Source organism: Salinicola lusitanus (assembly GCF_003206045.1).
GTDB classification, from domain to species: domain Bacteria; phylum Pseudomonadota; class Gammaproteobacteria; order Pseudomonadales; family Halomonadaceae; genus Salinicola; species Salinicola lusitanus.
Map to the genome: position 1 here is coordinate 317645 of NZ_PZJM01000002.1, position 57671 is coordinate 375315.

General features: G+C 64.2%; 40 protein-coding genes and 1 tRNA gene. 14 read left to right on the forward strand and 27 right to left on the reverse strand.

Features of this window, described 5'->3' with window-relative positions:
* Positions 1–1519: DHA2 family efflux MFS transporter permease subunit (locus tag DOM45_RS03300; protein WP_110598081.1), on the reverse strand; the 1519-nt coding region annotated here is incomplete at its 3' end.
* 22 nt (positions 1520–1541) lie between these two features.
* Positions 1542–2633 (reverse strand): HlyD family secretion protein, encoded by a 1092-nt coding sequence (locus tag DOM45_RS03305; protein WP_110598082.1) that lies wholly within the window; start codon positions 2631–2633, stop codon positions 1542–1544.
* Between the two features lie 122 nt (positions 2634–2755).
* Between DOM45_RS03305 and DOM45_RS03310 the strand changes: the two genes are divergently transcribed.
* Positions 2756–3403: a TetR/AcrR family transcriptional regulator gene (locus DOM45_RS03310; RefSeq protein ID WP_110598083.1), complete on the forward strand. Its 648-nt coding sequence runs from the start codon at positions 2756–2758 to the stop codon at positions 3401–3403.
* On the opposite strand, the gene DOM45_RS03315 is transcribed toward DOM45_RS03310, so the two are convergent.
* From DOM45_RS03315 to DOM45_RS03325, 3 genes are read right to left on the reverse strand one after another with little or no spacing between them, the layout of a single operon-like run.
* Positions 3395–5629 carry a xanthine dehydrogenase family protein molybdopterin-binding subunit gene (locus DOM45_RS03315; RefSeq protein WP_240612277.1) on the reverse strand — a complete coding sequence of 745 codons (2235 nt, stop codon included), beginning with the start codon at positions 5627–5629 and terminating at the stop codon, positions 3395–3397. The genes DOM45_RS03310 and DOM45_RS03315 overlap by 9 nt on opposite strands.
* Positions 5626–6639, reverse strand: coding sequence for an FAD binding domain-containing protein (locus DOM45_RS03320; protein WP_110598084.1), 1014 nt, complete (start codon positions 6637–6639; stop codon positions 5626–5628). Before DOM45_RS03320 ends, DOM45_RS03315 begins: the two co-directional genes overlap by 4 nt.
* The gene (locus DOM45_RS03325; RefSeq protein WP_110598085.1) at positions 6636–7181 is read right to left on the reverse strand and encodes a (2Fe-2S)-binding protein; all 546 of its coding nucleotides are present in this window, start codon (positions 7179–7181) and stop codon (positions 6636–6638) included. Before DOM45_RS03325 ends, DOM45_RS03320 begins: the two co-directional genes overlap by 4 nt.
* A gap of 393 nt (positions 7182–7574) precedes the next feature.
* Between DOM45_RS03325 and DOM45_RS03330 the strand changes: the two genes are divergently transcribed.
* Positions 7575–9293 carry a Na+/H+ antiporter gene (locus DOM45_RS03330; protein WP_110598086.1) on the forward strand — a complete coding sequence of 573 codons (1719 nt, stop codon included), beginning with the start codon at positions 7575–7577 and terminating at the stop codon, positions 9291–9293.
* A 79-nt stretch (positions 9294–9372) separates the two neighbouring features.
* On the forward strand, positions 9373–9885 hold the full coding sequence (locus DOM45_RS03335; protein ID WP_205909379.1) for a DUF302 domain-containing protein: 513 nt from the start codon (positions 9373–9375) through the stop codon (positions 9883–9885).
* A gap of 109 nt (positions 9886–9994) precedes the next feature.
* Here the strand turns inward: DOM45_RS03335 and DOM45_RS03340 are convergent, their stop codons facing one another.
* The 4 genes from DOM45_RS03340 to DOM45_RS19960 form a co-directional block, all read right to left on the reverse strand.
* The gene (locus DOM45_RS03340; RefSeq protein WP_110598087.1) at positions 9995–12220 is read right to left on the reverse strand and encodes a xanthine dehydrogenase family protein molybdopterin-binding subunit; all 2226 of its coding nucleotides are present in this window, start codon (positions 12218–12220) and stop codon (positions 9995–9997) included.
* 22 nt (positions 12221–12242) lie between these two features.
* Entirely contained in the window at positions 12243–13229 is a 987-nt protein-coding gene (locus tag DOM45_RS03345) for an FAD binding domain-containing protein (RefSeq protein WP_110598088.1), read from the reverse strand.
* Positions 13226–13918: a 2Fe-2S iron-sulfur cluster-binding protein gene (locus DOM45_RS03350; RefSeq protein WP_110598089.1), complete on the reverse strand. Its 693-nt coding sequence runs from the start codon at positions 13916–13918 to the stop codon at positions 13226–13228. The genes DOM45_RS03345 and DOM45_RS03350 overlap by 4 nt, the downstream gene beginning before the upstream one ends.
* Positions 13919–14182: 264 nt before the next feature.
* The gene (locus tag DOM45_RS19960) at positions 14183–15088 is read right to left on the reverse strand and encodes a LysR family transcriptional regulator (protein ID WP_162302594.1); all 906 of its coding nucleotides are present in this window, start codon (positions 15086–15088) and stop codon (positions 14183–14185) included.
* A 222-nt stretch (positions 15089–15310) separates the two neighbouring features.
* Between DOM45_RS19960 and DOM45_RS03370 the strand changes: the two genes are divergently transcribed.
* From DOM45_RS03370 to DOM45_RS03385, 4 genes are all read left to right on the forward strand, one after another.
* Entirely contained in the window at positions 15311–16729 is a 1419-nt protein-coding gene (locus DOM45_RS03370) for a uracil-xanthine permease family protein (RefSeq protein ID WP_110598092.1), read from the forward strand.
* Positions 16730–16741: 12 nt separating this feature from the next.
* The gene (locus DOM45_RS03375; protein ID WP_205909380.1) at positions 16742–18148 is read left to right on the forward strand and encodes an amidohydrolase family protein; all 1407 of its coding nucleotides are present in this window, start codon (positions 16742–16744) and stop codon (positions 18146–18148) included.
* A 2-nt stretch (positions 18149–18150) separates the two neighbouring features.
* On the forward strand, positions 18151–18864 hold the full coding sequence (locus DOM45_RS03380; protein ID WP_110598093.1) for a sulfite exporter TauE/SafE family protein: 714 nt from the start codon (positions 18151–18153) through the stop codon (positions 18862–18864).
* A gap of 122 nt (positions 18865–18986) precedes the next feature.
* Positions 18987–19763 carry a MipA/OmpV family protein gene (locus DOM45_RS03385; RefSeq protein ID WP_110598094.1) on the forward strand — a complete coding sequence of 259 codons (777 nt, stop codon included), beginning with the start codon at positions 18987–18989 and terminating at the stop codon, positions 19761–19763.
* 136 nt (positions 19764–19899) lie between these two features.
* On the opposite strand, the gene nadA is transcribed toward DOM45_RS03385, so the two are convergent.
* The 3 genes from nadA to polA form a co-directional block, all read right to left on the reverse strand.
* The gene (gene nadA, locus DOM45_RS03390; protein ID WP_110598095.1) at positions 19900–20949 is read right to left on the reverse strand and encodes a quinolinate synthase NadA; all 1050 of its coding nucleotides are present in this window, start codon (positions 20947–20949) and stop codon (positions 19900–19902) included.
* A 13-nt stretch (positions 20950–20962) separates the two neighbouring features.
* Complete coding sequence (gndA, locus tag DOM45_RS03395; RefSeq protein ID WP_110598096.1) at positions 20963–22378, reverse strand: NADP-dependent phosphogluconate dehydrogenase; 1416 nt, start codon at positions 22376–22378, stop codon at positions 20963–20965.
* Positions 22379–22530: 152 nt separating this feature from the next.
* The gene (polA, locus tag DOM45_RS03400; RefSeq protein ID WP_110598209.1) at positions 22531–25326 is read right to left on the reverse strand and encodes a DNA polymerase I; all 2796 of its coding nucleotides are present in this window, start codon (positions 25324–25326) and stop codon (positions 22531–22533) included.
* Positions 25327–25489: 163 nt separating this feature from the next.
* On the opposite strand from polA, the gene DOM45_RS03405 reads away from it, so the two are divergent.
* The 3 genes from DOM45_RS03405 to speA all read left to right on the forward strand — a co-directional run bounded on the left by DOM45_RS03405 (position 25490) and on the right by speA (position 28978).
* The gene (locus DOM45_RS03405) at positions 25490–25801 is read left to right on the forward strand and encodes a DUF2782 domain-containing protein (RefSeq protein WP_240612278.1); all 312 of its coding nucleotides are present in this window, start codon (positions 25490–25492) and stop codon (positions 25799–25801) included.
* 143 nt (positions 25802–25944) lie between these two features.
* Positions 25945–26901 carry a homoserine kinase gene (locus DOM45_RS03410; protein ID WP_110598098.1) on the forward strand — a complete coding sequence of 319 codons (957 nt, stop codon included), beginning with the start codon at positions 25945–25947 and terminating at the stop codon, positions 26899–26901.
* Between the two features lie 166 nt (positions 26902–27067).
* Positions 27068–28978 carry a biosynthetic arginine decarboxylase gene (gene speA, locus DOM45_RS03415; protein ID WP_110598099.1) on the forward strand — a complete coding sequence of 637 codons (1911 nt, stop codon included), beginning with the start codon at positions 27068–27070 and terminating at the stop codon, positions 28976–28978.
* A 123-nt stretch (positions 28979–29101) separates the two neighbouring features.
* On the opposite strand, the gene DOM45_RS03420 is transcribed toward speA, so the two are convergent.
* From DOM45_RS03420 to DOM45_RS20135, 13 genes are all read right to left on the reverse strand, one after another.
* Positions 29102–29764 carry a fumarylacetoacetate hydrolase family protein gene (locus tag DOM45_RS03420; RefSeq protein WP_110598210.1) on the reverse strand — a complete coding sequence of 221 codons (663 nt, stop codon included), beginning with the start codon at positions 29762–29764 and terminating at the stop codon, positions 29102–29104.
* Between the two features lie 208 nt (positions 29765–29972).
* Entirely contained in the window at positions 29973–30923 is a 951-nt protein-coding gene (gene thpD / locus DOM45_RS03425; RefSeq protein ID WP_110598100.1) for an ectoine hydroxylase, read from the reverse strand.
* Positions 30924–31583: 660 nt separating this feature from the next.
* Positions 31584–31913 carry a hypothetical protein gene (locus DOM45_RS03435; protein ID WP_110598102.1) on the reverse strand — a complete coding sequence of 110 codons (330 nt, stop codon included), beginning with the start codon at positions 31911–31913 and terminating at the stop codon, positions 31584–31586.
* 402 nt (positions 31914–32315) lie between these two features.
* On the reverse strand, positions 32316–33746 hold the full coding sequence (locus tag DOM45_RS03440; protein WP_110598103.1) for an MmgE/PrpD family protein: 1431 nt from the start codon (positions 33744–33746) through the stop codon (positions 32316–32318).
* A 79-nt stretch (positions 33747–33825) separates the two neighbouring features.
* Complete coding sequence (locus DOM45_RS03445) at positions 33826–34578, reverse strand: SDR family NAD(P)-dependent oxidoreductase (RefSeq protein WP_110598104.1); 753 nt, start codon at positions 34576–34578, stop codon at positions 33826–33828.
* Positions 34578–36086 (reverse strand): tripartite tricarboxylate transporter permease, encoded by a 1509-nt coding sequence (locus DOM45_RS03450; RefSeq protein ID WP_110598105.1) that lies wholly within the window; start codon positions 36084–36086, stop codon positions 34578–34580. The genes DOM45_RS03445 and DOM45_RS03450 overlap by 1 nt, the downstream gene beginning before the upstream one ends.
* 15 nt (positions 36087–36101) lie before the next feature.
* Positions 36102–36563: a tripartite tricarboxylate transporter TctB family protein gene (locus DOM45_RS03455; RefSeq protein WP_110598106.1), complete on the reverse strand. Its 462-nt coding sequence runs from the start codon at positions 36561–36563 to the stop codon at positions 36102–36104.
* A 72-nt stretch (positions 36564–36635) separates the two neighbouring features.
* The gene (locus DOM45_RS03460) at positions 36636–37571 is read right to left on the reverse strand and encodes a Bug family tripartite tricarboxylate transporter substrate binding protein (RefSeq protein ID WP_157958341.1); all 936 of its coding nucleotides are present in this window, start codon (positions 37569–37571) and stop codon (positions 36636–36638) included.
* Between the two features lie 419 nt (positions 37572–37990).
* Positions 37991–38653, reverse strand: a complete 663-nt coding sequence (locus tag DOM45_RS03465) for a GntR family transcriptional regulator (protein WP_162302595.1) — start codon at positions 38651–38653, stop codon at positions 37991–37993.
* Between the two features lie 1184 nt (positions 38654–39837).
* Positions 39838–39913 (reverse strand) — tRNA-Thr (locus tag DOM45_RS03470).
* A gap of 91 nt (positions 39914–40004) precedes the next feature.
* Positions 40005–41501, reverse strand: coding sequence for an efflux transporter outer membrane subunit (locus tag DOM45_RS03475; protein WP_110598109.1), 1497 nt, complete (start codon positions 41499–41501; stop codon positions 40005–40007).
* A 57-nt stretch (positions 41502–41558) separates the two neighbouring features.
* Entirely contained in the window at positions 41559–42686 is a 1128-nt protein-coding gene (locus DOM45_RS03480; protein ID WP_110598110.1) for an AI-2E family transporter, read from the reverse strand.
* A 378-nt stretch (positions 42687–43064) separates the two neighbouring features.
* Positions 43065–43406 (reverse strand): hypothetical protein, encoded by a 342-nt coding sequence (locus DOM45_RS20135; RefSeq protein WP_162302596.1) that lies wholly within the window; start codon positions 43404–43406, stop codon positions 43065–43067.
* 432 nt (positions 43407–43838) lie between these two features.
* On the opposite strand from DOM45_RS20135, the gene DOM45_RS03495 reads away from it, so the two are divergent.
* Positions 43839–44315, forward strand: a complete 477-nt coding sequence (locus DOM45_RS03495) for a hypothetical protein (RefSeq protein ID WP_157958342.1) — start codon at positions 43839–43841, stop codon at positions 44313–44315.
* A 300-nt stretch (positions 44316–44615) separates the two neighbouring features.
* On the opposite strand, the gene DOM45_RS03500 is transcribed toward DOM45_RS03495, so the two are convergent.
* Complete coding sequence (locus DOM45_RS03500; RefSeq protein ID WP_110598114.1) at positions 44616–44837, reverse strand: hypothetical protein; 222 nt, start codon at positions 44835–44837, stop codon at positions 44616–44618.
* A 552-nt stretch (positions 44838–45389) separates the two neighbouring features.
* On the opposite strand from DOM45_RS03500, the gene DOM45_RS03505 reads away from it, so the two are divergent.
* Together DOM45_RS03505 and DOM45_RS03510 are read left to right on the forward strand one after the other, a co-directional pair.
* Positions 45390–54188: a glycoside hydrolase family 94 protein gene (locus DOM45_RS03505; protein WP_110598115.1), complete on the forward strand. Its 8799-nt coding sequence runs from the start codon at positions 45390–45392 to the stop codon at positions 54186–54188.
* Between the two features lie 88 nt (positions 54189–54276).
* On the forward strand, positions 54277–55089 hold the full coding sequence (locus DOM45_RS03510) for a transglutaminase-like domain-containing protein (RefSeq protein ID WP_110598116.1): 813 nt from the start codon (positions 54277–54279) through the stop codon (positions 55087–55089).
* Between the two features lie 101 nt (positions 55090–55190).
* Here DOM45_RS03510 and DOM45_RS03515 read toward each other — a convergent pair whose 3' ends face one another.
* The gene (locus DOM45_RS03515; protein WP_110598211.1) at positions 55191–56888 is read right to left on the reverse strand and encodes a methyl-accepting chemotaxis protein; all 1698 of its coding nucleotides are present in this window, start codon (positions 56886–56888) and stop codon (positions 55191–55193) included.
* Between the two features lie 471 nt (positions 56889–57359).
* Between DOM45_RS03515 and DOM45_RS03520 the strand changes: the two genes are divergently transcribed.
* Entirely contained in the window at positions 57360–57611 is a 252-nt protein-coding gene (locus DOM45_RS03520; protein WP_110598117.1) for a hypothetical protein, read from the forward strand.
* The last annotated feature ends 60 nt before the right edge of the window (positions 57612–57671 follow it).

Here is a 57671-nt window from a genome sequence, read left to right on the forward strand (position 1 = left end):
GCGGCACGCTCAGCAGGTAGATGCAGCCCAGCCACAGGAAGATGTCGTTGTAGGCGAGCACCTGGGCCTGGACGCCAAAGCGCTGGCCGAGCAGCGCCACCGCGCTGTGGTAGGGATCGGCGACATGCCCGATCAGCATCGCCTGATAATTGTCGATCTGCTGCTGGACCACGACTCGCCCCTCGTTGAGCGCGGGGATCAGCTGGTTCCAGTGATAGTCCTCGCGCCAGTCGCGCACGGTATCGAGCATCGCCAGCCCCACCGCGCCGCCGAGGTTACGCATCACGCTGAAGAGCCCGGCGGCGTTGCCCAGCTCCTGCGGCGGCAAGGTGCCGAGCGCGATGCGGGAGGCCGGGATGATGCACATGATCATGCCGATACCGCGCACGATCTGCGGCCAGAAGAACTGCCAGAACCCGGATTCGCTGGTGAGGTTGTTGTTCATCATCGTCCCGATGCCGATCAGCGTCAGGCCGAAGAACAGCAGCACGCGCAGATCGACCGAGTTGGTCAGCCGCCCCACGATGGGGGCGGTGAAGAACATCGCGACCCCGGTGACGAACATGACCTCGCCGATCTGCAGGCTCGAGTACCCCCTCACGCCGCCGAGAAACAGCGGCATCAGATAGACCAGGCCGTACATCGCGATACCGACCACGAACACGAGCCCGGTGCCGATGGAGAAATTGAGATTGCGAAAGGCGTGCAGGTCGACGATGGGAAATTCATAGGTGAACACACGCCAGAAGAAGCCGATGCAGGAGGCCACGCAGAGCAGTGTCATCCACACGATCAGCTCGCTGGCGAACCAGTCATCGCCCGGCCCCTCCTCGAGCACGAACTCGAGGCTGCCGAGAAACAGCGCGATCAGGATCAGGCCGCGAAAATCGAGACGTTTGGCGACCTCCTTGTCGCCCTTGTCGATATCGAGGAAGCGCCATGCCGCCAGGGTGACGAAGATCCCCGGAATCACGTTGGCCAGGAACAGCCAGTGCCAACTGAACAGCTCGGTGACGTACCCCCCGACGGTCGGGCCGATCGACGGCGCCATGGTCACCACCATGCCGATCACGCCCTGGACGGCGCCCATGGCGCGCCGGGGAAACAGCGAGAAGCTGATCGCCTGGGTGATCGGGATCATCGCCCCGCCCATGAAACCCTGGATGGCGCGCAATACGATCAGCTGCTCGATGCTCGAGGCGAGCGCACAGCCGAGGCTGGCCAAAGTGAAACCGGCGCAGGAGATGACGAAAGCGACCCGCGTCGAGAGCCAGCGCATCAGCACGCCGGAGAGCGGGATCATGATGATCTCGGCAACCAGGTAGGAGGTCTGGATCCAGGATATCTCGTCGCTCGAGGCCGAGACGCCGGCCTGAATCTCGTTCAGCGAGCTGGCGACGATCTGGATGTCCAGAATCGCCATGAACATGCCGAACACCGCCGCGATGAAGCCGAAGCGGTAGTGCCAGGACGGCATCTCCTGCGGGCCGGCACCGGCTGGTGCTGCCACTTCACTCATGCCACGGGCTCACAAGGGACTGTCACGATTGCGGCCCGTCGTCCAGCTCGGGGCCGGGATCGAAGTAGATCGCCTGGCCATCGACCTCGCGGGTGTCCACCGAGGGCTCGACCGAGAGGCCGGACTGCAGCCGCCACAGTTGATCCTTGGGCCCGGTGACCCGGATCTTGACCGGCACGCGCTGGACGATCTTGTTGAAGTTGCCGGTGGCGTTGTCCTGGGGCAGCAGACTGAACTGGGTGCCGGTGGCCGGCGCCACGCTGTCGACCTTGCCGGTAAACGTGATGTCCGGATAGGCATCCACCGCAATCGTTACCGGCTGACCCACCCGCATACGCTCGATCTCGGTCTCCTTGTAGTTGGCGACCACGTAGGCGCTGGCAACCGGAACCAACTGCATCAGGGTAAGCGACGGCTGGGCCAGATCGCCGGGCTCGACGGTCAGATTGCCGATGATGCCGTCGCGACGGGCAACGATGCGCGTCTTGGCCAGCTGGCTCTGGTTGTAGTCGATGTCCGCCTCGGCGGCGTCTCGATTGGCCTTGGCGCTGTCGATGGCAGCCTGGTCGGCCGACAGTCGCCGTTTGGCCGATTCGACGCTCGCCTGTCGCGCCGCCAGCGTGGCCTGGGCGACCCGCAGCGACGCCTGGTCGTCCTGCAACTGCTGGCGCGAGGCGTAGTTGTTGGCCGCCAGCGACTGCGAGCGCTCGAGATGCTGGCGCGCCTGGGCGACGTCGGACTGGGCAGCGGTCACCTGAGCCTGCGCCTCGTCGATACTGGCCTGGTCGAGCTCGACCTGGCGCTGGGCCTGGGTCACATTGGCCGAGCTGACGGCCAGTTGCGCCTGGGCCTGGGCCAACTGGCTGCGGGTATCGCGGTCGTCGAGCCGCACCAGCAGATCGCCCTGCTTCACACGCTGGTTGTCGTCCACTGCCACCTCGATCACCCGCGCGCTGATCTCCGAGCGCACCGCGACACTATCGGTGTGTATGTAGGCGTTGTCGGTCTCGATGAAAAAGCGACCGGTCTGCCACCAGTGCCACGCGAAGACGAGCGCCACCGCCAGCGCGACCAGTATCACGACTGCCGTGTAGAGTTTCTTTTTGATCTTCATGCCGAGCCTATTTTGATGCGGGAACTGCGCGCCCAACCAATGTGTAGTGTAGACTACACTATCTTCTTGAAAACGCCACCGCGTATCGAAAAAATCAAGCCTTGCCGGCACGAGGGAAAACCATGTCATCGCCACGCCCCCAAGACTCCCCCCCGACCACCGCGCGGGGCCGTCAGCGTCGGGATGCCCTGCTCGATGCGGCACAGCAGCTGTTTCTCGAGCATGGCTACGGTCAGGTCAGCGTCAACGACATCGTTGGTCGCGCCGGCGGTTCACTGTCCACCCTCTACCGCCACTTCGGTAACAAGGAAGGCCTGTTCCAGGCCATGGTCGAACGCCGCTCCCATCATATCTACGGCACCCTGACCGACGAGGGGGTCGACGAGCTGGCCATCGAGGCGGCGCTCCAGCGACTCGGCATCGACCTGCTGGTCAAGGTCATGGGTGAGGAAACCCTGGGCATCTACCGCGAAGTCGTGGCCGAGAGCCCCCGCCAGCCGCAGCTGGCCCGGCTGTTCTTCGATGGTGGCCCCGGTCGCGTCCGGCTCGCCCTGGCGGACTACTTCGAGCGTCGGGTGCAGCGGCGACTGATGCCGGCCTGCGACACCGTCGAGCTCGCCGGCATGTTCCTCGGCATGCTGCTGGGTGAATGGCATCTGATTCGCGTGCTGCAACTGAAATCGCCGCCCTCACGGGCGGCGATCGAGGAGCGGGTGACACGCTGTGTCGACCTTTTCCTGCATGGCGTCCAGGGCCTTCCGTCACGATGACGCCAACAGTGCCTCGATGGTGATCGGCAGGTCGCGATGGCGCTTGCCGGTGGCGTGGTAGATCGCGTTGGCGATCGCCGACGCCACGCCGGTCAGGCCGATCTCACCGACGCCACGACCCCCGAACTCGTTGTGCTTGAAGTCCGGGTAGTCGAGCAGCTCGACGTCGATCTCCGGCGCATCGGCGTGCGTCGGGACGATGTAGTCGGCCACGTTGGCGTTGATCAGCCGCGCATCCCGCGGGTCGTAGTCGAGCTTCTCGAGCAGGCCCATGCCGACGCCCATGACGATGCCGCCCTCGACCTGGTTGCGCGCCGTTGGCGGGTTGATCGCCCGGCCGATGTCGATCGAGGAGACCACCCGCGTCACGCGCACTCGGGAGATTTCCGGGTCGATACGGACCTCGACGAAGTGCGCGCCGAAGGAGCGGAAAGCGTACTCGCTTCGCTCGTCTCCGGGGGCGGCGCTGCCCTGACCGTTGACGCTCGACAGCTTGCTGGTCTCGAGGATCTCCTCGAAGCTCACGCGGCGCTCGCCATCGGTGAGGCCACCCGCTTGTGCGGCGAGCGAATCGGGGTCGCTGCCTTCGAATGCTCCGCCACTGCCCACTGCCACTTCCTTGATCGCATCCAGCGCGTCGCGCGCCGCCGCCGCCACGGCAGGCAGCACCGTCGCCGTCGCCATGGAGCCACCGGAGAGCGGCCCGGCCGGCAAGCTGGTCTCGCCCAGCTTGACCTCGATGCGCGAGAGCTCGGCGCCGGTGAGCTCGGCCACGGCCTGGGCGACGATGGTGTAGGTGCCGGTCCCGATGTCCTGAGTGCCGCAGGCGGCGAACAGCGAGCCGTCGGCGCGCAGCTCGACCCGCGCTTCGCACGGCTGACGTCCGGCTGACCAGGTGCAGGAAGCCATGCCGTAGCCGATGATCTCGTCACCGTCGCGCATCGAGCCGATGGCCGGGTTGCGCTGCTCCCAGCCGAAGCGCTTGGCAGCGCTGGTCAGGCACTCGTCGAGATGCTTGCTCGACCATGGCAGCCCGCTCGCCGGGTCCTGCTCGGCGTTGTTCTTCAGCCGCAGCTCCACCGGATCCATCTCGAGCGCCACCGCCAGCTCGTCCATGGCGGTCTCCAGCGCGAAGATGCCGGAGACCTCGCCCGGCGCGCGCATCGGGCACGGCGTACCGTGATTCACCTCGAGCACGCGCTGGCTGGTCGAGACGTTGTCGCAGGCGTAGAAGCTCGGCGTGGCGCTGCCGCAGGTATCGACGTACTGATGCACCAGCGAGGTCTCGGTGGTGCTGTCATGGATCACCGAGGTGAGCTTGCCGCTGCGATCGGCACCCAGGCGGATACGCTGACGCGAGGCGGGGCGATTGCCGCCGCTGGTCATGTCCTGCTGGCGCGGCAGCACGACCTTCACCGGCCGACCGATCATCCGCGCCGCCACCGCGGTGGCGACCGAGTGGGGCCACATGAACAGCTTGTTGCCGAACCCGGAGCCGATGTAGTGCGAGATGACTTCCAGATTCTCCTGGGCGAGCCCGAAGACCCGCGCCATGGCGTTGCGCTGGAAGAAGACGCCCTGGGTCGATTCGTGCACCACCAGCCGCTTGCCGGCGTCGCGCCACTCGGCGAGGGTCGCGTGCATCTCCATCTGCAGGTGGCTTTCGGCGGCGATGTGGTAGGTCGAGTCGACCTTGACCTCGGCGCCGCCGAATGCCGCTTCCGGATCGCCCCGGGTGCTGCCGGCGCTCTCCTGCAGCGTGCCTTCGGCCTCGGTCTGCAGCAGGCTGACGACGGCACCGCGCTCTTCACGATAACGGGCAACCACGCGTTGGGCCGCGGCCCGCGCCTGCTCGAAGGTCTCGGCGACGACGAGGGCGACATACTGGCCGTGGTAGTAGATGCGCTCGTCCTCGAACGGCAGGCGCACCTCGTTGACCATGTCGCCATGGGCCATGGAGTTGGGCGAGCGATGCAACGCCTCGAAGTGGCCGTGATGGAAGATGTCCACCACGCCCGGCATCGCGCGGGCGGCATCGAGGTCGAGGGACTCGAGCACGCCATTGGCGATGGTGGCCGGCACCGGGTAGCCGTAGAGCATGCCGTCGACGTGGAGTTCGCCGGTATAGCCGGCGCGGCCGGTGAGCTTGAACTCGCCGTCGATGCGCGGGGTGCGCTGGCCGACGACGCGGGGCTTGTCGAAGTCGGGTCGGGTCATGTCGTTCATGCCTGGCTCTCCTGTGTCTCGCTCGCCGGCTTGTCGCCGCGGGCCGCATTGCGCAGCGCGCGCACGATCGCCTGACGCGCCAGGGGGATCTTGTAGCCGTTGTGCTCGCGCGCCTGGGCATCCTTCAGGGCGATGTCGGCGGCGCGCTCGAAGCTCGTCTTGTCGGCGGTCTGGCCGACCAGCGCCGCCTCGGCATCGCTGCAGCGCCATGGCTTGGTGGCAACGCCGCCGAGCGCGAGGCGCGCTTCCCGAATCGTGTCGCCGTCGAGCACCAACTGGGCAGCGCAGGAGGCAAGCGCGAACTCGTAGGAAGCACGGTCACGCAGCTTGAGATAGTGCGAACCGGCGTTTTCCAGCGGCGCGTCCAGCGTGATAGCGGTGATCAGCTCACCATCGGCCAGATCATGCTCGATGTGCGGCGTGTCGCCCGGCAGGCGGTGGAAGTCGGCGAAGTCGACCTCGCGTTCACCGTCGGGCCCCTGCAGCGTCAGCGTTGCGCCGATGGCAGCGATACCGACGCACATGTCCGACGGATGCACGGCGATGCAGGCGTCGCTGCCGCCGAGCACGGCGTGCATGCGGTTGATGCCGTCCATCGCATCGCAGCCGCTGCCCGGCTCGCGCCGGTTGCACTTGGCCGCCGGGTCGCGATAGTAAGGGCAGCGAGTGCGCTGCATCACGTTGCCGGCGGTGGTCGCCATGTTGCGCAGCTGCGTCGAGGCCCCCGCCAGCAGCGCTTCGGAGAGCACCGGATAGTGCGACTTGACCTCGGGGTGGTGGGCCAGGTCGGTATTGGTGACCAACGCGCCGATCTTGAGCCGACCGTCGTTGAGCCGCTCGACCCGCTTGAGCGGCAGCGCGTTGATGTCGACCACGTTTTCCGGCTTCAGTACGTCGAGCTTGATCAGATCGAGCAGCGTGGTGCCACCGGCGACGAAGGCCGTATCGGGCATCGTCCGATGGGCGGCATGATCGACGCTATCGGCGCGGGAGTAGGCGAAGGTTCTCATGCCGCTCCCTCCTTGCGCGTGGCGTCGTAGCCCAACTGCGCGCGGGATCTCTGGATCGCCTCGACGATGTTCTTGTACGCCCCGCAGCGGCAGATATTGCCGCTCATGGCCTCTTTTACCGAGGCGTCGTCGGTGCCGATACGTTCGTCGTTGAGCAGCGCGGTGGCGGACATCATCTGGCCCGGCGTGCAGTAGCCGCACTGATAGGCGTCGCACTCGAGGAAGTTCTGCTGCACCGGGTGGAGTTCGCCGTCGCGGGCGAGCCCTTCCACCGTGGTCACCTGCTGACCTTCACACATCACGGCGAGACGCAGACACGAATTCATCGCCTGGCCGTCGACATGCACGGTGCAGGCACCACACTGGCCGTGGTCGCAGCCCTTCTTGGTGCCGCCGAGCCCGAGCTGCTCACGCAGCACGTCGAGCAGCACGGCGTTCGGCGCGACTTCGAGGGTGCGCGGCTCGCCGTTGAGCGTGAAATTGAGCGTCTGGGTACCGAGAGTCTCTGGCACCCGGGGTCGGGAATGCACGGAATCATCCATCTTGCCGGCTCCTCATCGGGGATCTAAACGGTGACGACACGGCGCGTCACTGCGCCTTGTCACCGTTCGTTGTCAGGGTGTCATCTTCGCAGGTCGAGCAAACGTAGAGCATTGTCTCGCTCTCTCGGTCACGGGCCTGAACCACAAATCGTCGCGGTACCCGCCCGTCGTCAATGGCCACCTACGGCTATGCGACGGCTCGGCCTGTCTGTCACGGAAGCTTCGGGTAGCCGATGTTGTCAGGACATCGATGCCACCCACCGACAACAGCATAGTCACGTCACCATGATCTCGCCCGGACCGTCGGCGGGAAATTTTGTCGCACCGTACCGCAACGGGTTCGACATCCGTTAAGCTCGGCGGCTAACGAGTTCACACCGGTCGACCGGATCGATGAATACGCTGTTACTGGTTCTGATTCTGCTGCTGGTCGCCTCGGCGACCGGCGTCATCACACGCTTCGTCCCCACGCTCCCGACCCCGCTGATACAGATATTGCTCGGTGCCCTGCTGGCATGGCCGGCGTCGGGGCTGCACGTCGAACTCGAGCCGGAGATATTCCTGCTGCTGTTCATTGCGCCACTGCTGTTTTCCGATGCTCGCCGCTTCCCCCAGCGCGAGTTCATGATCCTGCGCGGCCCGATCCTGGCGCTGGCATTGGGACTGGTGCTGTTCACAATGGTCGGGGTCGGCTACTTCATCCATCTCCTGTTCCCGACGCTGCCGCTGGCGATCTGCTTCGCCCTGGCGGCGATCCTCTCGCCCACCGATGCGGTGGCAGTATCGTCCATCTCCGGCCGCCTGCCGGTACCGCCACGATTGATGCGCATCCTCGAGGGGGAGTCGTTGATGAACGACGCCTCTGGCCTGGTGGCGTTCAAGTTCGCCGTCGCGGCAGCGCTGACCGGAACTTTCTCGCTGACCGACGCGGCCGGGAGCTTCCTGCTGATCTCGATCGGCGGTCTGGTGGTCGGCGGGTTGCTGGCCTTCGGTTTCAATTTCCTGCGCACGCGACTGATCGAGCGGCATCTCGGCGAGGCCACCACGGTACAGGTCATCCTGCTGGTGCTGCTGCTACCCTTCGCCGCCTATCTGCTGGCCGAGCATCTCGGCATGTCCGGCATTCTCTCGGCGGTGGCCGCCGGCATGGTGATGAATCGTGCCGACATCAAGCGCGTCGGCCAGCTCCACAGCCGCATGCAGACCCAGGCGGTGTGGGAAATGCTCGAATTCGTCCTCAACGCGCTGGTCTTCCTGCTGCTGGGATTCCAGTTGCCGGCGATCATCAGCGCCGCGCTGGATCACTCGCTGCACGACATCGGCGACTTCGAATTCCTGCGCCTGCTGGGTTACGTGGCCGCAATCTCGATCGCTCTGCTCGCTTCACGTTTCGCCTGGATCTGGCTGGCCCGGGAAGTGGGCCGCGGGCTCACCAGGCTGAGCGGCTTTCTCGGCGGACGGCCGCGGCTGCCCTCGCCGGACAGCGGTGGCCGTGTGCCGCTCAAGCTGATGCTGGCGGCAACGCTCGCCGGTATTCGCGGCACCATCACCCTGGCGGCGGCGTTGTCGCTGCCCCATGTCATGGCTGATGGCACCCCCTTTCCCGCCCGCGAGCTGCTGATTTTCCTGGCGACCGGCGTGATCCTGTTCACCCTGATCACCGGCAGCATCGGCCTGCCGCTGGTGCTGAGAAATCTCAAGATCCCGGCCGATACCCATGAGTTCGAGGAGGAGCGCAAGGCCAGAATCGCCGGCGCCGAGGCCGCCATCTATCGCATCGAACGCTACCACCACGATCGCACCGGCGAATTCGCCCGCGACAAGACCAACGACGAGACGATCATCGCCTTCAACGACATCAGTTCGCAGCTGATGAGCTATTATCGCGAGCGTCTGACCCTGCACTCGACGGAAACGTCGACGCCGCAGCTCGCCGCCCTGCGCCAGCTGGAGCGCGACACTCGCCTGGAAGCGCTGCGCGCCGAACGCCGCGAGTACTACAAGCTGCGCCAGCGCGACCGCATCAACGACAGCGTGCTGCGCAAGCTGGTCCGCGAGGTCGACCTCGCCGAAGCGGCGCTGACCGGAGACCAGGGTGCAGCGCATCACTGATCGGCACGCTGAACACGCAAGCTCGAGCGACAGTCTCGAGTGCCACTACCGAACGACATCCTCGATCCGGAGACGAGACATGCCCCGACCGTTCTTCCGCCAACTGCGCCTGGCGCTGATCACCGCCGGTCTGCTGGGTTTCACCGCCAGCGTATCGGCGCAGGCGACACCGCCGGCCGAATCCGTACAGGAGACACCCTCCGTTCCCGGCATGATCGTCGCCAAGAGCGACGCTGGCGTGCACGAAACCGCCATTCGCTTCGCCGAACAGGCGCGGACCAGCGGCATGACCGTATTCGCCCGCGTCGATCACCGTCAGGGTGCGATGTCCCGCAGCATGGCGCTGTTGCCCAACGAAGTGGTCATCTTCGGCGATCCCAAGGGCGGCACGCCGCTGATGCAGTGCGCCCCGACCGCCGGCATCGATCTGCCGATGAAAGCCCTCGTCTGGCAGGATGCCGACGGCCAGACCTGGCTCGGATACAACGACCCGGCGTGGATCGCCAAGCGCCACGGCGTCGCCGACTGCCCCGCCGTCAAACCGCTCCAGCAAGCGATGCGGAAGCTGGTCGAAGCAACGCTGCAGGAGTAATTTCGAAGGGAAAAGCCGCCGCGCCCGTCGGACATGGTTGTCTGACAGACGCGGCGGCTTTCGTTGACGCGGGAACGATCACCTCACGAAGATCCTACCCTTCGTGGCATCACGCGCTCCGTGCCTGGGGCACGTCGTCCATCAGCTTGTCGAGAGTGATCGGCAACTCGCGGATACGCTTGCCGGTAGCATGATGAACGGCATTGGCAACCGCCGCGGCCAGGCCCGTGACGCCGATCTCGCCGATGCCACGGGCGCCGTACTCGTTGAATGCCAGATCCGGGTAGTCGAGCAGGATCACGTCGATCTCCGGCTGGTCGGCGTGCACGGGAACCACGTACTCGGCGTAGTCGTTGTTGACCGGCCGGGCGTTGCGCTCGTCATATTCGGTGGCCTCGAACAGCCCCATGCCGATGCCCATGACCACGGCGCCTTCGACCTGATTGCGCGCGGTGGTCTCGTTGATCACGCGGCCGACATCGATCGCGCTGACCACGCGGGCGACGCGCAGACGCGAGATGCCCGGATCCCAGCGCACTTCGACGAAGTGGGCCCCAAAGGAGCGGTAGGAGTACTTCGAATCCGCCCCTTCGGTATGCGCCTCGCCATCGGCGCTGCCGTACCGGCCCGCCTGGAGGATGTCGGCGAAGCTCACCTGCTTGCCATCGGCGTTGCGCAAGCCGCCATCCGCGACCTCCAGATCGTCGCTGGAGGCCCCGGCAAAGGCCCCGTTGCTACCCGTGGCATAGCGCTTCATTTCATCGAGCGCGTTGCGCGCGGCTCCGGCAATCGCCGGCAGCGTGGTCGCCGTCGCCCAGGAGCCGCCGGAAACCGGTCCATCGGGGTAGGAGGAGTCGCCGAGCTTGACGGTAATGCGATCGATCGGAATGCCGGTCACGTCGCTGACCGCCTGGGCCACGATGGTATAGGTGCCGGTGCCGATATCCTGGGTGGCGCAGGAGGCAAACGCGGTGCCATCGGCGCGAATCGAGACCCGCGCGTCGCAGGCCATCTTGAGCGCTTCCCAGTTGCACGCCGCCATCCCGTAGCCAACGATCTCGCGGCCCTCTTTCATGCTGCCGACTTCCGGCTTGCGGTCGGCCCAACCGAACCGATCGGCGGCCCGCTTGGTTGCCTCGACGATATGGTTGCTCGAGAACGGCAGGTCTTTGCTCTCGTCGCGCTCGGCGTAGTTGTCGAGACGAAACTGCACCGGGTCGATACCCACGGCGTCGGCCATCTCGTCGATCGCCGACTCCAGCGCGAACAACCCGGGCGCAGCGCCCGGAGCGCGCATCGAGGTGGGCGTGCCGCGATTCACTTGGGTCGTCTCGTGGCTGACGGTGAGGTTGGGACAACGATAGAGGCTCTTGGTGACGCTTCCGCAGGTCTCGACGTACTGGTCGGTGTAGGAGGTCGTGTTGATCGACTCGTGCCGCAGCGACACCAGCTTACCGTTGCCGTCCGTCGCCAGACGCAGGCGCTGACGCGTTTCCGGCCGATGCCCGGTCGTGGTGAACATCTGCTGGCGCGGCACGACGAGTTGAACGGGACGGCCGAGTTCGCGGGAAGCTGCAGCGGTGGCGATGGCGTGCGGCCAGGTCCACAGCTTGCTGCCGAAGCCGGAGCCGATGTAGGGCGCGTGTACGGTGATCCGCTCCGGCGGAATGGCGAATATCTTGGCGAGCGCGTTTCGTGCCACCACGACCCCCTGGGAGGCATCGAAGATCGTCAGATCGCCGTTGTCCCACCACGCCGTGGAGGCGTGCATCTCCATCGGATTATGCGTTTCCACCGGCGTACGGTAGGTCGCATCGATGGTGGTCGCCGCGCCGTCGAACGCCGACGCCGCGTCACCGCGATCGTGATTGCCGCTGCCCGCCTGGGTGCCATTGGCCTCGACACCCTGATCCAGATTGGCCACGGCCTTGTCCGCCGCGTAGGTCACCTTGACCCGGCGTGCCGCCGCTCGGGCATTCTCGAAGGTGTCCGCGACGACCAGCGCCACGAACTGACCGTCGTAGTAGACGCGCTCATCCTCGAACGGCAGCCGGGTCTCTTCGACCTTGTTGCCCTGCGCGAAGCTCGACGGCGTCCGGTACAGCGACGGGAAGTGGCTGTGGTGGAAGATATCGATGACGCCCGGCATCTTGCGGGCTTCGTCGAGACTCAGTTGCGAAACCTTGCCACTGGCGATGGTGCTGAAGACGCCGTAGCCGTAGGCCAGATTGGGCGGCAGGTTGTCGGCAGCATAGTTGGCGCGGCCGGAGAGCTTGTCCGGGCCATCGATGCGCGGCACGCCTGCGCCGATGATGCTTTGCGGTTTGTCGCTCATGGTCGATTCTCCTCGCGGGCGATCAGGCGGCGGTCAGGTCGGAAAGATTGCGCACGATGGCCTGCTGGCCGAGCGGAATCTTGTAGCCGTTCTGGGAGTAGGCGATGGCATTCTCGAAAGCGAGCTTTGCGGCCTCGGCAAAGCGCTGCTCGCTCGCCGGCTTGCCCTTGAGTGCAGCCTCCACCTCCGGTGCCCGCCACGGCTTGGTGCCGACGCCACCCATCGCCACGCGGGCATCCGTAATGGTATTGCCATCCATCTGCACGATCACCGCGCTGGAGGCGAGCGCAAACTGATACGACTGGCGGTCGCGCAGCTTGAGATAGCCCGAACGGCTGCCGTCGAGCGGCGCGTCCAGCACCACATGGGTAATCAGCTCGCCCGGTTCCAGCGCATGTTCCCGTGCCGGGGTATCGCCCGGCAGCAGATGGAAGTCGGCGAAATCGATCTCGCGGACGCCTTCTGGCCCCTGTACTTCGATGGTGGCGCCGATGGCGATCATGGCGACGCACATGTCCGAGGGGTGCGTGGCGATGCAGTCATCGCTGGTGCCGAGCACTGCGTGAACGGTGCGGTTGACGCCGCCGATCGCCGCGCAGCCGCTGCCGGGCTCGCGCTTGTTGCAGTCGGAGACGCCATCGCGGAAATAGGGGCAGCGCACCCGTTGCATGACGTTGCCACCGGTAGTGGCCTTGTTGCGCAGCTGGGTCGAGGCGCCGGCCAGCAGGGCCTGCGAGAGTACGGCGTAATCCTCGACCACGCGCTCGTCACGGGCCAGCGCGGTATTGGTCACCATCGCGCCGATGCGCAGGCGGCCATCGTCCAGGCGCTCGATCTGATCGAGAGCGACACCGTTGATGTCGACGATCTTGTTCGGCTGCATGACGTCGAGCTTGACCAGGTCCAGGAGCGTCGTGCCGCCGGCGAGAAAAGAGACCTCTCGATCCGTGCCGTGAGCGGCCACCGCCTGCTGCGCGCTCTCGGCGCGAGCGTAGTCGAAATGTCTCATGCACTGCCTCCTTGCAGGGCGCCTCGAGCCGACTGGATCGCCGCCACGATGTTCTTGTAGGCGCCGCAGCGGCAGATGTTGCCGCTCATCGCCTCGCGCACGTCGGCGTCACTGGTGCCGATGGAGTCGTCCTGGAGAATTGCCACCGCGCTCATCATCTGGCCCGCCGTGCAGTAGCCGCACTGATAGGCGTCGTGCTCGAGAAACGCCTGCTGGATCGGATGCTGCTGGCCGTTCTTCTCCAGCCCTTCGACGGTCGTGACCTCGTCGCCGTCGTGGGTGACCGCCAGGCTGAGACAGGAGTTGATCGCGGTGCCGTTGACCAGGATCGTGCAGGCGCCGCACTGGCCATGATCGCAGCCCTTCTTGGTCCCGGTGAGGCCGAGACCGTGGCGCAGCGCATCGAGCAGAATCACGTTGGGGGTCACGTCCAGCTGATGACGCTGGCCGTTGACGGTCAGCGTGATGCGCTGCGAGCCCTCGGCAGGCGGGGCTTCGGTCTGGGTCTGCGGCTGGTCCGGCGACCCGGCATAGCTCACCTGGGAGAGCGCCGGCGCTGCCGCCACTGCCAAGCCGGAGATGCCCGCGGTCTGCAGGAAACGCCGGCGACCGGGGGAGCTTGGCCGTACCGAGCTGCTTTCGGGATCGTAGATGTCTACGCCCGCACTCGAACGCTGGTTGTCGTCCATGGAATCATCCTCATCAGTTTCCGCCCGTCGTTGTCATGCCCGTCGTTATCATCGTTGCTATCGGCATGTCGGGCGCGCCTCGGTGCAGGCGAGACGGCGGAGCGACCAGCGAGAGCTCGCCGGCCAGGGAGTCAGCAACCCTCCGCCGTGTCAGGCGGCGGAGGCTTACTTAACTTAGGAGAGCCGCCAGGGCGATGCAAAGCCTGGCGATTGGTTCAGGAGCATTCCGCGGCGATCGCAGAGGATTGGGCAAGAGATCGGCGCTCAGCTTTCGTCCACGGCTGCCAGCGCCACACGCAAGTGCTCCAGCAGCACCTCCCCCGCCGGCGGCAGGCTGCGGTCGGCAGCGACACAAAGCGCCAGCTGGGCGTGCAGCCGTCTGTCGCTCAGCGAACGGAACACCAGCTCGCCCTGGGCCAGTTCGCGCGCCACATCCAGCCGGTTGAGAAAGGCGATGCCGAGCCCGGCCCGCACCAGTGACTTGATCGTCAGAATGCGATTGCAAGAGGCCACCGGCGGCAGGGCATAGGGCGAGTTGGCCAGCAGCTTTTCAAGCGTCGATCCGCGGAACATCTCTCCGCTCGGCGCGACCAGCCGATAGGCGCGGCAGTCGCGCAACTTGACCGCCGCCTGCTCGGCCAGCGGATGCGTCGGCGCAACGACGACGCCGAATTCGAGATTGACGCGCTGGACGAAGCGAACCTTACGGGTCGGCGGGGGATTGATACAGATCCCGATATCGGCATCGCCGATCTGTACCTGCTCCAGGATCGACTCGGTCATGCCGGTCTCGAGCACCAGCCGCAGGGCGCGAAAGCGCTGGCTGAAGGATTCCAGCAGCGTGGGCAGCAGCTGGTCGGTGAGTGACTCCACCGTCGCCAGGCGAATCTCGGCGGTCCCGGCGCCGCGGATATTGCCCAGGATTTCCAGCAGATGGCGTTCGTCGCGCTGCCACTGGCGAGTCTGGTAGAGCAGCAGCTCCCCGGCGGCGGACAGGCGCAGCCCCCGCGGCAGCCGTTCGAACAGCGGCACGCCCAGTTCGGCCTCCAGCTTGAGAATCTGGCGATTCACGGCGGAAGCCGCCACATGCAGCCGCTCGGCGGCCTTGCGCAGGGAACCTTGCCGGGCCACCTCTTCGAAATAGCGGAGCGATGTCTGTAGCAGCTGCATGAGAATGTTCACCCTCGTCCAAATGGTTACTGTTGCCGAAAAGAGAACGGTATGCACGAAAATCAATGATGGAATCGTACATCCAAATCTCGTTAGCTTACGACCACCGCCAAGGCTCGCACCGGAGCGAAGCCGGCCAGTAACGGGTGCGAGCCGAGTCGTTCCAGACGGCGAACAAGCGCGCAAGCGGGACCCCATGCCAATAACAACCGGAAGCCCGTCATGAATGCCAGGACCGACAGCGATTCCAAAATCGTCAACGACTCGAAGTTCAACCGTGACGCCAGTTTCGACGACGTCGGGCGGGGCGGCGATCCCCGGTCCCGGGCGTCCGGCGTTGACCCCGTCGACGAACGTCTCTCGCCGGGCGCCCTGCTGCTCTATGGCCTTCAGCATCTGCTGGTCATGGCAGCAGCGCCGATCACCGCCGTGTTCCTGATCAGCCAGGCGCTGGATTTCTCGACCGAAACCGCTACGGCCCTGATGAGCGCGACCTTCCTCGCCTGCGGGGTCGGTACCCTGCTGCAAACCTTCGGCCCGTTGGGTATCGGTGCCCGGCTGCCCTTCGTCCAGGTGCCGGGCGGCGCGCCGATCGTGATCTTTCTCACCATCGCCCAGACAACCGATATTCAGACCGCCGTCGGCGCGGTGATCCTGACCGCCCTCTGCTACTTTCTCGTCCTACCCTTCTTCAGCCGGCTGCTGCGCTTCTTTCCGCCGATCGTCATCGGCACCATGCTGCTGCTGGTTGCGGTCAATCTGATCCGGATTTTCGGCAGCCTGATCATCGGCAGGCCGGGAAGCGACGACTACGCCGCGCCGCTGCAGATCCTGCTGGCGCTGGCAACGATGGGCGGCATCGTGCTGTTCGCCCGCCTGCTCTCCGGTGCCTGGCAGCGTATCTCGGTCATGCTGGGGCTGGTCGTGGGAGTCCTCGTCGCGGCGGTCGCCGGCGAGATGCACTTCATGCCGATCATGGACGGGCCACTGATCGCCCTGCCGACGCCGTTTCCCTTCGGCATGCCGCATTTCGACCTCTTCGCCTCGCTACCGCTGATCATCTTCAGCGTGATCGCCATGACCGAAGCCACGGGGCAGACCCTTGCCACCGCCGATATCGTCGGCAAGCGCGGCGATGCCCGGCTTCTGGTGCCGCGCAATATCCGCGCCGATGCGGTGGGCTCATTGCTGGGCGGTTGCCTGGGCACGTCGCTGATCATCACCAGCGGCGAGAACATCGGCATCGTCAGGACGACCGGCGTCCGCTCACGCTATGTCACCGCGGTGACCGGCACGCTGCTGATACTGCTGGCACTGTTTGCCCCGCTGGGGCGGCTGGCGGCGACGTTGCCCAATGCCGTCGTGGCCGGCACCGCCGTCATCGTGTTCGCCGTGATCGGCGTCATGGGCGTCAACCTGCTGCGCCGGGTCGACTTCGATCGCCAGGGCAATCTCTTCACCCTGGCGGCCGGGCTCGCGATGGGCCTGCTGCCGATCCTGGTGCCCGACTTCTACAGTGCCTTCCCCGCTTCGCTACAGATCGTGCTGGGCAATGGCCTGGCGATGGGCACCGTGACGGCCGTTCTGGTGAATCTGCTCTTTCACCACACCGGAGCCACCGAGCCATCTCGTGAGCGCTGAATGGAAACCTTCATGACCCCAAACGCAGACGACGCCCTGTCACCCTCGGCCCTGGCCGCCGACACGCTGCTGCTGCTCCCCGAGAAGCTGCTCATGGCAGGCGAGGTCTCGAGCGACAAGGGCGTGCTGGTCGTCGACGGGCGTTTCGCCGAGATCGACCAGGCCGCCGCGCTGATTTCTCGCCACCCGGCGCTGGAAGCGATTCCCCTGCCGGGCAAACTCCTGATGCCGGGTTTCATCGACACCCATCACCATCTGACCCAGTCGCTGGGCAAGTCGCTGGTGTTCGGCGAGCCCTCCGAGATCTTCAAGCGCGTCTGGGTGCCGCTGGAAGGCAGTCTGGACGAACGCGCGCTTCACCTCTCCGCCAAACTGGCGGCACTGGAGGCGCTGCGCGGCGGATTCACCACCGCCGTCGATGCCGGAACGCGGGCCACGGCGGCGCTGGACGTCATTGCCGCCGCGGCCCACCAGGCCGGACTCCGCTGTGTTCTCGGCGCCATCTGCAACGATCGTGGGCAGGAAGCCGAAGCCGCCGCGATTCTGCACCGGGCCGAACGCCATCTGGCGCGCTGGGAGCACGACCCGCTGATCACTCCGTCGCTGGCGATCTCGATTCCCGAAGCCGCCAGCGACACGATGCTGCACGACGTGGCCCAGCTATGCCGGGAGAGCGGTCGCATCTTTCAGACCCACGTCAACGAACACCTGCAAGCCGTCGAACGGTCGCTGGTCAGTCGCGGCGAGCGGCCCCTCGGGCATCTCGACGCGGCAGGCGCCCTGGGGCCGCAAACGCTGATCGCCCACGCCACCCTGGTCACGCCACATGAACTCAACCGGCTGAAAGACACCGATACGGCGGTCGCCTTCAACCCGGTCGCCAGCAGTTGGAAAGGCAACGCCGTGGCGCCGGCGCTGCAGATGGCCGCCCTCGGTATCCGCTTTGGCCTGGGCACGGACGGCACACGCAGCGATGCCTTCCGGCTCATGGATGCCGCCGAGACCAGCCAGCGGCTGACCGCCGGCATCGCTCACGGCGACAGTTCCTGTGGCGGCGGCTGGCTCTGGCTCGATAGCGCGACCCACCGGGCCGCCGATGCCGTCGGCCTCGGCAGCCTCACGGGCGATATTGCGCCGGGCCTGGCGGCCGACTTTCTGCTGGTGGATCTCGAGGTGCCGGAGCTCACCCCGTCATGGGATCTGCCGTGGGAACTGGTGCGCTACGGCAATCGCGATCAGATCGAGGCGGTATTCACGCAGGGGCGACTCAGGCTGTGGAAAGGATGGCCGGTCGACTGGGACGCCAGGGCCATGCTGCGGGAGATCGACGAGATCGCCGACGGCGCCGTCGCCCGCGCGCCTATCCAGCGCATTCACCCTGTCGCCAGCGAACACCGGTCCCGTTTCGGGCCTCGGTAACCATGAGCGATATCGTACTCTATCTGGTACTGGCGCTGGCAACGGCGCTGGCGGCCTTCGTTCAGGGCGCCATCGGTATCGGATTCGCGCTGATCGTCGCTCCGATACTTGGCCTGAGCCACCCGGAGCTGATGCCCACTGCGCTGCTGATGCTGATGCTGCCGCTCAACCTGTTCGTCGCTCTGCGGGAACGGCGGTCGATCGACTGGCGCGGCGCCGGGTGGATCACGCTGGGGCGTCTGCCGGGCACGCTGGCGGGGCTCGGTGTCCTGCTCGTCATGAGCCGTGGCGGACTCAATCTCCTGATCGGCCTCTCCACCGTCGTCGCCGTTCTCGTTGCCTGGTGGGCGCCGGCCTTCTCGCCCCGACGCGGCAGTTGCATGACCGTGGGCACCATCACCGGCGTGACCGAGACCGCTACCGGCGTGGGCGGCCCACCGCTGGCACTGCTCTACCAGCATCGGCCAGGGCCGGAGTTGCGAGCCACCATCGCGGCCTGCTTTCTGCTCGGCGAGCTCATCTCGCTTCTGAGCCTGGCGGTAGCCGGCCAGCTCGAGATGGTCCAGTGGCTATGGGCACTGGCACTGCTGCCGCCGCTGCTGCTCGGGAGCGTCGCCAGCCGCCTGCTGCATCAGCGACTCGACGCCTCCCGGCTAAGACAGGGCGTACTGCTGTTCGCGCTCATTTCCGGCCTGGTACTGATGATCCCGTTCTGAGACGAATGCCTGGCTGCGGGATTCTCTTCCCCGGTCGCCCCAGGATGTATGAACTGGCCTTTTCCTCGAGCCTGCCGTATGTTTTTCGCCACATACCGAGACACGCTTCAAGGATGAATGACATGTTCGATGCAAAGAAGAAGCTCGCCTGGCAGCTGGCGCTCGCCGCGAGCAGTGTCGCCGTCAGCTCGGCGGCCCTCGCCGCCCAGCCCGAATGGGAAGGTACCGTCGGCGCCGGAGCGATCTACAGCCCGGACTACCTGGGTAGCGACGACTACGAATGGAATGCCTGGCCGTCGCTGGACGCCACCTATGGCGATACGTTCTTCGTCAGCGTGACAGACGGCATCGGCTGGAACGTGATCAGGCAGGACAACTGGCGGGTCGCGCCCTTCATCGGCTACACCTTCGGCCGCGACGACACCGGCGATATCGATGATCTCGACCAGGTCGATGGTGGCGCTACCGCCGGGCTGCGCGTCAGCTACCTCGATGACGCCTGGCGCTACAGTGCCGCCGCCGAGACGCCCTTCAGCGGTGATATCGATGGCTATCGGGTCAAGTTCAAGGCGACGTATGTCACCAAGCTCGGCGAGCGCATGGCCTTCACCATCGGGCCACGTTTCGAGTACACCAGTGCCGACTGGACCGAGGAGATGTTCGGCGTCTCGAACCGCGAGAGCGCACGCTCCGGTATCAAGGCGTATGACCCGGATAACGGCTACTTCGCCATTGGCGGCGATGCCTCACTCAGCTACTACCTCACCCGGCAGTGGTCCGTCACCGGCCTGGTCGGCGTCTCGCGCCTGACCGGCGACGCCGAGGATAGCCCGATCGTCGACGACCTCGGCGACGCCACCCAGTGGCGCGCGGGGGCCTTCATCAACTACCACTTCTGACATCGCCAGGGGCGTGCGCCGCCCATCGGCAAAAACGCCCGCCCCGGATGACCGGAGCGGGCGTTTTCGTCTTTCCACGGACAGCGCTGGGGTTGGTGCCAAAAGTCGGCGAGCGACGTCCGTTCTCGTACCCAGCCTAGCGACGCTTCAACTCGGCACCGAATTCCAGCATGCGATTCAGCGGTATCAGCGCCTGGCGTGCGATCTCGGGATCGACGTGAATCTCCTGGCCACAACCGTTGGCGTCTTCCAGCACCGCCAGGGTGTTCTCGAGGCCGTTCATCGCCATCCACGGGCAGTTGGCGCAGCTTCTGCAGGTGGCGCCATTGCCCGCCGTAGGCGCAGCCATGAAGGTCCTGTCCGGCATCAGCTGCTGCATCTTGTAAAAGATGCCGCGATCGGTGGCGACGATGAAGCTGGGGTTGTCGAGCTTCTGGGCCGCACCGATCAGCTGCGAGGTGGAGCCGACCACATCGGCGATCTCCACCACCGAGGCCGGTGATTCCGGGTGCACGAGCACCGCGGCCTGCGGATGCAGCGCCTTGAGATCAAGAATCCCCTTGGCCTTGAACTCATCGTGGACGATGCACTCTCCCTCCCAGCAGAGCACGTCGGCCCCGGTTCTCTCCCGCACATAGTTGCCCAGATGGCGATCCGGCGCCCACAGGATCTTTTCGCCCTGCCGGTCGAGGTGATCGATCAGTTCCACCGCGATCGACGAGGTCACCACCCAGTCGGCACGCGCCTTCACCGCCGCCGAGGTGTTGGCGTAGACCACCACGGTGCGCTCCGGATGCTGGTCGCAGAAGGCGGAGAAGGTGTCCGCCGGACAGCCGATGTCCAGCGAGCAGGTCGCCTCCAGCGTGGGCATGAACACCCGCTTCTCGGGGCTCAGGATCTTGGCGGTCTCGCCCATGAAGCGCACCCCGGCGACGATCAGCGTGGTCGCCGGGTGATCCTTGCCGAAGCGGGCCATCTCCAGCGAGTCGGCGACGCAGCCACCGGTCGCCTCCGCCAGCGCCTGGATCTCGGGGTCGGTGTAGTAGTGCGCGACCAGCACCGCGTTACGCGCCTTCAACTGCGCCACGATACGCGCCCGGTAGTGCGCTCTGGCCTCTTCATCGAGCACCGGCTGCGCCTGGCCCGCCAGATGCTCGCGAACGCGTTCCCGCTCCCGCTCCGCCATCGCTTCGTCTCCGTCAGTCCTGCAGCCACTCGGTGTGGAAGGTCCCTTCGCGATCGACACGCTTGTAGGTGTGAGCGCCGAAGAAGTCGCGCTGGGCCTGAATCAGGTTGGCCGGCAGTTTCTCGCTGCGGTAGCTGTCGTAGTAGGCGATCGCCGAGGAGAAGGTCGGCACCGGGATACCGTTCTGCACGGCATGAGCGATCACGTCCCGCAGCGCCTGCTGATAGTTGCCGGCGATATCGCCGAAGTACGGCGCCATCAGCAGGTTCTTGAGCTCAGGATTCTCCTGATAGGCATCGGTGATCTTCTGCAGGAAGCGCGCGCGGATGATGCAGCCGGCGCGGAACAGCTTGGCCACTTCACCGTAGTTCAGGTCCCAGCCATGATCCTCGGAGGCGGCGCGCATCTGGGCGAAGCCCTGGGCGTAGGAGGCGATCTTGCTGAAGAAGAGCGCCTTGCGCACCTTCTCGATGAACTCCTGCCTGTCACCTTCGAGCGGCGTCTCCTCGGGGCCCTTGAGCACCTTGGACGCTGCCACACGCTCCTCTTTCAGCGCCGAGATGAAGCGCGCGAAGACCGATTCGGTGATCAGCGGCAGCGGCACGCCGAGATCCAGCGCGCTCTTGCTGGTCCACTTGCCGGTGCCCTTCTGCCCCGCCGAGTCGAGAATGATATCGACCACGTCGTGATCGCTCTGGTCATCCCGCTTGGTGAAGATCTTGGCGGTGATATCGATCAGGTAGCTGTCGAGCTCGCCTTCGTTCCACTCACTGAACACGTCGGCCAGTTCGGCGTTGGAGAGCCCCAGCGAGCCCTTGAGGATCGCGTAGGCCTCGGCGATCAGCTGCATGTCGCCATATTCGATGCCGTTGTGGACCATCTTGACGTAGTGGCCGGCGCCATCCGGACCGACATAGGCCACGCAGGGCTCGCCGTCGTCGGCACGCGCGGCGATCTTCTCGAGGATCGGCGCCACCATGTCGTAGGCTTCCTTCTGCCCACCCGGCATGATCGACGGCCCTTTCAGCGCCCCCTCCTCGCCACCGGAGACGCCGGTGCCGATGAAGTTGAAGCCCGCCTCGGAGAGCTCCTTGTTGCGGCGGATGGTGTCCTCGAACGGGGTATTGCCGCCGTCGATCAGGATATCGCCCTGGTCGAGATGCGGCGTCAGCGAAGCGATCGTCTTGTCGGTGGCATCGCCGGCCTTGACCATCAGCAGGATGCGACGCGGGGTCTCCAGCGACGCCACGAACTCCTCGACGCTGTAGAACGGGACCAGCTTGCTGTCGGGGTTCTCCTGCATCACTTCATCGGTCTTCTCTCGCGAGCGGTTGAAGATCGATACCGTGTAGTCGCGGCTTTCGATGTTGAGCGCCAGATTCCGACCCATGACGGCCATGCCGACGACACCGATTTGCTGTTTGGCCATTACCTTGTGCTCCTTGCGAAAATAAAGCCGTCACGCGGCGATAACGATGACAGTAGTGTAAGCCACAGAGGCGAATCATCCGAATCGCCTATGATTTTCCGATTTCACGCTGCGAAGTGGGAAGCGCTGAAGACGTGCATTCATGTGCTCACCTAGTGGGCTTCGTCCCAGTTCACCCCACTATTGGCGTCGACGATCAGCGGGACATTGAGTTCGGCCGCATTCTGCATCCGGCCCCGGATCGCGACGAGGAAGTCGTCGACCTGACTCTGCTCGACCTCGAACACCAGTTCGTCATGCACCTGCATCACCATCCAGGCGTCGAACTCGGCCTGGCCCTGGGCCGGGTTGAGCCAGTGGTGCACGTCGATCATGGCGAGCTTGATGATGTCCGCCGCGGTGCCCTGCATCGGCGCGTTGATCGCGGTGCGCTCGGCGGCCTGGCGGCGGGCGTGATTCTGGGCCTTGATCTCCGGCAGGTAGAGCCGGCGGCCGAACACGGTCTCGACGAAGCCATCCTCGCCGGCCTGGGCGCGAATATTGTCCATGAACCTGGCCACGCCCGGGTAGCGGTCGAAGTAGCGATCGATGTAGACCTTGGCCTGCTTGGCCTCGATATGCAGCTGCCGGGAGAGCCCCCAGGCACTCATGCCGTAGATCAGGCCGAAGTTGATCGCCTTGGCGCTGCGCCGCTGATCCGCGGTGACCTTCTCCAGCGCCACGCCGAAGACCTCGGCGGCGGTGGCGGCGTGGATGTCGCGGTCGTTGGCGAAGGCATCGAGTAGACCCTTGTCATCGGAGAGGTGCGCCATGATCCGCAGCTCGATCTGCGAGTAGTCGGCGGCGACGATCCGATAGCCATCGCGGGCGACGAACGCCTGGCGGATCTTGCGGCCCTCCTCGGTACGAATCGGGATGTTCTGCAGGTTGGGGTCGGAGGAGGAGAGCCGCCCGGTGGCGGTGACGGCCTGATGGTAGCTGGTATGCAGCCGGTTGGTCGCCGGGTTGACCAGCCGCGGCAGCTTGTCGGTGTAGGTCGACTTGAGCTTGGTCATGCCGCGATGGGCCATGATCAGCTTGGGCAGCGGATAGTCCAGCGCCAGCTCCTCGAGTACCGCCTCGGCGGTACTCGGCGCGCCCTTGGGGGTCTTCTTGATCACCGGGATCTTCTGCTCCTCGAACAGGATCTCGGCGAGCTGCTTGGGCGAGCCCAGGTTGAACTCCCGGCCAGCGAGTTCGAAGGCCTCGGTCTCCAGTTCGCGAATCCGCCCCTCGAGCGCCTGGCTCTGGGTGTGCAGGCGCGTGGCATCCAGCGCCACGCCGTTGCGCTCCATGTGCGACAGCACCGGAATCAGCGGCCGCTCGAGGGTATCCAGCACCTCGGCGAGGCGGCCGGCATCTTCCACCTTCGGACGCAGTTCGCGATGCAGGCGCAGGGTGATGTCGACGTCTTCACAGGCGTAGGGCACGGCTTCTTCGAGGGCGATCTGGTTGAAGGTGAGCTGCTTGGCCCCCTTGCCGGCAATCTGTTCGAAACTGATGGTCTTCTCGCCGAGATATTTGAGCGCCAGCGAGTCCATGTCGTGGCGTGTCGCCGTGGAGTTGAGCACGTAGGACTCGAGCATGGTGTCGTCCAATGCGCCAGCGACGCGAATCTCGTAGTTCGCCAGCACCGAGATATCGTACTTGAGGTTCTGGCCGATCTTGCCGATCTTCGGATCCTCCAGCAGCGGTTTGAGCGCCGCCAGCACGCCGTCGCGTTCGAGCTGCGCGGGCGCATCGAGATAGTCGTGGCCAACGGGAATGTAGGCCGCTTTACCCGGCTCCAGCGCCAGGCCGATACCGACGATCGCGGCTTCCATGTAGTTGAGGCTGGTGGTCTCGAGATCGAAACAGAACGTCTCGCTGGCCTTCAGCCGCTCGAGCCAGCTGTCGAAGGCGGCCTGGGTCAGCACCGTTTCGTCTTCCCGGCTGGAGGTGGCAAGCGCGGCGTCTTCCTCGATCTCGCCACTGGCCGCCTCGCCGAGCTTCGCCCGGCTGCCGCTCTGGACGTCATCGACGCCTTCGTCCTTGCCCTCGAGCAGCTCGGTCAGCCAGTTCTTGAACTCGAGCCGCTGATAGAGCGACTTCAGCGCCTCGCGATCCGGCTCGGCCAGATGCAGGTCGTCGAGCCCGACCGGCAACTCGCAGTCGGTCTTGATCGTGGCCAGCTCGTAGGAGAGGTAGGCCTGCTCACGATTCTCTTCCAGCTTCTTCGGCATGGTCTTGGCGCCGCGGAAGTTCAGCGTGGTGACGCGCTCGAGATCGGCGTAGATCGCGTCCAGACCACCCCCGATGCCCTGGAGCAGCCCCAGCGCGGTCTTCTCGCCGACCCCGGGCACCCCCGGGATGTTGTCGACCTTGTCGCCCATCAGCGCCAGGTAGTCGATGATCAGCTCGGGCGGGATGCCGAACTTGGCCTCCACCCCGGCGACGTCGAGGGTCTCGCCCTTCATGGTGTTGACCAGCGTGATGTGCTGGTTGACCAGCTGGGCCATATCCTTGTCGCCGGTGGAGATCACCGCATCGCGACCACGATCCGTCGCCAGCCGCGCCAGCGTGCCGATGACGTCGTCCGCCTCCACGCCCTCGATGCACAGCAGCGGCAGGCCGAGCGCCCGGACGCAGTCGTGCAGCGGCTCGACCTGCGGGCGCAGGTCGTCCGGCATCGGTGGCCGGTGCGCCTTGTACTCGGCGAAGATCTCGTCGCGGAAGGTCTTGCCCTTGGCATCGAACACCACCGCCATGGGGCTCTGCGGATACTGCTTGATCAGGCTCTTGAGCATCGCCAGCACGCCGCGAACGGCGCCAGTGGGCTGCCCATCGGACGTGGAAAGTGGCGGCAGCGCGTGAAAGGCGCGATAGAGATAGGACGATCCGTCGACGAGAACGATGGGGGCATCTGCCATGAGCTGCATGATCCGTGGCTGGCTTTCGATGGACTCATGATACGCAAGCCTTGGCTCGACGTCAGGGCGTTCGCCCCCCTGCGCCAGTGGGGTGGAAAGCGATACACTGGGTTCATCCGTATCCCCGGGAGCCTGTGCTCCAAGACCCGCGAAGGAGTCCGCCATGTCACGATGGCCGCGAATGACCTCAGGATCGCGAACGACGGCACCACTGGCGAGCCTGCTGATGGCACTGCTGATCGCCGGATCGGCGCTGCCGGCGCTGGCACAGCCCGCGGAGCAGCCCAGCATCACATCGCAGCAGGACGGCCAGCGCACGATCGACGAGTACCGCGTCAACGGCAAGCTCTACGCGATCCGCATCGTGCCCGCCAGCGGCAAGCCCTACTTCCTCTACGACGACAACGGCGATGGCGACTTCACCCGCATCGAGGCACCCAGCGTTGCGGTACCGGCGTGGGTCGGACAGGAGTGATGCCGGCAACGAACCGCGGCGTTTCGGTCCGAGGTGCCCGCGGCTCGGCACGATCACCGGCCGGTGCCCGATAGCCGGTAGGAGAGCGCTCCGCGAGCCGCTACAATGCGCGCTGGCTTTTTTACCCTGACGACCGAGACCCCATGGCCGTATTCACTCCCTTGAGCGACGAACAGGTCGCCGATTTCCTCGAACGCTACACCGTCGGCCGCCTGCAGACGCTCAAGGGCGTGCCGCACGGTACCGAGAACAGCACCTTCTTCGTCACCACCGACCAGGGCGAGTGGGTGCTGACGCTGTTCGAGCAGGGGGAGTTCGAAGATCTGCCGTTCTTCGTCGATCTGCTGGACTATCTGGCCGCGCAGCAGTTGCCGGTGCCGGGGCCGGTCCACGATCGCGACGGTGTCGCCCTGCAGCGCCTGGCCGGCCGGCCCGCCCTGCTGTTCCCGCGCATGCCGGGCAGCCACCCCAGCGCCCCGAACCTGGCCCAGTGTGCCGCACTCGGCGATGCTCTGGGCCTGATGCACCAGGCCTCGCAGCGTTTCACCGGCCAGCGCACCAATCCGCGCGACCTCGACTGGTTGACACGGCGCCATCGCGAGGTGCTGCCGTTTCTGTCCGACGACGATCAGGCCCTGATGCGTCGCGAGATAGCCGATTACGCCAACGCCTTCGGCGGCGTCGAGCTGCCACGCGGCGCCATCCATGGCGACCTGTTCCGCGACAACACGCTCTACGAGGGCGACCGGCTCGGCGGCATCATCGACTTCTACAACGGCTGCACCGGGGAGCTGCTGTTCGATCTGGCGATCGTGATCAACGACTGGGCCAGTGACGCCGATGGCAGCCTGAACGTCGCGCGCCATGACGCGATTCTGGCCCCTTACCTGAAACATCGACCGCTCTCCGACAGCGAGCGCGAACTGTGGCCGACCATGCTGCGGATGACGGCACTGCGCTACTGGCTGTCGCGGCTGCTGGTGATCCATGTCGATCCGCCGGCCCACGACATCACGCCCCATGACCCGGCGCGCTTCCGCACGCTGCTGGGCAGACGGCTCGAGGCCGCGCCCCCCGAACTCCCCGACGCCATCGCCTGAGCTGCCGGACGGACGTACGACGTCAACCACTGCACCTATGGCGACTTTCGACTAGCTTTTCCCTGACATCGGGGGTCGTGATCGTCATAATGCGCGCGAAAATGCGTTCCCGGCCCACCGTCATCGTTTACGCCGGGTGTCCACCGCCGGTCGATCGGAGAGCGTCATGAAGCATTCTTCCCCCGCCGCCAAGGCCCGCCGTACCTACAACATCGATCAATGGGGCAGCGGCTATTTCGATGTCGACGACCAGGGCCGCACGCTGGTCCGGCCGCTGGGCAGCGAAACCCCCGGGCCGACGCTGGTACTCGACGCGCTGGTCGATCGCCTGCGCGAGGCCGGGTTGCGTTTGCCGGTGCTGGTGAGATTCATCGACATCCTCCACGACCGCGTCGAGCAGCTCTGCATGGCCTTCGACCGGGCGATGAAGGAGGAGGATTACCAGAGCAGCTATACCGCGGTCTATCCGATCAAGGTCAACCAGCAGCGGCGCGTGGTCGAGGAGATTCTCGCCACCCAGGAGCGTGGCCATGGTCGGGTCGGCCTGGAAGCGGGCAGCAAGCCGGAGCTGATGGCGGTACTGGCGCTGTCCGGCGACGAGGGCTCGTCGCTGATCGTCTGCAACGGCTACAAGGATCGCGAGTACATCCGCCTGGCGCTGATGGGGGAAAAGCTCGGCCACAAGGTCTACCTGGTGGTCGAGAAATACTCCGAGTTGAGCCTGATCCTGGAAGAGGCCGAGAAGCTCAAGGTCAAGCCGCGTATCGGCCTGCGCGCCCGGCTCTCCTCCGTCGGCAAAGGCAAGTGGCAGGATACCGGCGGCGAGAAGTCCAAGTTCGGCCTCACCGCCAGCCAGTTGCTGGCGATCACCGAACGGGTCCGAGACGCGGGCGCGCTGGACAGCCTGCAGCTGGTGCACTTCCACCTCGGCTCGCAGATCGCCAACATTCGCGATATCCAGCGCGGCCTGCGCGAGTGCGCCCGGTTCTATCACAGCCTGCGCGAACTTGGCGCGCCGATCGACACGGTCGATGTCGGCGGCGGCCTCGGCGTGGACTACGAGGGCACCCGCTCCCAGAGCTTCTGCTCGATCAACTACTCGATGCAGGAGTACGCCACCAACGTGGTGTGGGCCTTCCGCCAGATCTGCGAAACCCACAACCTGCCGCACCCCCAGTTGATCTCCGAATCCGGCCGGGCGCTGACCGCGCACCACGCGGTGCTGGTCACCAACGTGATCGGCGAGGAGCGGCTAGGACACATCGAGCCGGAGCGCCGGGTCGAGGGCGACGCCCATGTTGCCGAACTGTGGCGCGTCTATGACCGCCTCGAAGGCATGCGCGAGCCGCGGGATCTGGTCGAGGCCTATCACGACGTGGTCCAGGCGGTGGGGGAACTACAGGATCGCTTCGTGCTGGGGCTGGCCAATATGCAGGCCCGGGCCGAGGGGGAGTCGGTCTACTTCGCCGCCTGTCAGCGCCTCCATCAGCGCCTCGACAGCCGCAACCGCGCCCACCGGGAGATCGCCGACGAGCTAGCCGAGAAACTCGCCGACAAGCTGTTCGCCAACTTCTCGCTGTTCCAGTCGCTGCCGGATGTCTGGGGGATCGACCAGGTGTTCCCGGTGCTGCCGTTGACCGGCCTGGATCGCGAGCCGACACGTCGTGGCGTGATCCAGGACATCACCTGTGACTCCGATGGCCGCATCGATCTCTACGTCGACGGCCAGGGGCTCGAGACCACCCTGCCGCTGCCCGAGTGGGACGACGACGACGACAAGCTGCTCGGCCTGTTCCTGGTCGGCGCCTATCAGGAGATCCTCGGCGACCTGCACAACCTGTTCGGCGATACCGACTCGGTGGACGTGGCGCTGGATGCCAACGGCGAGTGGCGGCTATCGCACGTCCAGCAGGGCGACGCGGTCGCGGACGTGCTCGGCTACGTCAACTTCGATGCCGAGGCGCTCAAGCGGAAACTCACCGAGCAACTGATCGCCAGCCCGCTCACCGTCGAGGAGCGCGAGCTGTTCGTGAGCGAGCTATCGGAAGGTCTCAGCGGCTATACCTATCTGGAGTGACGGGCCGCGAGAGCAAGATGGTCTCCGGCAAGAGAAGAGCGCCAGCGGNNCCGCTGGCGCTCTTCGTAGCCCGTAGCCCGTAGCCCGTAGCCCGTAGCCCGTAGCCCGTAGCCCGTGATGGCCTTATCGCGTACGCGTGCCCACATCCAGGCCCAGCGACAGCGATAGCCCGAGAACGGCATCGCGCGGGAGCTGGCCGACGCCGGAAGGCGTGCCGGTCAGGATCACGTCGCCCGGCTCGAGAGTGAAGGTCCGGGTCATCTCTTCGATCAACGCCGGCATGTCGAACAGCATGTCGCTGGTCCTGCCGCTCTGCTGGCGCTCGCCGTTGATATCGAGATGGAACGTGATCGCGCCCCAGTCGATCTCGCCCTCCACCGGTACGAAACGCGAGATCGGGCAGGCGCCGTCGAAGGCCTTGGCCCGCTCCCAGGGGTGCCCCTTTTCCTTGAGCCGCGACTGCACGTCGCGCAATGTCAGATCCAGCGCCAAGCCGACCCCGGCCACGCCGCTCATTGCCTCTTCCGCGCTGACTTGACTCAGGCGTTTACCGATCAGCAGCGCCAGTTCGGTCTCGAAATGCACCTCGCCGTGGCTGAACTGTCTCTCGATCGGCTCTTCCAGTTCGACGGCACTGGTCGGGGGCTTGATGAACAGGATCGGCGAGGTGGGAACCGGGTTGTTGAGCTCCTTGGCGTGTTCCGCGTAGTTGCGCCCCACGCAGAGAATCTTGCCCAGCGGCAGGCCGGTCTCGAGACCGTCGACGAATCGGGTGGTAAAAGGCATGTCGAACTCCAAAGTCATGACGATGAACGTGACCGACCGTTCGACGACTCGACGTTCGCGTCGAAACGGCAACCTCCAGACACAAGAAGCCGCCGCTGGCGGCAACTCATCGAGTCTACCTCCAACGGCGGCTTATTGGCATCACGCCAGCCCGGGCCTGGGTATTGAGCGAAAAGCTCGAGGCCACGGGACGGCGATCACCACTGCTTCAGTGGGTACCCTGCTGCGGCGTCCACACTTCGTCCGGCTGGTGGGCCAGGAACGAGGGCCGCTGTTTCCTGGCGCCGAACGGCTGGACACAGGCGTTGTCGCGACGGTTGTAGACGAAGAACGCATTGCTGCGCGGATCCGGTGACATGTTGGCATTGGAGCCGTGCAGCGTGTTGCAGTCGAAAAGCAGCAACCCGCCAGCGGCACCGGTCGGCGCCTCGATACCACGCGCCTTGATCAACTCACGCAGCGCATCGTTGCTCGGTACCCCGAGCTCCTGCTGTTTCAACGACTGCTTGTGGTTGTCATCCGGCGTTTCACCGAGGCAGTGCACGAATACCTTGTGCGAGCCAGGGATCAGCATCAACGGGCCGTTGAAATGATGGTTGTCCGTCAGCACGATGGAAGCGCTGACGGCATGCATCTCCGGCATGCCATCTTCGGCGTGCCAGGTCTCGAAGTCCGAGTGCCAGTTGAAACCCTTGCCGTGGAAGCCGGGCTTGTAGTTGATCCGCGACTGATGCACATAGACATCGCCACCGACGATCTGTCGGGCACGGCCCACCATACGCTCGTCTTCCGCCAGCTCGGCAAAACGCCGGGACAGGTGGTGGACGGCGAACAGCGAGCGAATCTCGTGACTCTGCGGTTCCGTGATCGAGAAGTCCCGGTCTCGGAAGTCGTCACGATCCAGCATGGAGGCCAGCTCGGCGCGCAGGGCGTCGAGTTCCGCCTGGCCCAGAAAGTTGGGTTCGAACAGGAAACCGTCACGCTCGAAGCGATCCAGTTGCTCGCCGTTCAGCGGGCCATCGAGATGGCGCCCCTTGACGACGTCTTCCTGACGCTGTTGCCAGAGCGCGTCCTGCGGCTGGCGCAAGCGTGTCGGATAGCGATCCTGCTTCGTCCACGTGGCGTTTCGGTTTTTGGGGGATGCGGTCTGTACTGACATCCAATCACCTCCAAGTTTGTGATCAGGGTTCAGATCCAGTCCTAGGTGCGAAGCGCTATACGAAATGAGGCGCCGCACGACACTTGATTAGGAAAGGGTCAAAGGATCCTCAGTTGTCTTTCAGTGGGATAACCATCCTAGAAAAGAGCCGAGGGATTTCAACCTCGATGTCTCTCGTCCAGAGACGTCACGGTGACACTCACCGATCACGCGCTCGATAACGTAAATCAAGTAATCCTGAATTACCCTGCCACCGCAGCGGGCGGAGGCAAAGACGCCACGGGGCATTCATCACCACGTCACACGCAGCCACCAGACTACCCCCACGAAGCGACGATGACCCAACCTTCACCCGCTCCAGAGGTGCGCCATGATTCGCGTCACGCTCGATCTTACCTGCTCGATATGCGACCACGACCAGTTCCATCTCCCGGTGCGAGCCGACGAGAGACAACAGATCCGGTGTACCAATTGCATGGCATTCAAGTGTTACTCCGCGGATCTGGAGAACACGATGATCACCCTGGCTCGCGACCGCAAACGACGTTCCGAGCAGCAGCGGGTCAACGCCGCATGACAGCGGTGCGTCTTTACCCGGCAGGGAGTCCAGGCGCTTACTGCGCCTCGAGATAAGCCCGTGAAAAGCGAGCGCCGCGACGATCAGTCCGATTCCGGGACTCTGCGCGCAGTCTCGTCGGGAGGGTCAACCCGGGGCGATCGGGATACCGGCAGTTGCCGGGCCGTGGGCTCCCAGTCGTGGTAGGGCCGCATCGGCTTGACGACCTGGTCGCGATAGAAGGAAACGAAGGGCTCCGCGATCAATGGCGGGTCGGCCTTGGACACGTCCCCGAAGCGACAGCGGAAATTGGCACACGCCAGGGAAGCCTCGGGATTCGCCTCCACGCTACCACTGGCCATGGCGCCAGGACTCGAGCCCAGCCCCGCGCCCGTCACACAGATGACCGTCAGTAAGCATCCAAGCGTTCTCATGGCATTCTCGCTTCGAGCTGGAATCGCGACGAAAACCCCGATTGTAGAGAGAGCCTCGCTCCGCTGCCGCCTGAAAGGCGTCATACTCGGAGCGCGAAAAGCGTGAGTCATCGCTAAGCGATCACCACCCCTCCGCCAGGGCGACGGGTAGCGGGTAGCGGGTAGCGGGTAGCGACGATGCCTTGCAAGGCGGTCGATCAACATCGCTGTCAACAGCATCGGCGGGCAGCCGGTCGCGACCGGGAGCAGGCTTGCGACCACCCCATCTCATGGCGTTCGGCGTGGCCGATCACCGCGATGAGAGCGGTGGTGCCATCCGGCGGATATAGGGCGCGAACGCGAAGCACGGCTTGACGTCCCCCACACGGGGTGAACATCAAGCCGCTTACTTCAGCGTGTCGCTCAGACCCGAATCAGCTCGGCAATGGCGCTGGCATCCGGCAAGTCGGTGACCGACCAGGCGGTACGGATCAAATTATCCTGCGCTTCCGGGGAGAGTACGCCATTGCAGCAGGAGCGGACTTTGCCCTCCAGTTCCGCATCGGTCAGGGGATTTTCTGGCCCACCCCGATAGCGCTCATCGGCCCAGCCCGAGATTTCGTGGCCGTCCTTCAGCTGGATCGTGATGCGCGAGCGCATCTTGTCGAAGCCCTGGCCCTCGATTTCTGCGTCAAACTCGGTACGAATGCGCCGTTGCATATCCTGCATGGCCTGGGAAGCCACGAACTCATCCGAGAACTCACGCTTACCGGCCTGACGGTCCAAGGCGATCATGGCCAGAGCGGCCGGCAACGAGAACTTGGCCTGCAGGTGGTTGGCCGCGACCGGATAACGAATCGGGTTGAGAATGTTGCTTCCCGCATGGACGGTGACCTGTTCGATATTGTCCGGGGCGACATCGCCTTCGGTGACAAGCCGCAACATCAGGTCGATGGTCGGGTGAGTCAGCACGCCGCAAGGATAAGGCTTGATCGAGACGCCCGGTTCGATGATGGTCCAGACCCTGCCGAAACCCTGTTGCAGTTTTTCGGCGCTCACCCCCCCACCCTGTACGGCCATGAATCCCCAAGGACCATCGAGCGCATCAGGATCGGCCGTGAAGCCCCGCTCCGCCAACAGCGCCGCGGTCACTCCATTTTCCGACGCGCGCCCGACGTGGAGCGGTTTGGTCATAGTGCCGAAGTTGCAACGGATACCGGCGGCCAGGCTGGCGGCGATGCCGAAGCCATGGCGTAGCTTGTCGCCGCTCAGTCCTATCAACTTGGCAGCACTGGCGAAAGCACCGAAGGTTCCGACGGTACCGCTGGAGTGCATGCCCCGCATATAGTGCTGCGGCAACATCCATTCGGAAATCTTGCACTCGACCTCGAAACCGGTGAGGAACGCTTCCATGAAGCGAGTTCCTGTCACGCCACCCAGCTTCTGGCTCATTACCAGGGTCGCGGTCAGCGATGGAATGGTCGGGTGAGTGAGCAGACCGTAGATATGGTCCGGATCCTTGCTAACCTGGCTGTCGTCCCAGTCATGGGCATGTCCGGCCGTACCGATCACGCGCGCTGCCATTGCCGCTGGCACCTTGACCTCGCCCTTGCTGAGCAGGTAGGCATCGGCACGCCCCTGGGTATCTTCCGCTTCGTCAGCGAGCAGGCGCACCGTCTGCTCTTCGGAACCCGCCACGAAGAGCCCCAGCCCGTCGAGCAGACAACGCGTCCCGATGCGCACCGCCTCCTCGGGTATATCACTGAATCGGACACCTTCGATGAAGGCCACGGCTTCTGCCGTGATGTGCGTTTGTTCAGGCATTTTAGCGAATACGTTATTGGCAACTGACATGGATGACTCCTTTCTTCGAATGATGAAAGACGCGAAGGCCCCCGTAGGGAGGGACCGCGCGAATCGGTGCATGAGAGGGCTAGCCGAAGTAACGACCGCCGTTGAGGTGGAAGGTCTGCCCGGTGATGTAGCGCGCCTGCGGCCCGGCCAGAAAGCCGACGGTCGAGGCAACTTCGTCAGGTCGCCCCAGGCGAGCGGCGGATACGCTCGCCCCGTGGAGGTGCGGTGGCGGCGAGCCGGCTGCTCGCTGCGTCTCGATCTGGCCCGGCACGACACAGTTCGCGGTGATACCGCGTCCCGCCAGTTCCACCGCCAGCGCCCGCGTCAGCCCGACGACGCCCATCTTCGAGGCGATGACGTTGGCCCGCTCCGCCGCGCCGACATGCGCACTCAGTCCACCGAAGGTGATGATCGAAGCCTCGCGGGATTCGCCCAGCAGCGATAAAGCCGCATGAACGGTATAGAAGGCGCCGTCGAGATTGACGCCCATCACCTCGCGCCAGTCTTGCGGCGTAATTCGTTCGAGGGGCTTGTGCGGGCGAACCGCCGCGCAGCAGACCAAGCAATCCAGCCTGCCGAAGCGGTGATCGAGCTGCGCCACGGCGGCCCTGATCGAGCCGGGATTTGCCACATCGGCAGCGACACCCAACGCTTGCTGGCCCGCCGCCTCGATGGCGGCCAAGGTCGACTGCATGGACTTGCCGTCTGCCCTGGCTACGATCGCGACATCGGCACCCTGGCGGGCCAGTTCGATCGCCACCGCTCGGCCGATGTTACGGCTACCTCCCGTCACCAAGGCGACCTTGCCCGCCAATGCTCTGTCCGTAGACATCACTTGGCCCCCTTGCTGGCAGCAGAACGAGGGCGACGAAAGCGTCGCAGCCAACCGAAAACAGGCTGATAGAAGAGGCTGAAGGCGGCCAGCAGGAAGAAACCGATAGCGATCGGACGATCCAGGAAACGCCAGGCATCGTGATCGAAGATGATCATGGACTGAGCCAGCGAGTTCTCGACCAACGAACCGAGCACGACCCCCATGATGATTGGCGCGGCACCGAAGCCGTAGCGCTTGAGCCAGAAGCCAGCGAAGCCTGCGATCAGCATGATCATGACGTCGACCATGCTTTGGTTGACGCCATACGCTCCCACCACGCACAGCGCGAACACCGTCGGCCACAGGAAAGTCCGTGGGATCAGGGAAATACGCGAGAACAGCCTGGCGCCCACCAATCCGAATACCAGAAACACGACGTTGGCCAAGAACATGGCGGCAAAGATCGAGTACAGCAGATCCGGCTGATTCTCGAACAGATAGGCCCCCGGGCGGATGCCATGAATCTGGAGCCCGCCGAGGATAACGGCCGCCGTGGCCGAGCCGGGAATGCCAAGCGCCAGTGTCGGTACCATCGAACCACCCGTGGCGGCGTTGTTGGCAGCTTCCGGGCCCGCGATCCCTTCTATCTCTCCGGTGCCGAACTTGTCGCCGTTCTTGGACCACCGCCGCGCCTCGTTATAGCCGATCATCGCGGCCATGGTGCTGCCTTCGGCGGGCAGGATACCGATGAAGGTACCGATACCCGATGAGCGAAGAATCGTCGGCCAGACCCGCTTGAAATCGGTAACGGATGGCAACTTGATGGCATTGAGCGAGATACGCTCCAGTACCTTGTCGCGGACATTGGCCTGGGATAGCAGTTCGGCAATCGCGAATAGGCCGATCAGGATCGGAATGAAGCTGATGCCTTCGTAGAGTTCGGGGATGCCGAAGGTGAAGCGCTCCACCCCGGTGGTCAGATCGACCCCCACGGTCGCGATCAGCAGCCCGAACGCCCCGCCGATCAGGTTCTTGACCGGAGACTTGCCGCTGATGGATGCCAACATCGAGAGGCCGAATACCGCTAGCGCGAAATATTCCGGCGGCCCGAAAGAGTGGGAAATCCGGGCCAGCGCCGGCGCCGCCAGCACCATCACGATCAACGACAATATCCCACCGATGACACTGGCGACGGCGGCCATGCCGAGCGCCCGGCCCGCCTCTCCTCGCTGGGCCATGGGATAGCCGTCGAACGCCGTCGCCGCCGCCGGTGGCGCGCCCGGCGCGTTGATGAGAATGGCCGTGATCGAGCCGCCGAAGGTCCCTGCGCAATACAGCGCAGCGAGCATCGAGATGGCGGGAACCGGGTCGAGATAGATCGTGAATGGCAGCAGCAGCGCCACCGCCATGGAGGAGCTGAGGCCCGGCAAAGCACCCACCAGTACCCCGACGATAGTCCCCAACAGAATGACCGCCAGCGACATCGGATCGATGAGAATGCTAAATCCCGTCAGTATGTGTTCCATAAACGTTTCCGTTACTCAGGACAGCCAGGGTGAGAGGATTCCCTGCGGCAGCCGAAGCTGCAGCGCATGAGTGAAAAGCAGATAGATCATTACCGGTGTGCAGACGGCGTAGATCACGATCCGTCCCAGACGGCGCTCACCCCATAGCAGTGGGATCAGCAGGCAGGTCAGCGCCATGGTCAATGTCAGGCCGAGAATCTCGAACAGCAGAAATGCAGCCAGCAGCAGCCCGGCCGTTACCCACATGCGCCAGGAAATGACCGGCTTGTCCTCCTCGACGTGGCCATATCCCTGATAGAGCATCACCAGGGTCAGCACCGCCATCACCCCCAGAATCAGACGTGGCATGGCGGTGGCCTGCATGCCCTGGGCAAAGAGGGCCGGCACCGTCGAGAAGGTCGTGGTTATCCAGTAAAGCGCGACGACCATGACCAGGAGTACGACTCCCGGCAGGAGATCTCTCCAGCGGCTCAACATGGTGGAAACTCCGAGTTGGAACAGAGGGATTGGCCGAGGCCGGTAAGTCAGAAGCGAGCCGAGGCCGATGGATCACCGAGCCAGGCCCAGGTCCTGCATCGTCTCCTGGCCAGCCTTGTACATCCGACGGATCTGGCTGTCCCAGTCAGCGGCGTCCTCGATACTGGTTTCGTCGAGTCCGATGCCTTTCAGGTAGTTCTGGTAGCGGTCGCTCTCCATTCCCTTGAGCATCGCCTTTTCCAGAATTTCCTGGCGAGCCTTGGGCGTACTCTTCAGCACCACGTAGCCGCGGACGGTGGAGAACGAGATATCCAGACCTTTTTCGCTAAGCGTTGGTACGTCCGGTAGCGCCTTCATACGATCGTCGGCCATGACGGCAAGAGGACGGAAATCGCCGGCGGCGATCTGATCCCGAGTTTCGGAAATATTGAGCCCCGCTGCATCGATGTCGCCCCGGGATAGAGCGGCGGCGAATTCGGCGCCACTATCGAAGGGCACGAAAGAGACCTTCATCCCTGCCGCCTTGGCGAAGCTCATGGCGGCAATGTGATCGACTCCTCCGATCTGGGTACCACCCCACTTGATCACGCCGGCCCTCCCCGCCTCGATGAGATCGTGAATGGACTTGTACCGGCTGTCTCCGCGAACCATGACGATGATCGGATCATCGGTAGCGCGCGCCAGGCCCTGGATATCGTCGATATCGAGTGGCGAATTCCCGCGCAGCATGGTGAAGAGGTGCGTGGGCGTGATCGCCATGACCGTATAGCCATCGGCGGGCTTGCTCTTGACGTAACTCATGGCAACCGAGCCGCCACCGCCTTTCTTGTTCTGGACGTAGACGTTGGTACCCAGTTGCGCTTGGGTCGCCAATGCCACGATTCTCGCCGTGGTGTCGGTTCCGCCCCCCGGAGAGGTGTGAACGACGATCTCGATCGGCTCGGAAGGGAAGTCGTCGGCTCCCGACGTGGCGCTAAACGCGAGAGCGGCTGTGGCCAGACTTGTCATTAACAAGCCTGACTTCATCCAATGGCGCATCGTTATTCTCCCGTTATGTACTTGTTGGGCATCGCTCATCGAGCAACTGTAAACTGTTAACAGTTTACGATAGACAGACTATTCGACCGGTCGGCCCTTCTGTACTAGACAATGGTCTAGCCAGGGGGATTAGGGTCGTAGTCGAGAGGAGGGAGTCGGGCTGGGAGCATTCGCCGCATCAGCGACAGCGCCAGGCACGCCGAAACTCGAGACGTGAGGCAGTCGCGCAGATGTGGACCTGTGGCAACGCGGGGGCGACATCGATGATCGCCACCAGGGAACGTTCGGATTGAACGGCGGTAAGCTAGCCAAGCGGCCTGCAGGAAAAGCGGTTAGCGCGAAAAGCCAGTTGAAGACGCGGCGACGACAGGAACCAAGGGGATAGCAGCTTATGACTCCTCGAGGGTGCCAACCATTCGCTGCCAGCCGCAAATGACATGCTGACGCAAGGCTTCGGCCGCCTCGGAGCCATTGCGCCGGCGTAAAGCTTCGACGATTTTCACATGTTCCTCGTTCGAGGCCCGGAGGTTGCCATGCTGCAGGAGCCCGCGACGCCGGAAGAGATGCAACTGCTTGACGATATCACCGTAATAACGTTCCAGCGCCGGATTATCGGCGTTGGCCACCATCGTGTTATGGAATTCCAGATTGAGGTTGTAGTACGTGCTCAGGTCGTCTTCCTCGACGGCCCGCGCCATACGCTCGACCAGGCGCTGCAACTCGTCGAGCGTCTCATCGCTCGCCCGTTCGACAAGCAGCTCACCCACCAATGCCGTCAATGCTCGCCTCACCTCGTAGAGAGCACGAGCCTCTTCAAGACTCATCTCACGGACATAGGCCCCTTGATTGGCCACGTTACGGATCAGACCAGCGTTTTCGAGACCCCGACAGGCCTCTCGAATCGGCCCCCGACTGATATTGAAGCGTGCCGCCAGTGCACTCTCGTTGATGCGGTCACCCGAAGATAGCTCGCCAGAGATGATCATGTTCTCGATCGCTTCACGGACGATCGATGTCAGCGTGCTCGATCGGCGCTGACCAATCTGATCCATGGTGGTATCCAAGGCTATTCCCTCATCTGTGGCGTGGCACGCCGAAGTGTAAACTGTCGACGATACCCAGTCCATCGACGTCGAACCTTATTGACAGTGCCAGCATTCGAGCTCTTTGGCCCTTCCCTCGGCACCATTGGAGCCCCCCCGCCGTGGCTATCCGCCGTCTCGCAAGATCGATCAACGTCTCATGATCACAATCGCGCTCCTCGGCGGAGATTGCTTCGGCACGAATGTACGGTCACGGAACATCGAGCCCTACGAAAGTATCTGAAATTTCTTTCGCTCCAGGACTACACTTTCTTTGTTTCTTGTCGTTAACTTATGTTAATTCGGCAGTAACAGCGGCCGTAGGTCAGTTTCCAGGGGCGACCATGAACGACATCCTCTCGGAAACGACCAAAGATCGATTTCTGGTTGCTTCCCTGCGGCCGCTTCGACCCGGCATGGCAAACGGTCCTCCCTGACGGTTTTCCATCGCCGGGTTTCTTTTGACCGCTCCTCTCTCCCCGCAGATGACAGCCCTGGACACTCACCGGAGCAGACAGCCAGACCCGCTCATCGATTTCAGACAGCACCTAGCGTTGCCGAGTGTAACGGCGAATCGAACACCCGGATAATTTGAATAAGTATCTTACTGTTTTCATTAATTAATTTGTTATGTAACTTTTGTTTTCATTTTACCTATCCCCTTTCTGCCATATAACGGCCACAATGTTTCCCATGCACTGCTCGGACGGAAAAGATCCCGTCCAGTTGCAACTGGGTTCATGGTCACAGTTCGCAGGGAGCAGCATCTTCAGGCCCGTAAGCAAGTCATCATCAGAATGACGCTTATCGGGCCGTTTTTTTTGGTCCAGCGCTGCCGCATGGCACGGGCGTGACCGAGGCCTCGTTCGCCCTGGTGCCCACGCGCCCTCCGGGGGATGGTCTCCGCCTGAATAGCGATTGCGACCGTTTATTGTGGCGAGTACGTGTGCGACTACACCGGATGCGTCACTTCGCCTGCCCACTGTCGCGCCGTCGATCGCCTGGATTGCATGGCGATCCTGTATCCACTTGTACAGAAAGGATCTTTGACCGGACGGCGAAGACAGGCGTCGTGACTTTGTTGACGCCAACGAAAAAAGCCACCCGAAGGTGACTTTTCAGCGATACCTAAACCAATGAAACCAATGGCTTTTTGGTGCCGGTAAGTGGACTCGAACCACCGACCTACGCATTACGAATGCGTTGCTCTGCCAGCTGAGCTATACCGGCCAGGCGGCGCCTATCATAATCACCAAATCCGTGGCGGACAACTAAGGCGACGCTTCCGATATCGTCTGCCGCGCCTGAGTTCTCGGAACGCTCACTTCATGCCGGGCGCAGCGACCGGACCATCCCCGCCCGGCGGAACGCCGGCGTCCAGCACGAGACCGCCACCCAGCGCCTGGACGAGCTGCACCGAGCGGTCGAGGCGCTGGGTGTTGATCTGGGTCAGGCTCTGTTCGGCCGTTAGCAACTGCTGCTCGCTGCTGAGCACGTCGAGATAGTCTGCCAGCCCGGCGCGGTAGCGCTCCTCGGCCAGCCCGTAGGCGGAGCGGGCGCTTGCCAGGGCCTGCTGCTGACTCTGGCGCTGACGCTCCAGCGATTGCAGCGTCGTCACGTCGTCCGCGACTTCTCCCAGCGCGGAGACGATGGTCTTGTTGTATTGCGCCACGGCCAGGTCGTACTCGGCATCGGTGCTTTCCAGATTGGCGCGAAGCCGGCCACCTTCGAAGATGGGCAGCGAGATGGCAGGCGTGACGCTGCCGGACTTGGCCGCCTCACTGAAGAAGTAATCCCCCAGCACCGAGCGAAATCCCGCCATCGCCGAGAGATTGATATTGGGATAGAACTGCGCCTTGGCCGCATCGATGCTGCGAGAGGCGGCTTCGACCCGCCAGCGTGCGGCGACGACATCCGGCCGGTGGCCGATCAGGTCGGCAGGGATCACGCTGGGCAGCGCGGCAATGGCGGGCGACAGCGAGTCGGGCCGTGGAATCGTTTCGCCACGGTCAGGCCCCTTGCCCAGCAGGATGGCGAGGGAAATGCGCTCGCTGCGGATCGACTGCTGCGCCGACTCCAGCGCCTGCCGTGCGCTGGCGGCGGTCACCTGCGACTGCAGGCTCTGGGTCTGGTTGTTGAGTCCGGCCTGGAGCAGTTCATCGTTGATGTCGTTGATCCGCAGGGCTCGGTCCAGTTGGCGCTGGGCGACATCGCGGCGGGCATAGGCATCGGCGAGACTGACGTAGGCGCGTGCCACGTTGACCGACAGCGTCAATCCGGCGGCACGGTATTCGATCTCCTGGGCGCGGGCTTCTCCCAGCGCGGCTTCCCAGGCGGCACGGGCGCCGCCCCACAGGTCGAGATCGTAGTCGAAGGAGAGCAGCAGCGAGCGCGAGGTGGAGTAGAAGTTGCCCTGCCCGAGCGGGTCTTCGACCTTGGAGACGCGCGAGCGCGAGATTTCGGCGGAGGCATCGATGCTGGGGAGTTCGTCGGCCCTTGCCGAGGCGATGGCAGCGTTGGCGGAACGTAGCCTCGCCTGCGCCACTGCGATGTCCGGAGAGTCGCTCAAGGCTTCCTGGATCAGCGTATCGAGCATCGGATCCCCCAGCCGCTTCCACCAGTCGGCATCGGGCCACGCGGCCGGTGATACCGGTGAGCGGCCAAGCACCTGACTGGCACTCAATTGGCTGATGGGCGTCAGCGTCTGCTGTGGTTCGATCCCGGCGTAGTTGGCACAGCCTGCCAGCAAGGTCCCGGCGAGCGTGGCGCCAGCGGCCCATCGGACCGTGACACCAGGGAATGGAGAGAAGTCAGACATCCGTGCCCTGATCCAAAGAGTTCCAAAAATTAATTAGCACTATAACAATAATATGACTCAGCCATCCACTGACGCGCCGCGCTTGGGCGGTTCGGGAACCACCTCGCCCGCCGTGTCCTCGCGTGACGCCATTTCGGCCTCTTGTTGCTGCTCCTGACGGAACAGCGACCAGACGACGATGAACAGTGCGGCGATCAGCGGCCCGAGCACGAAGCCGTTGATCCCCAGCAGGGTCATTCCGCCGACGGTCGAGATCAGCACCACGTAATCGGGCAGCTTGGTCTCCTTGCCCACCAGCGGTGGGCGCAGGAAGTTGTCGACGAGCCCGATGACCACCACGCCGACAAATACCAGGATCACGCCTTTCACGTAGGCCCCGCTGAGCAGCAGGTATGCCGCTACCGGCACCCAGACGATCGCCGAGCCGATCGCCGGCAGCAGCGACAGGAACGCCATCATCACGCCCCACAGCAGCGCAGCTTCGATACCCAGCGCCCAGAACGCCACGCCGCCGATCGCCCCCTGGACGATGGCGATGATCACGTTACCTTTCACGGTGGAACGCACCACGGCAGTGAATTTCTCGATCAGCTTGGAGGTGTACTCGTCACTCAGCGGAATCGTCGTGCGAATCAGTTGCCCGAGCGAGCGCCCGTCCCGGAAGAGGAAGAACAGCAGATAGAGCATGATGCCGGCGCTGACCAGAAACTGGAGGGTGTTCTGCCCGATGCTCAGCATATGCGTGGCGATCAGCCGACTCCCCTGCTCGAGCGCCGAAGCCAGGCGGTTGCTGATATCGGAGAAGCTCCCGAAGCCCGCGTCCCCCAGCCAACTCTGAACCGAAGCCGGTAGCGACCCTTGGAACTGCTGGATGTACTGGTTGAAGTCGATATCGCCGCTGCCCACGCGCTGGTAGACGCTAGCCCCCTCACGAACCAGGGCACCGAAGATCAACGACATGGGAATGATGACGATGAATACGCACGCCATCACGCTGATGAGCGCGGCCCAGTTGTTCCGACCCTTGAGCCGGATGACCAGACGCCGATGCATGGGTTGGAAGAGGATCGCCAGAATCACCGCCCATAGCACGGCACCGTAGAAAGGCAGCAGCAGCCATACGAACGCGATGGACACTAGCGTCAGCAAGAGAATGAACGCTTTGTGTTGGCTCAGAGAACTCATGGGGATTCCGAATTGAAGGGTCACTGACGCTAAGCATAGCGTCCTCGACACCTTGGCGTTCAACTAAGAATGCCGACAATTCGATCTTGCCCGGTTCAGGCGCTCCAGCCACCCTCGCCAGACGGCAACGAAGAAGCGCCAAGCCTCACGGCTGAGCGCTGGTACTGACCCATCATCCTTGATGTCGAACCACGCGTCCTGCGCTTCGCTTCCCTGCTGATCGACACCTTCCCGGTGTCGCATCGCCACTCTAGCCCCCGGTAGATGACAGAACGTTAACAACGAGGTGAATCTACCCGGGATGAATGTCCCGATTTCAGCAACCTGTGAGATTACAAAAAATTTCAATTTTCACGACTGGCCGCCGGCTCAGCTGATTCAGGGACTTACCAGGCACTGTTTAACACAGGATAATAAGACATCGAATTCAATGCCGTACAACCCTTGTACACCCTCAATCGCTATGCCAGCATGAAATCGTGAAGTCGGCATGGAAAGCCGGAACGATCGGGCAGGGATGCCCGGCACGTGGCGACAAGGATTTGCCGCCATCTGGTCAATCAGGAAGACCAACGTCCAAGCCAAGGAGGGCTGATCGTGAAAGATACCATTGCTTGCACCCGCTGCGGTCATACCCAGCCGGTTCTCTTCGAATCGCACACCGAGTGGGATGAAATCAGCTGCATCGAATGCGGCGAATTTCTCGATACCGTCGGTCATTGGAAGGATATCCATGCGCCCAGCTACTCGGTACAGATTCTCAACCAGTGCCGCAGTCTGACGTTGAAGATGTCGCGCGAGAAGGACCTGTCGTACCGCCCCCCGAATGACCATCACCTCGATTTGAGGGAATCGGCATGATGAAAGTCACTCTGGATCTCACTTGCTCCGTTTGTGGTCATCAGCAGTTTCATTTGCCGGTCAACAGCCAGCAGGGTTCCAATGTCCGCTGTGCCAATTGCAGCGCCTTCAAATGCAAGATATTGGATCTGGAGAAAGCGCTCAGCGCGGTGAACCGGCTATCCGCTAGAGGCCAGCCTGCAGCAGCATGACGCGAACCATCATTTGACAAGCCGCCTTCAAGAGGCGGTTTTTTGCGTCTCCAACCATAATGAAAAAATCCGTTAGCGGTTCCGACAAAGGATCCAGACCATGGTCGATATCGAGCAGCTGAAAAGTCACATCAGAGACGAGGTCGGTGCTTGCCAACAGCGCCTGAGAGAGTTCAGGCAACAGCTGGAATCCCGTAAACAAGACCTGTGTCTATTGCAGAGAAACATCGAAGAGTGGGTCGATGCACTGGGGCTGGAAGACATCGATCGTCGCTACGATGAACAGACCCATACGCTGGAAAAGTTCGACGAAACCTTCGAGCTGACGCTTCAGAAACTGACACTCTCCTTTGGCAGCTGCAAACTGCATGTCGCTCCCGAGGAGCAGTACCTCCATGGTAGTCGCGTACTGTTGTATTCATCCGCCGATGAAGACGACATCAAGGAGATCATCAAGTCGGAAGGCGAATACTACTTCACTGAGCTGCAGTTCGGTCAGAAGCGGGACCTTTCGCGCTACGACCAGTTGACCGATGTCTCGTTCTACAAACTGCTCTATCGCTGGCTCCGTACTTGAGGCCATCATGATCGGATGGCCGAGCCCAGGGTCCTCCACCATCGTGGCGCGGACCTTCAGCCACAAAAAAGCCCCGATCGAAATCGGGGCCAAGGAAAGGTTCCGCAGGGAGCGAAACGACGGCTAGTCTAGCCAAGATACCTCTCGGCAAAAGCCCGACGAGAGCAGGCTTTGGCCTGCAATTCCATCTTCACTGCCGTGTCGACTCGATTCGACTTATGCCTGGAGCGTCAGCGAAACCCATGAATTCCGCGACCGACTCCCTCTGCGCCCGCAGCTTCTCGCCAACAGTCTGAAACCTCAGGTCTTTCTAGGCCGCCCCTGCGGGCCGATGGGGCGGTCCAATGCGATCTCGATCGCACGATCCCGGTCAAGACCGCCTTCGATGAGTTTCTTGAGGCGTGTCTTGAGTGTGCCCGCTGGCATTTTTCCCATCGTTGCCCTGGTCGTAAGACTCCCCTCCTTAGGAGCATTTCTCTTTTTTAGAACGAGCACTCGCTGCTCGTGCGGGGTGATCTTCATCGTAACTTCCTTGGAGGCGCTAGCCCCCTGTTCTCGAGTGAGAGGAAAACGATATGGTCGGGAGATTCGAACGGTATGGCTCGACGGTGTCGAGCTCCTCGAAACTAGCCGCTTCTCACACCGCTGACTACTCCTTTTTCGGCAAAACGTTCAGCTTGCGCAGCGCATCTCGCCTCGTCGCGCCGGAAGCCCCGGCTGGCACCGAAGTTGGCATTCGCTAATTCGCTATCCTGCACCCATACTGACTTCACGATCTGCTCGGATTCTCGCCAGGCGCGTGCCGATCCTCCAAGATCGGCCTGCACCTCCCGTGACGCCTCACCTCGTAGCACGCCGCGACCGTCGGTCGCGACGCTTTTCAACTCGACACTCGACGAACTTTCGAGTGGCACCGCCTAACGCCAGCAGGCGTGCCCCATTCTTCACCATGGCATGGCGTTACCGCCTCGACCCGAGCCCTGCCCCCTCGGTCGGCGGCAGGAGATCACCAATGCATCGATGCAACGGCTTGCCGATTACTCTCTCCCGCGCCTCATCGCGTGGATATCAACCATGAATGCCTGGTGGCGGCGGGGCAACACCAGTGCCGACCCACCGCCTCCCTGGAATTCCAGGGCCCCGGTCCGCGAAGAGCTGTTCGGCCCGGAGCGGCTCGAGCAGCACGCACAGAGTCTTGCGCTGGCGCAGTCGGTCACCCTGCGCCCGCCAGCAGTCCTGCCCTTGCATCGACGACTTCTCGACAACACGGTGGCGCTGGCCGCGGCCTACCGCAGCATTGCCGACGAAGTCGCCCAGCGCCGCAGCATCGTGCCAGCCGCGGAGTGGCTACTCGATCACTACCACCATGTCGAGAAACACGTCAGCGATATCGGAGAAGATCTACCACCGGGTTACTACCGCCAGCTGCCCAAGCTGGCCGACGGCCCCTTCGCCGGCTACCCACGAGTGCTGGGCCTGACCTGGGCCTACGTCGCCCATACCGACAGCCATTTCGACCCCCTCACCTTGGCCCGGTTCATCAACGCCTACCAGCGCTCGGAAGCGCTGACCATCGGTGAGTTGTGGGCGATCGCCATCAGCCTGCGACTGGTTCTGGTGGAAAACCTGCGACGGCTCTCGGACCAGATCGTCCATGCGCGGGAAGCCCGGGCCGAGGCCGATACCCTGTGCGAAAGCCTGCTGCGGCGTGAGGCCGATGGCCGTTCGCTGCAAGCGTACGCCTACCTCGACATCAGCGAGCCTTTCGCCGCCCACTTCTACGCCCAGATGGTCAAGCGCCTCAGGGATCAGGATCCCGGCAAGGTGCCGGCGCTGGCCTGGCTGGAGCAGGAGTTCACTCGCCAGCACACCTCGATCGCCGCCGTGGTGCACAACGCCCAGCAACGCCAAGGTGCGTCCAACGTCAGCGTGCGTAACGTGATCACCAGCCTGCGTCACATCGCCGATTTCGACTGGGCGACCCTGGTCGAGCAGGTCAGCCTGGTCGACCAGCGCCTGCGCGCTGGCAGCCGCTTCGCCGAGATGGACTTCGCCACCCGCGACCGCTATCGCAATGCCATCGAGCAACTGGCCCGCGGCTCGCACCGGGACGAGCTACTGGTGACCGAGCAGGCACTGGCCGCCGCGCGGGCCGAGCTTGCCCCGGATTGCCAGCCGGCCGAGGCGGAACGACGCACCGATCCGGGGTATTACCTGATCGCCGACGGTCGTCGTGAACTGGAGCGATCGCTCGGCTTCCGTCCGCCCATGGCACTGCGAATTCGACGGGCCGTGCTGAAGCTGGGCTTGACGGGCTACGCCTGCGCCACCAGCCTGATCACGCTGCTGCTGCTGGGGCTGGCGGTGTGGGCGCTGGCAGCGGCCGGTCTGACACCGGGGTGGCAACTGGCGTGGCTGGTACTGATTGTCCTGCCCGCCTACGAGGTGGCGACGGCGCTGACCAACCGCGCCCTGGGCGAAGGTGTCGGCGGCGAGGCGCTGCCCGGTCTGGCACTCGAGGAGGGCGTTCCCGCTACGCTCAGAACGCTGGTCGTGGTACCGGCCATGCTGACCGATTCGGTCGCGCTGCGTGAACTGATCGAGCGTCTGGAAGTGCACTATCTCTCCGGCACCGGCGGCGATCTCACCTTCGCCCTGCTGCTGGACGGCCGCGACGCCGATACCGCCGAACTCGCCAGCGACGACATCCTGCTCGCCAGTGCGGTCGACGCCATGGCGCACCTCAACCAGCGTCATGGCCCTGGTCCGGCAGGCCCGCGCTTCCTGCTGCTCTATCGTCGCCGACTCTACAATGCCAGCGAGGGCTGCTGGATGGGTTGGGAGCGCAAGCGTGGCAAGCTGACCGAGCTCAACCGCTTGCTGCGTGGCGCCGACGATACCTCCTACATCGACGTCGCCGGCCACACGCCCTGGGTACCGTCCGACGTGCGCTACGTGGTGACACTGGACAGCGATACTCGCCTGCCTCGCGATACAATCACCAGGCTGGTCGGCAAGATGGCGCACCCGCTCAATCAGCCGGTCTTCGGGCCCAACGACCGGGTCGTTCGCGGGCACGCCATTCTCCAGCCCCGGGTGACGCCTTCGCTGCCCATCGGCCGCCAGGGCTCACGCTACCAGCGGCTGTTCTCCGCCCCCGGCGGCATGGACGTCTATACCGCCGCGGTATCGGATCTCTACCAGGATCTGTTCGGCGAGGGATCGTTCGCGGGCAAGGGAATCTACGCCGTGGACGCCTACGAGCGCTCCCTGGTAGGCCGAATTCCCGAGAACAGTCTGCTCAGCCACGACCTGCTGGAGGGCATCTTCGCGCGGGCCGGTCTGGCTTCGGATGTCGAAGTCGTCGAAGCCTACCCGGAACGTTACGACGTTGCCGCCAGGCGCCAGCACCGCTGGACGCGAGGCGACTGGCAACTACTGCCCTGGTTCTGGGGTAGGCGTTCGGATCGCCAGGCGCTGACCGCCGTCGGCTGCTGGAAGATCGCCGACAACCTGCGACGATCGCTGCTGGCACCTAGCCTGTTCGGCGCGCTGATGATCTCTGCCTGGCTACCGATATCGGCTGCGCTCACCACCCTGGCACTGACGCTGGCCTGCCTGATCATTCCCGCGCTGATTCCGGTCGTTTCTGCGCTCGCGCCCCATCGCCGCGACGGCAATTGGCGCCATCATTGGAGGACACTGGGCCGGGACCTGCGAACCGAAATGGGCCGCTGCCTGCTGAGCCTCGCCCTGCTGGCGGATCAGGCCTGGCAAATGGGTGATGCCATCGTGCGCACGCTGTTCCGCGTCTACATCTCCCAGCGCCATCTGCTGGAGTGGACGACGGCATCGCAGTTGGCCGGCAACGAGCGTCTCGGCGCGGCCGGGTTCGGTCGCGAAATGGCCGGCGGCACCCTGCTGAGCCTGGCACTGGCGCTGCTTCTGGCGATCGTCGAGCCACCGGCCTGGATCGTCATCCTGCCACTGCTGGTACTGTGGCTGGCCGCTCCGCTGATTGCGCTCTGGACCAGCCGCGCGCCCACCGACACCACCGACAACCTGCGTCTCTCTCCGCCGCAAGCGCAGGCATTGCGACGCATCGCGCGACGCACCTGGCAATTCTTCGATACCTTCGTGACCGAGGATTCCCACGCGCTGCCACCAGACAATTTCCAGTTCGACCCCAAGCCGGTCATTGCCCAGCGCACCTCGCCCACCAATATCGGCCTCTATCTGCTGGCCTGCGTATCCGCGCGGGAGTTTGCCTGGATCGGCACCCATCGCGCCGTGGAGCGACTCGAGGCCACGATGGCCACGCTGCTCACGCTGGAGCGCTGCAAGGGCCATTTCTACAACTGGTACGACACCCGAACCCTGGCACCACTCGATCCGCTCTACGTCTCCACCGTCGACAGCGGCAATCTGGCAGGCCACCTGATCACACTGGCCAACGCCTGCGAAGCCTGGGCCGTCCACCCCCACGTCCTCGACCCGCGCAACGGCCTCACCGATACCCTGCTGCTGTGCCGAGAGGACATCGCCACCACCGCATCGCTCGACGCAGAGACACGCACGGCCCTGCTCGACGAGCTGGACGCTCTCTCCTCCCATCTCGAATCGACCGGCTACGGCATCGAGTACTGCGATGCCCTGCGTCAGTCGATCGATAGCTGCCTGCACCTGCTGGGCGCGCAGTCCGGCGATACCACCGACGCCGACGCGGCGACCGGGGAAGTCCCGCCTCAAGGCTGGATGCGGATCCTGCAGCGCTGTCTCGACGAACACCGATGCGACGCCGAGAATACCGCGCCCCTGTCCCGGACTGCCCCCGCCCAAGGAGATCCTTCGGAGGCTGCATCCGAGGCCACCCTGGGACGGCGCCTGTCCATGCTGGCAACGCAATCGCGGCGGCTCGCGCTGGAGATGGATTTCCACTTCCTGCTGGTGCTGGAGCGCAAGCTGATGTCGATCGGTTACGCCCCGCGGGAGGATCGGATCGACGAAGGCTGCTACGACCTGCTCGCTTCCGAGGCGCGCCTGGCGAGCCTGCTGGCGATCGCCAAGGGCGACCTGCCCACTCGCCACTGGTTCCGTCTGGGCAGGGCGGTGACACCGCTGAAAGATGGCGTCGCACTGATCTCGTGGTCGGGCTCGATGTTCGAGTACCTGATGCCCTCGCTGGTCATGCGTGCGCCGTTCGGTAGCCTGCTGGAGCAGACCAACCGGCTGGTCGTGACCAGCCAGCGTCTCTATGCCAGGCGCAAGGAGATCCCCTGGGGGATCTCGGAATCCGCCTACAACGCGCGGGACATCGACTTCACCTATCAGTATTCCAACTTTGGCGTGCCGGAACTGGGACTCAAGCGAGGACTCGGCGACAACCTCGTCGTCGCCCCCTACGCCACCGCACTGGCGACCATGGTCGCGCCGCAGGCCGCACTGGAGAACTTCGCCCGCCTGCAAACCATGGAGGCGGAGAGCCACTTCGGCTTCTTCGAGGCGATCGACTTCACCCCGACGCGGCTGCCGATCGACCGGACCTTCGTCATCGTGCGCAACGTCATGGCCCACCACCAGGGGATGACCATCGCCGCCATCGCCAACAGCCTGCTCGAGGGACGGCTGCGCAGCCACTTCCATCGCGAGCCGATCATCCAGGCCAGCGAGCTGCTGCTGCACGAGCGCCTGCCTCGGGAAGTCGCGACCCTGCCATCTCCCAACGATGCCAGGCACGCCGCGCCGTCGAGCACCGCCGCGACAGCAGCGGCGGCGGTGCGACGACACGTCGGCGAGCCATCCTCGTCGCCCCCAGTGACCCACCTGCTATCCAATGGGCGCTACAACGTGATGCTGACCGACGCCGGCGCCGGCTTCAGTCGCTGGCAGCGCCAGGCGATCACCCGCTGGCGCGAGGACGCCACCTGCGATGACTGGGGCAGCTTCATCCTGCTGCGCGACCGGGAGAGCAACATGCGCTGGTCCGCTGGCGCGCACCCGCTGGCCAAGGCAGCCGATTGGCGAGAGGTGGTCTTCGCCGAGGATCACGCCCGTTTCACCCGCCGCGATGGTGAGATCACCACCACACTCGAGGTGCTGGTCTCCGGTGAGGACGATGGAGAGGTACGACGTGTCTCGGTCACCAACGGCGGGCGCCAGGCGCTGACCATCGAACTGACCTCCTACGCCGAGGTGGTGCTGACGCAGCCGCCCGCCGACGACGCCCATCCGGCCTTCGCCAAACTCTTTGTCGAGACCGGTTTCATCGCCGACTACGCCGCATTGACCGCGACCCGACGCCGCAGGGATGCCAGCGAAACTCCGATCTGGGCGGCGCACTTCGCGGTGGTCAAGGGGGAGTGCGAAGCGCCGCAGTACGAGACGGATCGCGCCCGCTTCCTGGGCCGGGGGCGCCAAATCGGCAATGCCCTGGCGCTGACCGGCCAGCCACTGTCGAATACCACCGGCGTGGTGCTGGACCCGATCTTCTCGCTGCGCTACGTGCTGCACATCACGCCGGGACACGTTGCCCACATCGATTTCTGGACGGTGGTCGCCGAGAGTCGTGAAGCGGTGCTGGCACTGATCGACAAGCATCATGACACCAGCGCCTTCGACCGCGCCCGCACCCTGGCCTGGACACAGGCCCACGTGCAACTGCGTCACCTCGACATCGACCTGGAAGAGGCCGCCGACTTCCAACGCCTGGCCGCGCCGATCCTGTACAACGATGCCCGCTTCCGCCCCTCCTCCGATATGCTCGAGCGCGGAATGGCGATGCAGTCCAACCTCTGGCCGATGGGGATTTCCGGCGACCTGCCGATCGTGCTGCTCCGGCTCGGCGATATCGAGGATGTGGCCTGGCTCAAGACCCTGCTCCGTGCCCACGAGTACTGGCGCGCCAAAGGGCTCGGCGTCGACCTGGTGGTGCTCAATGATCGTGCCCACTCCTATCTGGAGGAGTTGCAGGAGGCGATCGAATCGGCCGTTAGCGTCAACCGACCGCCCCCCCATGTCGAAGGCGATCTGGCGCTGGGCTCGATCTACACGCTGAGAGCCAACCAGCTGAATCTGGCCAGCCAAGAGTTGCTGCTGGCCGTGGCTCGTGTGGTGCTGACGGCGCGCAAGGGCGCACTCACCGCTCAGCTCGACGCCCTGTTGGCGCCGCCTTCATCCAGGCCCGCTCTCGACGCGCTGGCTCGAGCCGGCAAACTCGGGTCCGGCGCGGTCAGGGCCGACACCCCGTCTCCCGACGCCGCTCGTGCATCCCTGGCGTACGAGACAGTCGTGATCGGTGGCAACCCCGACACGCCGGCCAGGTCACCGCGACCGGCGGTGGCACCGTCCTCGCGCCCGCCGCTGGGGGACCTGGCCTTTTTCAACGGCACCGGCGGCTTCGACCGTGGCGGGCGCGAATACGTCTGCGTGCTCGACAATGGCGATACCACACCCCAGCCCTGGATCAACGTCATCGCCAATGGCGGTTTCGGCTTTCAGGTCTCGGCGGAGGGTGGCGGCTACACCTGGGCGGACAACAGCCGCGAGAATCAATTGACGCCATGGTCCAACGATCCGGTCAGCGATCTGCCCGGCGAGGTGATCTACGTCCAGGACGCCGACAGCGGCGCGCTGACGACCGTCACCGCGCGCCCTTGTCGCACGCGCCCCGGGCATCAGGCCCGCCACATCACGCGTCACGGTTTCGGCTACACCCGTTTCGAGCACGACACGCCCCAGCTATCCATGATGCTGCTGCAGTACGTGCCGTTGAACGACCCGATCAAGATATCGCGACTGACGCTGGAGAATCGCACCACGACCCCCCGTCGGCTGATAGTGACCGCCTATACCGCGTGGGTGATGGGCACGGCGCGGGCCAGGACCGCACCGTTCCTGGTCTCCCGACACGATAACGTCACTGGTGCGCTATTGATGCACAACCCGTGGAACCAGGCCTTCCCGGGACGGGTCGGGTTCGTCGATCTGGACGGACGCCAGAGTCGCTGGACCGCCGACCGCCGCGAGTTCCTCGGCGGGGGCTCGCTGGCCGCGCCGGAAGCGTTGACCGCGATGCGGTCGTTGTCGGCAAGCAGCGGGGCGGGACACGACCCCTGCACGGTGCAGCAGTGCGAGCTGACACTGGCCCCTGGAGAGACGGTCGAAATCGTGGCGTTCATGGGCCAGGGCAGCGACGACGAGGCCGCTCGAGAGCTGATAACGCGTTACCGAAGTACCGATCTCGACGCCAAGCTGGACGAGGTCGAAGCCTACTGGCAGACGCTGCATGGCGCCTTGCAAGTCAGCACGCCGGATCCGGCCATGGACCTCATGCTCAATGGCTGGCTGACCTACCAGACACTGGCCTGTCGCATCGTGGCGCGCTCGGCGTTCTACCAGGCCAGCGGTGCCTACGGTTTCCGCGACCAGTTGCAAGACGGCATGGCACTCACCTTCGCGATGCCGGCGCTGGCGCGACATCACCTGCTGCGCGCCGCCGGTCGCCAGTTCGTCGAGGGCGACGTACAGCATTGGTGGCTGCCGCACTCTGGCCAGGGCGTGCGCACCCGTATCTCCGACGACCGGGTGTGGCTGGCTTTCGCCACCGCCACCTATATCCAGGCGGCAGACGACACCGCGGTGCTGGATGAGCGGGTCGCGTTCCTGGATGGGCCGCCGCTGGCGCCGGAGGCGCATGACGACTTCGCCCAACCGCGGATAGCCGACGAGACGGCGTCGCTGTTCGAGCACTGCGCCCGCGCGCTGAATCAGGCGCTCGAACGATTCGGCGAACACGGACTGCCGCTGATCGGCACCGGCGACTGGAACGATGGATTCAATCGAATCGGTGATGCGGGCCGCGGCGAGAGCGTGTGGCTGGGCTGGCTACTGCTGCGCACGCTGAGGCTGTTTGCGCCGCTGGCCGAGGCCCGCGATGCGCCGCAAGATCGGGCCCTCGCCCAACGCTGGCGGGAACGCGCCGAGGCGTTGCGCCTGGCGCTGGAAAGCGAGGCCTGGGACGGCGAATGGTACCGCCGCGCCACCTTCGACGACGGTCGATGGCTCGGCACCCACGATAACGATGCCTGCCGGATCGACGCCATCGCGCAGTCCTGGGCGGTACTGTCGGAAGGCGCCGATCCCGAACGCGCCAGCCAGGCCATGGCGTCGGTGTCGCGCCACTTGATCCACCCCGAGCAACGATTGGCGCTGCTGTTCACGCCGGCGTTCGACCAGACCGCCATGGAGCCGGGTTACATCAAGGGATACCCGGCAGGGCTGAGGGAGAACGGCGGGCAATATACTCACGCCGCGATGTGGTCGATCCTGGCGTTCGTCAAGCTGGGCCAGGCCGAACGGGCCTACCGGCTGTTCTCGCTGCTCAATCCGATCAACCACGCCCTGAACCCGGAAGACGTGGCGCGTTACCGCGTCGAGCCTTATGTGATCGCCGCCGACGTCTACTCCGAGCCGCCCCACGTCGGGCGCGGTGGCTGGACCTGGTACACCGGTTCCGCCGGCTGGATGCATCAGGCCGGCGTGGCCGGCATCCTCGGGATCCGCCGCGAAGGTCGCCGCGTGATCGTCTCGCCCTGCATTCCCGACACCTGGCCGGGCTTTTCGGCCACCGTCGACCTCGAGGGGAGCGCCTGCGTGATACGCGTCGAGCGGCCCTCCGAAGACCGGCCCGCCGGCGCCACCCTGGATGGCGAGCCGCTGCCCGACAGCACCCTCGAAGCCTCGCTGACGCTGGATGGCAAACCTCATCTGCTGATCCTGCGTCTCGCGGAACGCGGGCCCGATCCGGCATGGCCCGGCGCCGTCCCGCGAACCTCGCCGCCACCCGTTGCAAGCGCCGACGGCGGCGGAGCATGAAAGAACGCCGGCGCGAGACCCCACGCCAGGGTAAAGCTGCCCCACACGCGCCAACACTCGCCGATACGGCACCTCGGAGAAACCGCTCATGAGAATTCAGCTCGGTTGCGAAATGATCTACCAGTTCGCGGTCCCCACACCGATGATCGCCATGCTCAACGTGCACCACTCGCGCTTTTCGAGCCTGGAGGGGCCCGATCACCTGGTCACATCGCCGATGGTCGATCTATCGAGTTATCGCGACAGCTTCGGCAACTGGTGCAACCGGATGGTGGCACCGGCCGGCACCTTCACCCTCGGCACCAATGCGATCCTGCATGACGACGGCGGCTACGATCCCGTCGAGCCATCGGCCCGCCAGCATCCGGTGGAGGAGCTGCCGGCCGATGTCCTCCAGTATCTGCTGGGCAGTCGCTACTGCGAGACCGACCTGCTCAGCGAAGTCGCCTGGCAGCGCTTTCAGGGCACGCCACCGGGATGGGCTCGTGTCCAGGCAATCTGCGACTTCGTCAATCAGCACATCACCTTCGGCTACGAGCACTCGCGACCCACGCGCACGGCCGCCGAAGCCTACCGGGAAAAGGTCGGCGTCTGTCGCGACTACACCCATCTCGCCATCACCCTCTGTCGTTGCATGAACCTGCCGGCCCGCTACTGTACCGGCTACATCAGCGACATCGGCAAGCCGCCACCCTACGCCGACATGGATTTCGCCGCCTGGATGGAGGTCTATCTGGGAGGCCGCTGGTGGACCTTCGATCCGCGCAACAACGCGCCTTGCATCGGCCGCGTGCTGATCGCTCAGGGTCGCGACGCCACCGACGTGCCGCTGACCCATACCTTCGGCCCCAATACCCTGGGCGGCTTCAGTGTGTGGATCTACGAGCTGGCGGCGAAGTAAGGATCGAATGGAGTGACGCAGGTCCGGGAGGCGGAAGGCCTACCCGGGGGCGGGCGCGAGGCGAAGCGCCCCCTCGGGAGGCGCTTCAGCCGTGACGAGTGTCAGAAAGCGGTCCACTCTTCGGTTTCGGCTTGGCGTGGGGCGGCCTTCGCCGGTGCCCGTTCCTGGCCCTGGGACTTCGGCGCGCTCCTGGCCGGCGCGATCGATGCCACACCGGTCGAGGCGGCAGGTAGCGCCTGAGCGGTGCCGCTCGCGGCCCCCCTGAAGAAAGAGACCTCTTTCAACAGCGCCGCGGCCTGACTCTGCAATGATCGCCCGGCGGCGCTGGACTCTTCCACCAGGCTCGCATTCTGCTGGGTCACGCCATCCATCTGGGATACGGCGGTGTTGACCTGATCGATGCCCTGCGCCTGCTCACGGCTGGCCACAGCGATCTCCCCGACCAGCGTGGTCACGCGGGCAACCCCCCCGACGATCTCTTCCAGCGCATGACCCGCCCGATTGACCAGCTCGGTACCGGCGTCGACCTGGCCCATGCTCTCATGAACCAGTTGCTTGATCTCCTTGGCGGCATCGGCGCTGCGTCCGGCAAGATTGCGCACCTCGCTGGCCACCACGGCGAAGCCGCGTCCCTGCTCGCCGGCCCTTGCCGCTTCCACCGAAGCATTCAGTGCCAGCAGATTGGTCTGGAAGGCGATCTCGTCGATCAACCCGACGATACCGGCGATCTTGCGGCTCGAGGCATTGATCCCCTCCATCGCCTTGACCGCCTCGCCGGCGACCTCGCCGCCGGCGTTGGCTCGCTGGCTGACATCATGCACGAGCCTGTCGGCTTCGGCGGCGTTCTCCGCGTTCTGGCGCACGGTCGAGGTGATCTCGTCCATCGATGCCGCGGTCTGCTCGAGGCTCGCGGCCTGCTCCTGGGTACGGCGACTGAGATCGTCGGTACCCTGGGCGATCTCGTCCGCCGCGGTGCTGACCGACTGGGCATTGCCGCGTACGCTCATGACGACATGGGAAAACTGACTCTCCATCGCCTTCAGCGAGCGCAGCATCACGCCGAACTCGTCCTTGCAGGTGATATCGATCGCGTTGTCGAGATTGCCGTCGGCCATGGCGTTGGCGAGATCCTGGGCTTTACCCAGCGGCGTCATGATTCCCCGGATCAGCCACAGTGCCAGCAGTACACTCACGATCAATGCACCGATCATGGTGCCGATGACGAGCGCGCGCTCCCATTCATACAGCGCGACCGCGCCCTCGAAGGACTCGGCGGCCTGCGCGCTGTTGCGATCCACCAGTTGCTGGATGTCGCCGAGCGCTGCGGAATATCGCTCGGCCAGCGTCGTCGTGGCGATCTCCCGGGCCCGATCGAAATCATTGCCGCTTACGGCGGCGTTGAGTTCGGCGATGGAGGACCGCAGCTCGGCCAGCGAGGTGATGAAGGCATCGGCCATCTCCCGCTCTATGGGGCCGCTGATGCGATTCGGATAGTAGTCTTCCCAGGCCGCATCGATGATGGCGTCGTTCTCCGCGATCTCCTGCTGCGTCGCCCGCGCCGATTCGGGGTCGCGGTCACGCTGCTCCGCGGTGAGCTTGACCCGGTTGCCGAGCAGTGCCCGGTCGATGCGACTGAACGCTTTCAACGTCAGTACGTTGCCTTCGTAGGTGCGTTCGAGCGCATCGTTGGTCGAACTCAGGCCGAACAGTCCGACGCTTCCGACGATGAACAACATCACGACACAGGCGCCCAGGCTCGCGGCCAGACGCAATTTCACACTTCGATTCAGTAGCAGCATGGCAAGCCCCCGATAGATGCCCTCGGCGCTGGCCGTCGGGCGATATGGAACTGGATTCGGCAAGCGTGAGAAGGCCTGTATCGTTCGCACCATGCCGTGAGACGTCCTATCGGCTGCTGTACAAATAAACTTAATTGTATTTAGTGCGCCGTACTGTTGCGACATCACCCGGGGGAAACCGTCGGCACCCTAAGCGTTGATCGAGAAGGATAAAATCTTTTATCGAAAACCAATTATGGCATCGACGCCCCGATGGAAGGCAGGAAGGCTTCCGGCAGCACCAAGCCGCTCATCGATGACGACTCTTGTACGCAAAATCCACCTTGTACAATTTTTATGGCTATGCCAAAGTGTTCTTAACGGCAGCAGGGACCGCTGGCCCGAATCGACAAGGATCGTCGAACCGTCGGAGGCAGGGACTGCCTCAACTCGCTGGCCAGGACGGCCAGCAATCACCAAGGAGGGAGCATCATGAAGCATCACATTTCATGCACCCGCTGTGGAAACCACCACGCAGTATCTGCAGATAGCCCACGGGACTGGGATGAAATCACCTGCACGGAGTGCGGAGAATTCATCGACACCTACGGCCACCAGGCCGATCTCGCCTCGCCGAGCTACGCGCTTCACGCACTCAATCTATCGCGCGGTCTGATCCTGCAGATGGCGAGAGAGAGCAGCCATCGTCTCGAGCAGCAGCAGACGATGCGGCAATCGGCATGATGACCGTCACCCTGAATCTTGACTGCAGCGTCTGCGGCCATCATCGATTTCGACTGCCCA

Coding starts and splice junctions, on each gene's coding strand:
- DOM45_RS03305 (WP_110598082.1), bottom strand. CDS start 2,633: ATGAAGATCAAAAAGAAACTCTACACGGCAGTCGTGATACTGGTCGCG.
- DOM45_RS03310 (WP_110598083.1), top strand. CDS start 2,756: ATGTCATCGCCACGCCCCCAAGACTCCCCCCCGACCACCGCGCGGGGC.
- DOM45_RS03315 (WP_240612277.1), bottom strand. CDS start 5,629: ATGAACGACATGACCCGACCCGACTTCGACAAGCCCCGCGTCGTCGGC.
- DOM45_RS03320 (WP_110598084.1), bottom strand. CDS start 6,639: ATGAGAACCTTCGCCTACTCCCGCGCCGATAGCGTCGATCATGCCGCC.
- DOM45_RS03325 (WP_110598085.1), bottom strand. CDS start 7,181: ATGGATGATTCCGTGCATTCCCGACCCCGGGTGCCAGAGACTCTCGGT.
- DOM45_RS03330 (WP_110598086.1), top strand. CDS start 7,575: ATGAATACGCTGTTACTGGTTCTGATTCTGCTGCTGGTCGCCTCGGCG.
- DOM45_RS03335 (WP_205909379.1), top strand. CDS start 9,373: ATGCCCCGACCGTTCTTCCGCCAACTGCGCCTGGCGCTGATCACCGCC.
- DOM45_RS03340 (WP_110598087.1), bottom strand. CDS start 12,220: ATGAGCGACAAACCGCAAAGCATCATCGGCGCAGGCGTGCCGCGCATC.
- DOM45_RS03345 (WP_110598088.1), bottom strand. CDS start 13,229: ATGAGACATTTCGACTACGCTCGCGCCGAGAGCGCGCAGCAGGCGGTG.
- DOM45_RS03350 (WP_110598089.1), bottom strand. CDS start 13,918: ATGGACGACAACCAGCGTTCGAGTGCGGGCGTAGACATCTACGATCCC.
- DOM45_RS19960 (WP_162302594.1), bottom strand. CDS start 15,088: ATGCAGCTGCTACAGACATCGCTCCGCTATTTCGAAGAGGTGGCCCGG.
- DOM45_RS03370 (WP_110598092.1), top strand. CDS start 15,311: ATGAATGCCAGGACCGACAGCGATTCCAAAATCGTCAACGACTCGAAG.
- DOM45_RS03375 (WP_205909380.1), top strand. CDS start 16,742: ATGACCCCAAACGCAGACGACGCCCTGTCACCCTCGGCCCTGGCCGCC.
- DOM45_RS03380 (WP_110598093.1), top strand. CDS start 18,151: ATGAGCGATATCGTACTCTATCTGGTACTGGCGCTGGCAACGGCGCTG.
- DOM45_RS03385 (WP_110598094.1), top strand. CDS start 18,987: ATGTTCGATGCAAAGAAGAAGCTCGCCTGGCAGCTGGCGCTCGCCGCG.
- nadA (WP_110598095.1), bottom strand. CDS start 20,949: ATGGCGGAGCGGGAGCGGGAACGCGTTCGCGAGCATCTGGCGGGCCAG.
- gndA (WP_110598096.1), bottom strand. CDS start 22,378: ATGGCCAAACAGCAAATCGGTGTCGTCGGCATGGCCGTCATGGGTCGG.
- polA (WP_110598209.1), bottom strand. CDS start 25,326: ATGGCAGATGCCCCCATCGTTCTCGTCGACGGATCGTCCTATCTCTAT.
- DOM45_RS03405 (WP_240612278.1), top strand. CDS start 25,490: ATGTCACGATGGCCGCGAATGACCTCAGGATCGCGAACGACGGCACCA.
- DOM45_RS03410 (WP_110598098.1), top strand. CDS start 25,945: ATGGCCGTATTCACTCCCTTGAGCGACGAACAGGTCGCCGATTTCCTC.
- speA (WP_110598099.1), top strand. CDS start 27,068: ATGAAGCATTCTTCCCCCGCCGCCAAGGCCCGCCGTACCTACAACATC.
- DOM45_RS03420 (WP_110598210.1), bottom strand. CDS start 29,764: ATGCCTTTTACCACCCGATTCGTCGACGGTCTCGAGACCGGCCTGCCG.
- thpD (WP_110598100.1), bottom strand. CDS start 30,923: ATGTCAGTACAGACCGCATCCCCCAAAAACCGAAACGCCACGTGGACG.
- DOM45_RS03435 (WP_110598102.1), bottom strand. CDS start 31,913: ATGAGAACGCTTGGATGCTTACTGACGGTCATCTGTGTGACGGGCGCG.
- DOM45_RS03440 (WP_110598103.1), bottom strand. CDS start 33,746: ATGTCAGTTGCCAATAACGTATTCGCTAAAATGCCTGAACAAACGCAC.
- DOM45_RS03445 (WP_110598104.1), bottom strand. CDS start 34,578: ATGTCTACGGACAGAGCATTGGCGGGCAAGGTCGCCTTGGTGACGGGA.
- DOM45_RS03450 (WP_110598105.1), bottom strand. CDS start 36,086: ATGGAACACATACTGACGGGATTTAGCATTCTCATCGATCCGATGTCG.
- DOM45_RS03455 (WP_110598106.1), bottom strand. CDS start 36,563: ATGTTGAGCCGCTGGAGAGATCTCCTGCCGGGAGTCGTACTCCTGGTC.
- DOM45_RS03460 (WP_157958341.1), bottom strand. CDS start 37,571: ATGACAAGTCTGGCCACAGCCGCTCTCGCGTTTAGCGCCACGTCGGGA.
- DOM45_RS03465 (WP_162302595.1), bottom strand. CDS start 38,653: ATGGATCAGATTGGTCAGCGCCGATCGAGCACGCTGACATCGATCGTC.
- DOM45_RS03475 (WP_110598109.1), bottom strand. CDS start 41,501: ATGTCTGACTTCTCTCCATTCCCTGGTGTCACGGTCCGATGGGCCGCT.
- DOM45_RS03480 (WP_110598110.1), bottom strand. CDS start 42,686: ATGAGTTCTCTGAGCCAACACAAAGCGTTCATTCTCTTGCTGACGCTA.
- DOM45_RS20135 (WP_162302596.1), bottom strand. CDS start 43,406: ATGACCGACGGTATCGAGAAATTCGCCGCATTCGATGCAGCTGATTTC.
- DOM45_RS03495 (WP_157958342.1), top strand. CDS start 43,839: ATGGTCGATATCGAGCAGCTGAAAAGTCACATCAGAGACGAGGTCGGT.
- DOM45_RS03500 (WP_110598114.1), bottom strand. CDS start 44,837: ATGAAGATCACCCCGCACGAGCAGCGAGTGCTCGTTCTAAAAAAGAGA.
- DOM45_RS03505 (WP_110598115.1), top strand. CDS start 45,390: ATGAATGCCTGGTGGCGGCGGGGCAACACCAGTGCCGACCCACCGCCT.
- DOM45_RS03510 (WP_110598116.1), top strand. CDS start 54,277: ATGAGAATTCAGCTCGGTTGCGAAATGATCTACCAGTTCGCGGTCCCC.
- DOM45_RS03515 (WP_110598211.1), bottom strand. CDS start 56,888: ATGCTGCTACTGAATCGAAGTGTGAAATTGCGTCTGGCCGCGAGCCTG.
- DOM45_RS03520 (WP_110598117.1), top strand. CDS start 57,360: ATGAAGCATCACATTTCATGCACCCGCTGTGGAAACCACCACGCAGTA.